Source organism: Sediminibacterium sp. (genome assembly GCF_051860225.1).
Classification (GTDB): Bacteria; Bacteroidota; Bacteroidia; order Chitinophagales; family Chitinophagaceae; genus Sediminibacterium.
In genome coordinates, this window is the sequence record NZ_JBHYEI010000002.1 from 576,713 (window position 1) to 633,838 (window position 57,126).

General features: G+C 35.1%; 63 protein-coding genes (2 of these 63 only partly in view). 16 read left to right on the forward strand and 47 right to left on the reverse strand.

Annotated features, from left to right (window positions below; all coding sequences use genetic code 11):
* Positions 1 to 432, reverse strand: partial view of a homoserine O-acetyltransferase MetX gene (metX, locus tag ACTIEI_RS09440; protein WP_439506041.1) — the beginning only. Its footprint begins 591 nt before the window's first position; only the first 432 of its 1,023 coding nucleotides appear in the window; the start codon lies at positions 430 to 432; the stop codon falls past the left edge of the window.
* Positions 433 to 507: 75 nt separating this feature from the next.
* Here metX and ACTIEI_RS09445 point away from each other — a divergent pair, with 75 nt between their 5' ends.
* Positions 508 to 1,668: a trans-sulfuration enzyme family protein gene (locus tag ACTIEI_RS09445; RefSeq protein ID WP_439506042.1), complete on the forward strand. Its 1,161-nt coding sequence runs from the start codon at positions 508 to 510 to the stop codon at positions 1,666 to 1,668.
* Here ACTIEI_RS09445 and ACTIEI_RS09450 read toward each other — a convergent pair.
* The 8 genes from ACTIEI_RS09450 to ACTIEI_RS09485 all read right to left on the reverse strand — a co-directional run bounded on the left by ACTIEI_RS09450 (position 1,639) and on the right by ACTIEI_RS09485 (position 8,038).
* Positions 1,639 to 4,212 carry a cation-translocating P-type ATPase gene (locus tag ACTIEI_RS09450; RefSeq protein WP_439506043.1) on the reverse strand — a complete coding sequence of 858 codons (2,574 nt, stop codon included), beginning with the start codon at positions 4,210 to 4,212 and terminating at the stop codon, positions 1,639 to 1,641. The genes ACTIEI_RS09445 and ACTIEI_RS09450 overlap by 30 nt on opposite strands.
* A complete protein-coding gene (locus tag ACTIEI_RS09455) occupies positions 4,205 to 4,642 on the reverse strand; it encodes a hypothetical protein (RefSeq protein ID WP_439506044.1) in 438 nt (145 codons plus the stop codon). Before ACTIEI_RS09455 ends, ACTIEI_RS09450 begins: the two co-directional genes overlap by 8 nt.
* Positions 4,643 to 4,668: 26 nt before the next feature.
* Positions 4,669 to 4,857 carry a CsbD family protein gene (locus ACTIEI_RS09460; protein ID WP_439506045.1) on the reverse strand — a complete coding sequence of 63 codons (189 nt, stop codon included), beginning with the start codon at positions 4,855 to 4,857 and terminating at the stop codon, positions 4,669 to 4,671.
* 109 nt (positions 4,858 to 4,966) lie between these two features.
* Entirely contained in the window at positions 4,967 to 5,449 is a 483-nt protein-coding gene (locus ACTIEI_RS09465) for a DUF4199 domain-containing protein (RefSeq protein WP_439506046.1), read from the reverse strand.
* 10 nt (positions 5,450 to 5,459) lie between these two features.
* Positions 5,460 to 6,089: a trimeric intracellular cation channel family protein gene (locus tag ACTIEI_RS09470; RefSeq protein WP_439506047.1), complete on the reverse strand. Its 630-nt coding sequence runs from the start codon at positions 6,087 to 6,089 to the stop codon at positions 5,460 to 5,462.
* A 69-nt stretch (positions 6,090 to 6,158) separates the two neighbouring features.
* The gene (locus ACTIEI_RS09475; RefSeq protein WP_439506048.1) at positions 6,159 to 6,536 is read right to left on the reverse strand and encodes a DoxX family membrane protein; all 378 of its coding nucleotides are present in this window, start codon (positions 6,534 to 6,536) and stop codon (positions 6,159 to 6,161) included.
* A 43-nt stretch (positions 6,537 to 6,579) separates the two neighbouring features.
* Positions 6,580 to 7,542: a sodium-dependent bicarbonate transport family permease gene (locus tag ACTIEI_RS09480; RefSeq protein ID WP_439506049.1), complete on the reverse strand. Its 963-nt coding sequence runs from the start codon at positions 7,540 to 7,542 to the stop codon at positions 6,580 to 6,582.
* The gene (locus ACTIEI_RS09485; RefSeq protein ID WP_439506050.1) at positions 7,532 to 8,038 is read right to left on the reverse strand and encodes a hypothetical protein; all 507 of its coding nucleotides are present in this window, start codon (positions 8,036 to 8,038) and stop codon (positions 7,532 to 7,534) included. The genes ACTIEI_RS09480 and ACTIEI_RS09485 overlap by 11 nt, the downstream gene beginning before the upstream one ends.
* 270 nt (positions 8,039 to 8,308) lie before the next feature.
* Between ACTIEI_RS09485 and ACTIEI_RS09490 the strand changes: the two genes are divergently transcribed.
* Entirely contained in the window at positions 8,309 to 9,208 is a 900-nt protein-coding gene (locus ACTIEI_RS09490) for a LysR family transcriptional regulator (RefSeq protein ID WP_439506051.1), read from the forward strand.
* A gap of 1 nt (position 9,209) precedes the next feature.
* Here ACTIEI_RS09490 and ACTIEI_RS09495 read toward each other — a convergent pair whose 3' ends face one another.
* From ACTIEI_RS09495 to ACTIEI_RS09540, 10 genes are all read right to left on the reverse strand, one after another.
* Positions 9,210 to 11,681 (reverse strand): TonB-dependent receptor domain-containing protein, encoded by a 2,472-nt coding sequence (locus tag ACTIEI_RS09495; protein WP_439506052.1) that lies wholly within the window; start codon positions 11,679 to 11,681, stop codon positions 9,210 to 9,212.
* A gap of 78 nt (positions 11,682 to 11,759) precedes the next feature.
* The gene (locus tag ACTIEI_RS09500) at positions 11,760 to 12,461 is read right to left on the reverse strand and encodes a hypothetical protein (RefSeq protein WP_439506053.1); all 702 of its coding nucleotides are present in this window, start codon (positions 12,459 to 12,461) and stop codon (positions 11,760 to 11,762) included.
* Positions 12,462 to 12,527: 66 nt separating this feature from the next.
* Positions 12,528 to 12,737 carry a helix-turn-helix domain-containing protein gene (locus ACTIEI_RS09505; protein ID WP_439506054.1) on the reverse strand — a complete coding sequence of 70 codons (210 nt, stop codon included), beginning with the start codon at positions 12,735 to 12,737 and terminating at the stop codon, positions 12,528 to 12,530.
* 2 nt (positions 12,738 to 12,739) lie between these two features.
* Positions 12,740 to 13,294 (reverse strand): hypothetical protein, encoded by a 555-nt coding sequence (locus ACTIEI_RS09510; protein WP_439506055.1) that lies wholly within the window; start codon positions 13,292 to 13,294, stop codon positions 12,740 to 12,742.
* Between the two features lie 87 nt (positions 13,295 to 13,381).
* Positions 13,382 to 13,948, reverse strand: coding sequence for a pentapeptide repeat-containing protein (locus tag ACTIEI_RS09515; RefSeq protein WP_439506056.1), 567 nt, complete (start codon positions 13,946 to 13,948; stop codon positions 13,382 to 13,384).
* 2 nt (positions 13,949 to 13,950) lie between these two features.
* Positions 13,951 to 14,151 (reverse strand): DUF1905 domain-containing protein, encoded by a 201-nt coding sequence (locus ACTIEI_RS09520; protein WP_439506057.1) that lies wholly within the window; start codon positions 14,149 to 14,151, stop codon positions 13,951 to 13,953.
* Between the two features lies 1 nt (position 14,152).
* A complete protein-coding gene (locus ACTIEI_RS09525; protein WP_439506058.1) occupies positions 14,153 to 15,355 on the reverse strand; it encodes a porin in 1,203 nt (400 codons plus the stop codon).
* A 107-nt stretch (positions 15,356 to 15,462) separates the two neighbouring features.
* Complete coding sequence (locus ACTIEI_RS09530) at positions 15,463 to 16,023, reverse strand: helix-turn-helix domain-containing protein (protein WP_439506059.1); 561 nt, start codon at positions 16,021 to 16,023, stop codon at positions 15,463 to 15,465.
* A 239-nt stretch (positions 16,024 to 16,262) separates the two neighbouring features.
* Positions 16,263 to 16,550: a 4a-hydroxytetrahydrobiopterin dehydratase gene (locus ACTIEI_RS09535; RefSeq protein WP_439506060.1), complete on the reverse strand. Its 288-nt coding sequence runs from the start codon at positions 16,548 to 16,550 to the stop codon at positions 16,263 to 16,265.
* Between the two features lie 12 nt (positions 16,551 to 16,562).
* Positions 16,563 to 17,798: a serine hydrolase domain-containing protein gene (locus ACTIEI_RS09540; RefSeq protein WP_439506061.1), complete on the reverse strand. Its 1,236-nt coding sequence runs from the start codon at positions 17,796 to 17,798 to the stop codon at positions 16,563 to 16,565.
* A gap of 146 nt (positions 17,799 to 17,944) precedes the next feature.
* Here ACTIEI_RS09540 and ACTIEI_RS09545 point away from each other — a divergent pair, with 146 nt between their 5' ends.
* The gene (locus ACTIEI_RS09545; protein WP_439506062.1) at positions 17,945 to 19,138 is read left to right on the forward strand and encodes a nucleoside permease; all 1,194 of its coding nucleotides are present in this window, start codon (positions 17,945 to 17,947) and stop codon (positions 19,136 to 19,138) included.
* A 19-nt stretch (positions 19,139 to 19,157) separates the two neighbouring features.
* The gene (locus ACTIEI_RS09550; protein WP_439506063.1) at positions 19,158 to 20,351 is read left to right on the forward strand and encodes a Gfo/Idh/MocA family protein; all 1,194 of its coding nucleotides are present in this window, start codon (positions 19,158 to 19,160) and stop codon (positions 20,349 to 20,351) included.
* Here the strand turns inward: ACTIEI_RS09550 and cmk are convergent.
* The 6 genes from cmk to ACTIEI_RS09580 form a co-directional block, all read right to left on the reverse strand.
* Positions 20,329 to 21,021: a (d)CMP kinase gene (cmk, locus tag ACTIEI_RS09555; protein ID WP_439506064.1), complete on the reverse strand. Its 693-nt coding sequence runs from the start codon at positions 21,019 to 21,021 to the stop codon at positions 20,329 to 20,331. The genes ACTIEI_RS09550 and cmk overlap by 23 nt on opposite strands.
* Positions 21,022 to 21,045: 24 nt before the next feature.
* Positions 21,046 to 21,597 carry a fasciclin domain-containing protein gene (locus ACTIEI_RS09560; protein ID WP_439506065.1) on the reverse strand — a complete coding sequence of 184 codons (552 nt, stop codon included), beginning with the start codon at positions 21,595 to 21,597 and terminating at the stop codon, positions 21,046 to 21,048.
* Between the two features lie 73 nt (positions 21,598 to 21,670).
* Complete coding sequence (locus ACTIEI_RS09565; protein ID WP_439506066.1) at positions 21,671 to 22,573, reverse strand: glycerophosphodiester phosphodiesterase family protein; 903 nt, start codon at positions 22,571 to 22,573, stop codon at positions 21,671 to 21,673.
* Between the two features lie 6 nt (positions 22,574 to 22,579).
* Positions 22,580 to 23,203, reverse strand: coding sequence for an FMN-binding negative transcriptional regulator (locus ACTIEI_RS09570; protein ID WP_439506067.1), 624 nt, complete (start codon positions 23,201 to 23,203; stop codon positions 22,580 to 22,582).
* Between the two features lie 31 nt (positions 23,204 to 23,234).
* Positions 23,235 to 24,329, reverse strand: a complete 1,095-nt coding sequence (locus ACTIEI_RS09575; RefSeq protein ID WP_439506068.1) for a porin — start codon at positions 24,327 to 24,329, stop codon at positions 23,235 to 23,237.
* Positions 24,330 to 25,421, reverse strand: coding sequence for an Mrp/NBP35 family ATP-binding protein (locus tag ACTIEI_RS09580; RefSeq protein ID WP_439506069.1), 1,092 nt, complete (start codon positions 25,419 to 25,421; stop codon positions 24,330 to 24,332).
* A gap of 130 nt (positions 25,422 to 25,551) precedes the next feature.
* On the opposite strand from ACTIEI_RS09580, the gene ACTIEI_RS09585 reads away from it, so the two are divergent.
* Positions 25,552 to 26,202: a carboxypeptidase-like regulatory domain-containing protein gene (locus tag ACTIEI_RS09585; protein ID WP_439506070.1), complete on the forward strand. Its 651-nt coding sequence runs from the start codon at positions 25,552 to 25,554 to the stop codon at positions 26,200 to 26,202.
* A gap of 6 nt (positions 26,203 to 26,208) precedes the next feature.
* Positions 26,209 to 27,105: a 3-hydroxybutyryl-CoA dehydrogenase gene (locus ACTIEI_RS09590; protein WP_439506071.1), complete on the forward strand. Its 897-nt coding sequence runs from the start codon at positions 26,209 to 26,211 to the stop codon at positions 27,103 to 27,105.
* A gap of 7 nt (positions 27,106 to 27,112) precedes the next feature.
* Here ACTIEI_RS09590 and ACTIEI_RS09595 read toward each other — a convergent pair whose 3' ends face one another.
* Together ACTIEI_RS09595 and ribD are read right to left on the reverse strand one after the other, a co-directional pair.
* Entirely contained in the window at positions 27,113 to 28,003 is an 891-nt protein-coding gene (locus tag ACTIEI_RS09595) for a hypothetical protein (RefSeq protein WP_439506072.1), read from the reverse strand.
* Positions 28,000 to 29,055, reverse strand: coding sequence for a bifunctional diaminohydroxyphosphoribosylaminopyrimidine deaminase/5-amino-6-(5-phosphoribosylamino)uracil reductase RibD (gene ribD / locus ACTIEI_RS09600; protein ID WP_439506073.1), 1,056 nt, complete (start codon positions 29,053 to 29,055; stop codon positions 28,000 to 28,002). The genes ACTIEI_RS09595 and ribD overlap by 4 nt, the downstream gene beginning before the upstream one ends.
* Positions 29,056 to 29,094: 39 nt before the next feature.
* Between ribD and prmC the strand changes: the two genes are divergently transcribed.
* Positions 29,095 to 29,949, forward strand: coding sequence for a peptide chain release factor N(5)-glutamine methyltransferase (gene prmC / locus ACTIEI_RS09605; RefSeq protein WP_439506074.1), 855 nt, complete (start codon positions 29,095 to 29,097; stop codon positions 29,947 to 29,949).
* On the opposite strand, the gene ACTIEI_RS09610 is transcribed toward prmC, so the two are convergent.
* The 4 genes from ACTIEI_RS09610 to pepT all read right to left on the reverse strand — a co-directional run bounded on the left by ACTIEI_RS09610 (position 29,940) and on the right by pepT (position 33,354).
* A complete protein-coding gene (locus ACTIEI_RS09610) occupies positions 29,940 to 30,335 on the reverse strand; it encodes an ExbD/TolR family protein (protein ID WP_439506075.1) in 396 nt (131 codons plus the stop codon). The two genes, prmC and ACTIEI_RS09610, sit on opposite strands and share 10 nt — an antisense overlap.
* A 1-nt stretch (position 30,336) precedes the next feature.
* Positions 30,337 to 31,020, reverse strand: a complete 684-nt coding sequence (locus tag ACTIEI_RS09615) for a MotA/TolQ/ExbB proton channel family protein (RefSeq protein ID WP_439506076.1) — start codon at positions 31,018 to 31,020, stop codon at positions 30,337 to 30,339.
* Positions 31,021 to 31,125: 105 nt separating this feature from the next.
* Positions 31,126 to 32,064 carry an SPFH domain-containing protein gene (locus tag ACTIEI_RS09620; RefSeq protein WP_439506077.1) on the reverse strand — a complete coding sequence of 313 codons (939 nt, stop codon included), beginning with the start codon at positions 32,062 to 32,064 and terminating at the stop codon, positions 31,126 to 31,128.
* Positions 32,065 to 32,091: 27 nt separating this feature from the next.
* Positions 32,092 to 33,354 carry a peptidase T gene (gene pepT, locus ACTIEI_RS09625; RefSeq protein WP_439506078.1) on the reverse strand — a complete coding sequence of 421 codons (1,263 nt, stop codon included), beginning with the start codon at positions 33,352 to 33,354 and terminating at the stop codon, positions 32,092 to 32,094.
* An 88-nt stretch (positions 33,355 to 33,442) separates the two neighbouring features.
* Here pepT and ACTIEI_RS09630 point away from each other — a divergent pair, with 88 nt between their 5' ends.
* Positions 33,443 to 33,994: a hypothetical protein gene (locus ACTIEI_RS09630; RefSeq protein ID WP_439506079.1), complete on the forward strand. Its 552-nt coding sequence runs from the start codon at positions 33,443 to 33,445 to the stop codon at positions 33,992 to 33,994.
* 108 nt (positions 33,995 to 34,102) lie between these two features.
* Here ACTIEI_RS09630 and ACTIEI_RS09635 read toward each other — a convergent pair whose 3' ends face one another.
* Positions 34,103 to 34,558 carry an FKBP-type peptidyl-prolyl cis-trans isomerase gene (locus tag ACTIEI_RS09635; protein ID WP_439506080.1) on the reverse strand — a complete coding sequence of 152 codons (456 nt, stop codon included), beginning with the start codon at positions 34,556 to 34,558 and terminating at the stop codon, positions 34,103 to 34,105.
* 71 nt (positions 34,559 to 34,629) lie between these two features.
* Between ACTIEI_RS09635 and fmt the strand changes: the two genes are divergently transcribed.
* Complete coding sequence (gene fmt, locus ACTIEI_RS09640) at positions 34,630 to 35,541, forward strand: methionyl-tRNA formyltransferase (RefSeq protein ID WP_439506081.1); 912 nt, start codon at positions 34,630 to 34,632, stop codon at positions 35,539 to 35,541.
* 9 nt (positions 35,542 to 35,550) lie between these two features.
* On the opposite strand, the gene ACTIEI_RS09645 is transcribed toward fmt, so the two are convergent.
* The 13 genes from ACTIEI_RS09645 to ACTIEI_RS09705 all read right to left on the reverse strand — a co-directional run bounded on the left by ACTIEI_RS09645 (position 35,551) and on the right by ACTIEI_RS09705 (position 47,042).
* Positions 35,551 to 36,282, reverse strand: a complete 732-nt coding sequence (locus tag ACTIEI_RS09645) for a rhodanese-like domain-containing protein (RefSeq protein WP_439506082.1) — start codon at positions 36,280 to 36,282, stop codon at positions 35,551 to 35,553.
* A 1-nt stretch (position 36,283) separates the two neighbouring features.
* On the reverse strand, positions 36,284 to 37,465 hold the full coding sequence (locus ACTIEI_RS09650) for a LysM peptidoglycan-binding domain-containing protein (RefSeq protein WP_439506083.1): 1,182 nt from the start codon (positions 37,463 to 37,465) through the stop codon (positions 36,284 to 36,286).
* Positions 37,444 to 38,799: a methyltransferase RsmF C-terminal domain-like protein gene (locus ACTIEI_RS09655; RefSeq protein WP_439506084.1), complete on the reverse strand. Its 1,356-nt coding sequence runs from the start codon at positions 38,797 to 38,799 to the stop codon at positions 37,444 to 37,446. The genes ACTIEI_RS09650 and ACTIEI_RS09655 overlap by 22 nt, the downstream gene beginning before the upstream one ends.
* 2 nt (positions 38,800 to 38,801) lie before the next feature.
* On the reverse strand, positions 38,802 to 40,229 hold the full coding sequence (locus ACTIEI_RS09660; protein WP_439506085.1) for an NAD(P)(+) transhydrogenase (Re/Si-specific) subunit beta: 1,428 nt from the start codon (positions 40,227 to 40,229) through the stop codon (positions 38,802 to 38,804).
* Position 40,230: 1 nt separating this feature from the next.
* On the reverse strand, positions 40,231 to 40,539 hold the full coding sequence (locus ACTIEI_RS09665; RefSeq protein ID WP_439506086.1) for an NAD(P) transhydrogenase subunit alpha: 309 nt from the start codon (positions 40,537 to 40,539) through the stop codon (positions 40,231 to 40,233).
* Between the two features lie 9 nt (positions 40,540 to 40,548).
* Complete coding sequence (locus tag ACTIEI_RS09670) at positions 40,549 to 41,676, reverse strand: NAD(P) transhydrogenase subunit alpha (RefSeq protein ID WP_439506087.1); 1,128 nt, start codon at positions 41,674 to 41,676, stop codon at positions 40,549 to 40,551.
* 17 nt (positions 41,677 to 41,693) lie between these two features.
* Positions 41,694 to 42,491 carry an O-methyltransferase gene (locus ACTIEI_RS09675; RefSeq protein WP_439506088.1) on the reverse strand — a complete coding sequence of 266 codons (798 nt, stop codon included), beginning with the start codon at positions 42,489 to 42,491 and terminating at the stop codon, positions 41,694 to 41,696.
* Positions 42,491 to 42,967: a hypothetical protein gene (locus ACTIEI_RS09680; RefSeq protein ID WP_439506089.1), complete on the reverse strand. Its 477-nt coding sequence runs from the start codon at positions 42,965 to 42,967 to the stop codon at positions 42,491 to 42,493. The genes ACTIEI_RS09675 and ACTIEI_RS09680 overlap by 1 nt, the downstream gene beginning before the upstream one ends.
* Before the next feature lie 2 nt (positions 42,968 to 42,969).
* The gene (locus tag ACTIEI_RS09685) at positions 42,970 to 43,467 is read right to left on the reverse strand and encodes a dihydrofolate reductase (RefSeq protein WP_439506090.1); all 498 of its coding nucleotides are present in this window, start codon (positions 43,465 to 43,467) and stop codon (positions 42,970 to 42,972) included.
* A gap of 1 nt (position 43,468) precedes the next feature.
* On the reverse strand, positions 43,469 to 44,263 hold the full coding sequence (locus ACTIEI_RS09690; RefSeq protein ID WP_439506091.1) for a thymidylate synthase: 795 nt from the start codon (positions 44,261 to 44,263) through the stop codon (positions 43,469 to 43,471).
* A 72-nt stretch (positions 44,264 to 44,335) separates the two neighbouring features.
* Entirely contained in the window at positions 44,336 to 44,995 is a 660-nt protein-coding gene (locus ACTIEI_RS09695; RefSeq protein ID WP_439506092.1) for a hypothetical protein, read from the reverse strand.
* Between the two features lie 60 nt (positions 44,996 to 45,055).
* Positions 45,056 to 46,243, reverse strand: a complete 1,188-nt coding sequence (locus ACTIEI_RS09700; protein WP_439506093.1) for a proline dehydrogenase family protein — start codon at positions 46,241 to 46,243, stop codon at positions 45,056 to 45,058.
* An 82-nt stretch (positions 46,244 to 46,325) separates the two neighbouring features.
* On the reverse strand, positions 46,326 to 47,042 hold the full coding sequence (locus tag ACTIEI_RS09705) for an SDR family oxidoreductase (protein ID WP_439506094.1): 717 nt from the start codon (positions 47,040 to 47,042) through the stop codon (positions 46,326 to 46,328).
* A 52-nt stretch (positions 47,043 to 47,094) separates the two neighbouring features.
* Here ACTIEI_RS09705 and ACTIEI_RS09710 point away from each other — a divergent pair, with 52 nt between their 5' ends.
* Genes ACTIEI_RS09710 through ACTIEI_RS09725 form a run of 4 tightly spaced genes read left to right on the forward strand, consistent with a single transcriptional unit; the run spans position 47,095 to position 51,383 of the window.
* Positions 47,095 to 48,597 (forward strand): cryptochrome/photolyase family protein, encoded by a 1,503-nt coding sequence (locus ACTIEI_RS09710; RefSeq protein ID WP_439506095.1) that lies wholly within the window; start codon positions 47,095 to 47,097, stop codon positions 48,595 to 48,597.
* A gap of 9 nt (positions 48,598 to 48,606) precedes the next feature.
* Complete coding sequence (locus ACTIEI_RS09715; RefSeq protein WP_439506096.1) at positions 48,607 to 49,704, forward strand: FAD-binding domain-containing protein; 1,098 nt, start codon at positions 48,607 to 48,609, stop codon at positions 49,702 to 49,704.
* Between the two features lie 16 nt (positions 49,705 to 49,720).
* Positions 49,721 to 50,818 (forward strand): mandelate racemase/muconate lactonizing enzyme family protein, encoded by a 1,098-nt coding sequence (locus ACTIEI_RS09720; protein WP_439506097.1) that lies wholly within the window; start codon positions 49,721 to 49,723, stop codon positions 50,816 to 50,818.
* A 49-nt stretch (positions 50,819 to 50,867) separates the two neighbouring features.
* On the forward strand, positions 50,868 to 51,383 hold the full coding sequence (locus tag ACTIEI_RS09725; RefSeq protein WP_439506098.1) for an acyl-CoA thioesterase: 516 nt from the start codon (positions 50,868 to 50,870) through the stop codon (positions 51,381 to 51,383).
* Between the two features lie 12 nt (positions 51,384 to 51,395).
* On the opposite strand, the gene ACTIEI_RS09730 is transcribed toward ACTIEI_RS09725, so the two are convergent.
* The gene (locus ACTIEI_RS09730) at positions 51,396 to 52,163 is read right to left on the reverse strand and encodes a lysophospholipid acyltransferase family protein (protein ID WP_439506099.1); all 768 of its coding nucleotides are present in this window, start codon (positions 52,161 to 52,163) and stop codon (positions 51,396 to 51,398) included.
* A gap of 68 nt (positions 52,164 to 52,231) precedes the next feature.
* Here ACTIEI_RS09730 and hxpB point away from each other — a divergent pair, with 68 nt between their 5' ends.
* Positions 52,232 to 52,894, forward strand: a complete 663-nt coding sequence (gene hxpB / locus ACTIEI_RS09735; protein WP_439506100.1) for a hexitol phosphatase HxpB — start codon at positions 52,232 to 52,234, stop codon at positions 52,892 to 52,894.
* Positions 52,895 to 53,002: 108 nt separating this feature from the next.
* On the opposite strand, the gene ACTIEI_RS09740 is transcribed toward hxpB, so the two are convergent.
* Positions 53,003 to 54,544 carry an OmpA family protein gene (locus tag ACTIEI_RS09740; protein WP_439506101.1) on the reverse strand — a complete coding sequence of 514 codons (1,542 nt, stop codon included), beginning with the start codon at positions 54,542 to 54,544 and terminating at the stop codon, positions 53,003 to 53,005.
* A gap of 182 nt (positions 54,545 to 54,726) precedes the next feature.
* On the opposite strand from ACTIEI_RS09740, the gene ACTIEI_RS09745 reads away from it, so the two are divergent.
* The gene (locus tag ACTIEI_RS09745) at positions 54,727 to 55,689 is read left to right on the forward strand and encodes a polyprenyl synthetase family protein (RefSeq protein ID WP_439506102.1); all 963 of its coding nucleotides are present in this window, start codon (positions 54,727 to 54,729) and stop codon (positions 55,687 to 55,689) included.
* Positions 55,689 to 57,126 carry the 5' portion of a single-stranded-DNA-specific exonuclease RecJ gene (gene recJ, locus ACTIEI_RS09750; RefSeq protein ID WP_439506103.1) on the forward strand. 275 nt of this gene lie beyond the right edge of the window, so only the first 1,438 of its 1,713 coding nucleotides appear in the window; its start codon is at positions 55,689 to 55,691; its stop codon lies off the right edge, out of view. Before ACTIEI_RS09745 ends, recJ begins: the two co-directional genes overlap by 1 nt.

Here is a 57,126-nt window from a genome sequence, read left to right on the forward strand (position 1 = left end):
CCATTCCAACACTTGGTATCCACCCATACTTCCCCCCATCATTAATTCAATAGAATGAATTCCCAAATGCTGTCTTAGCAATATATGTGCAGCTACCATATCGCGAATGGTAATTAGTGGAAATTGAGCATAATAAGTCTGTTGATTTACAGGATTCTTGCTCAAAGGCCCAGTAGATCCATAACAAGATCCAATTATATTGGCACAGACAATATAATATTCCTCTGGATTAATTAAACAACCTTCTCCTACTAATCCTTTCCACCAATCTGCTACATCCGAATTAGCTGTTAAAGCATGACAAATCCAAATAACATTGCTACCCGATTCATTCATTTTACCATAAGTATGGTAAGCTATTTCTAAACCATGTAAAGTTTCACCACATTCCAATAAAAAAGGTGCTTCGCAAGTATAATGCTGTATGGCCATTGTTCAAAATTCTACCACAAAATAAAGACATGTGAAGCGTACCTTTGTGAAAATTTTAAAAGCAGCAATAGAATTATGAAAAAGCAAACACAGGCCATCCGCATTCAAACAGAACGCACTCAAGAAATGGAACATTCTACTCCCCTTTTCTTAACCAGCAGTTTTTGTTTTGATAATGCGGAAGAAATGCGTGCTGCTTTTGCAGATGAATCGGACGATAATATTTATTCTCGCTTTAGTAATCCAAGTGTACAAGAATTCATTGACAAATTAGTTGCTCTAGAAGGTGCTGAAGCAGGCTATGCAACTGCTTCAGGAATGAGTGCGGTATTCGGTTCGTTCATGGCATTATTAAAACAAGGTGATCGATTACTGTCTTGTAATTCAATATTTGGTAGTACCCATACTGTTATTGCAAAATATTTGCCCAAATATGGAATTGAATACGGTTATATAGGCGCTAATGCAACAGAAGAAGAATGGGAAGCTGCTATTACCCCCAATACAAAAATGATCTATTTAGAAACACCCACTAATCCGGGTTTAGAAATATTGGATTTAGTTATGATAGGGAAGCTGGCAAAAAAGCATAATATTATTTTAAATGTAGACAATTGTTTTGCGACCCCTGTAAATCAGCAGCCCATTGCATTTGGAGCAGACTTAGTGGTGCATTCAGCAACAAAATGGTTGGATGGACAAGGTAGAGTATTAGGAGGCGCTGTGGTTGGACGCAAAGATTTGATTAAAGAAATCTATTTGTTTTGCCGCAGTACCGGACCTGCCCTATCACCTTTTAATGCATGGGTATTAAGCAAAAGTATTGAAACCCTAGATGTGAGAATGGAGCGCCATGCTTCTAATGCTTTGTACATTGCTCAATCGCTAGAAAATCATCCAAGTATTGCTACTTTGAAATACCCATTTTTAGCTTCTCATCCGCATTATTCAATCGCCACTCAGCAAATGCAAAATGGTGGTGGCATAGTATGTTTTGAATTAAGAGGGGGGATTGAAGCTGGTAGAAAATTCTTAGACCAACTCCAAATGCTTTCACTCACCGCTAACTTAGGAGATACAAGAAGCATTGCATCACATCCAGCTAGTACTACTCACGCTAAATTATCTGAAGCAGAAAGACAGGCTGTAAATATTACACCAGGGCTTATCAGGATTAGTGTGGGGCTAGAAAATAAAGAAGATATTTTAGCGGATATTTTGCAAGCGCTTAATTAGTTTCTCTAATTCAACTGCATGAAATACAACCATCGCCATTAATGTGCAAAAACCTAACTCTTGTAAACTTAATGGTTGTGTTTTAAATATTGCATTTAAGAAGGGTATATAAATGACTCCTAACTGTAAACAAAAAGTAAATAAAACAGAAAGCAATAAAAGAGGATTCGAAAAAATACCTTGTTGAAATAAAAATGTTTTATCGCTTCTAACTGCCAACACATGTCCTAACTGAGCAAATGATAATACAGTAAAAACCATTGTTTGCCAATGAGCAAACTCATTATGCAATGCATAAGCTTGAGTAGCTAAAGTCACCCCTGCCATTAAAAGTCCAACCCAAACTATATGGTAACCAACCCCATCCGCAAAAAAACTTTCATCCGCTTTTCTTGGTGGCCGCTTCATAATATCCATTTCAGCTTTTTCATTAGCCAATGCTAAAGCAGGCAATCCGTCTGTAACTAAATTAATCCATAGAATGTGGATGGGCAATAAGGGAATAGGCATTCCTAAAATGGGAGCTAAAAAAATCGTCCAAATTTCAGCTCCATTACAGGTCATGATATATTTAATGAATTTGCGAATATTGTCTACAATTCTTCTTCCTTCTTTAATTGCATTTACAATTGTTCCAAAATGATCATCTAGTAAAATTAAATCTGCCGCTTCCTTACTTACATCAGTGCCTGTAATACCCATTGCCACACCTATATTGGCTTCTTTTAATGATGGTGCATCATTCACTCCATCCCCAGTCATAGCAACAAAATGACCTTTGCTTTGCAATGCTTTAATAATCCTAAGTTTTTGATTGGGAGAAACTCTTGCATAAACAGCAATATCGACAACAGTTTTCTGTAAATCAACGTCTTTTAAATGTTCCAATTCAATACCCGAAATTAATACATCGGTTTCTTCCATTATTCCTACTTGCATAGCAATAGCTCTAGCGGTTGTTGGATGATCACCCGTAATCATTACAGGCTTAATTCCAGCTTCCTTACACTCCTCAATCACTCTTTTGACATTCACTCTAGGAGGATCCATCAAACCTATTTGTCCTAGCCAAACTAAATCATGCTCAATTGATTCACTGGTAATTTGTTGTGGCAACAGATCTAATAGCTTAAATCCGTATGCTATTACCCGTATACCTTTTGAAGCCCATTTATCAGACATCGTCAACATTTGTTGTTTAGCAGTTTCGTCTAATAAACAAGTTTGTATCGTTTCACTTGCCCCTTTTGTGATGACCAAAAATTGATCCCCAAAAGGATGTATGTTAGTCATACATTTTCTATCGGAATCAAATGGAATTTCTGCTACCCGCGGATATTGCTTGTATAATTTATGAAATTCAGCAATACCTAATTTGGAAATACAATAGTTTACCAGTGCCAATTCTGTTGACTCTCCCAAGGCCTCACCGGATTGATTAAATTGAATATCTTGGTTTAACAATACAGAAAGCAATAAAGGGGTATTTGAAAAAGAGGGGGACAAAACCGTATTTTCAAAATACTCAACCACTTCCATCTTATTCTGGGTAAGTGTTCCTGTCTTATCAGAACAAATAAAGCTTACAGAACCTAAAGTTTCAACAGCAGGAAGTTTTCTAATTAAAGCTTTTCGCTTTGCCAATCTAGCAGCGCCTTTTGCCAGAGCAATGGTAATAAGTGCGGGTAAAGCTTCTGGTATAGCCGCTACTGCCAAACTAATTGAAAGTAATAATAAAGTAAATGGATCTTCTCCTCTTACCAGTCCACTAATAAATAGAATTAAGCATATCAGTAAAATTATGTAAGAAAGATTTTTACCAAAATGGTCCATTCTTCTCTGTAAAGGGGTAGTTGGTTTTTCTTCTTGAAGTAGTCCTGCAATTTTGCCCAATTCTGTAGACATAGCAGTTACAACCACTAATCCAGTTGCTCTACCAGCAGTTACAAGTGTGCCCTTAAATGCCATATTCAACTGATCGCCTAAGGAAATATCCTTATCGATGATTTTTTCAATTTTCTTGTGAATAGCATTTGATTCTCCTGTTAAAGAAGACTCATCAATACTTAAAGCATGAACTTCTATTAATCGTAAATCTGCAGGAACAATATTACCCGCTTCTAAAAAAACAATATCGCCGGGAACCAATTCTTCTGAAGGGATTATGGCTGGATTCCCATCTCGATTAACTCGAGCTGTAGTAACACTCATTTTTTTCAAAGCCAACATTGACTTTTCAGCCTTATACTCTTGGCTAAACCCTAACAAAGCATTTAATAATACTATAACCAATATAACCACTGTATCTACCATATCTCCCATTATTCCAGATAGAATTGCAGCTACCATTAAAATGAGAATCATGAAGTTTTTAAACTGGTCAAAAAAATAAACCCATGCGGGTTTATTTTTCTTGGTTACTAATTCGTTCAGGCCATATTTGGCTAAACGATTAGTGGCTTCTAATTGGGATAATCCATTGGTTGATGTGTGTAATGCGTTTAAAGCATCATTCGCATCAATATTAAAAAACTGTTTAATCATTCTTGATAGTAAAATCTTTTAGGGCTTTTCCTAATTCATCCATATCATGGTTGAATTCTTCTTTAAATTTAGCCCAGTCATCTTTACCATCCGCTTTATAATCAGCCATTTTTTTCTGCATATCAGTATTCTTCAACTCTAATGCAGCAATTTTCTCCTTGTATTCTGCTTTTGCAAGTTTCTTGTCCGAAACAATCCTTGCATTAAAGTCCGCAATACTTTTGGCATTATCAGCAATTTTTTGATTAGTTTCTGCCTTAAACTTTTCTACATCAGCTAAATATTCAGCATTGGCTTGATCCAAATTTTCATTAGCTACTTTAACTTCATCTTCAGCTTTTTCCACTTTTTCAGCAGAAGAATTACAACTCATCAATCCGTTACCAGCGAATAAAACAAAGGCAAATAAAAAGTATTTAAAAGATTTCATGATTATGATTTTGGTTGTTAGTTAAACTATAAAGTATTAATGATATCGTGCATTTCTTCCTTAGACTTGCCCAATTTAGCTTGTAATCTACCCATTAACTCTTCATGCTTACCCTCTACTAACAATAAATCATCATCAGTTAGCATTGCATACTTTTGTTTCATTTTACCTTTTAGTTCTTTCCAATTGCCCAATAATTCTGTAGTGTTTTTCATGTAGTCTTTTTAAATATTATTAAGAAAGACTAAAGGTCAATCAGTTTCAGCTGTTAAATATTACAGAACAATGGATAAATAATACATTATTTACAGATTCTAACTTTATTTACTTTTTTGATTTAATAAAAATCATGGCAATAGAAGTTGTTATTAAACCCATGATAATTGCTGCAATAGCCCCTTGAATAGCATAATTTGAATAATTAAAATTAGCTTCTGCTTCTGCCGTTGTTTTATAATAACCAATTTCCACAGAACGCTTAATTACATTAGGAAAATATGCTGGAGTGATAATATAGGTTGTTATCCATTGAGTTAAAGGACTAAATAATGCAATAATAACAGACAATATAATTCCAGATATCAACCCTTGCTTATAGCTGATATTACCATTATAGTATATTTTCTTTTTTTCTTTTAAAGCTAAAACCATTACCCATATTGCGGGTATGGCAAACAAATTGGTTAAATAAAGATGGTAATCTATATAAGTGCTATGCAATCCACTTAATTTCTCTAATAACATCCAAACTAACACCATTATAGAAAAAATAATAGCCCATTTAATTTCAATTTTAATAGATGGCATAAAAAAAGTTTTATCTTTTTGATTGAGGTTGTATTGATTTCAAAATTGGCAAATGAATATGGAATTGAACTGCTAACACTCTAATTAATATCACTATAGAGGCTGCTATGATTTCCGTAAAACCAGTTGATAAACTAAAAAAATGACAGGTAAAATAAACCACACCGCCAGCAATACAAGCTAAGGCATAAATATCTTTTTGCAATAAAAGCGGTACTTCGTTCAATAAAATATCCCTAATCACACCACCAATAGAACCTGTAATTGCCCCCATTACAATACAAACCCAAAAAGGAAAATTGGCATCTAAACTTTTGGTAATCCCCACAATAGTAACCAACCCTAAACCAATTGTATCAAATAAAAAAAGGGTGTTTTTCCATCTGAACAATTTTTCTTTGAATAACAAGGTTGCAAATAATGCTACCCCTGTAGTAATAAAATACCGGCTATCTAACATCCAAAATGGGGTGACTCCTAACAATAAATCCCTAATTGTTCCTCCACCAATAGCTGTAGCCAAGCCTATAATATAAGCCCCCAACCAGTCAACTTGCTTACCTGATGCCAACTTTATTCCACTTATTGCAAAAGCAAAAGTTCCTACTAGATCTGGCAATATGGTGAATAAATTTTCCAATATAATTACTTGAAATAAATAAGTGATAAATAGGAGAACCCTTATACCCGAATAAAAATTGACTATGTATTACTTAATTAATTGCAGATACTTGGCTTTGTCCTCCCACATAATCCATAATAAAATGACTGAGAGTGCTATTGCTAAAGGCAGCCCACTCAAAGCTACTGTTGCATGAATATGTACAATACCCACCATAATTGGGAATATGACAATAGCACCAAGTGCCCTAAGTTTAGGGATTAATAATAAAACTCCACCTACTAATTCAGCTACAGCTATCAATGGCATTAACCAAACAATTTCCATTAATGCTGTATTTACTTTTACCATTTCAGCAGGCAAATCAGGCGGCACGGGTATATAATTAAAAAATTTATTTAAACCGCCATTGATAAACATCAATGCAAACAGTACAGTAGCAACTGTAAAGATTTTCCGCTTCATAAAATTGATTTATGCTTAAATATAAAAAAGATAAATCAGTATATCAAGTAGATTGAGCAATTAAAAAGTAAAGAGGCATTCCAATCGTAATATTTACAGGAAAGGTAACAGCAAGTGCCATTGGCAAAAATAGACCAGGATTTGCTTTTGGAACTGATATTTTCATTGCTGCAGGAACCGCAATGTAAGAGGCACTTGCAGCAAGAATAGCAAACATGAATCTATTGGTAATATCATCTGTAACCAACATACTAGCCCATGCAAAAAAAGTGCCATTCAATAACGGGATAAAGAAGGCAAAAAAGAAAGGAAATAATCCAAAAGAAAAGAAAGCTTTTAATTTTTTCCCGCTTGAAATTCCCATATCTAATAAAAAGATGGCGAGAAACCCTTTGAACAAATCATTCGTAAATGGTTTAATCCCCTCCGCTTGTTTTGCGTTAGCAACAAATCCAATTATTAAACTCCCCAAAATAAGTAATACACTTCCATTGGTAAAAGAATGTTTGATAACATCCCTTTTCTTAATATCAGTTGCTTCCTCTGTATCAAATAAACTAATTAGCAACAGTCCTACAATAATTGCAGGAGATTCCATTAAAGCCATAATAGCTACCATATAACCATGAACTCCTAATTGTTGAGATTCTAAATAAGTAACTGCTGTTACGAATGTAACTGCACTTACAGATCCATAAGCAGCAGCAATTGCACCAGCATTGTATATATTCAACCGCTTCTTGAGTATAAAAAAAGTATACAATGGAATAACAATTGAAATAGCCACCCCAAATAGCATTGACCAAGCAATTTCTGAAGTGAAAGTTTCATGAGAAAGCTCTTGGCCTCCCTTGAAACCAATAGCAAATAATAAATAAAGAGAAATAAACTTAGATGAATTAGGGGGGATTTCTAGATCACTTTTCAAATAAACAGCCAAAATACCTAAAACGAAAAACAATAAAGCTGGATTAGTTAAATTATCTAATAATAAATTATAGTTCATATGCTATTTTAACAGAAGATGCAATTCGAGACTCTTTAATCAATTGCATTGAAGAGGATATTACCAAGCTCTTGACCATTATTTTCTCATCAATTATTAAATCAGTAAAAACACCATTAGTCAAAAAATCATCTTTTTGATTATGCACAATGCATTCAGCTAATTTAAATTGTTGATATCGTATTGAACGCCCTTTTAAACTTATTGGATAAGCTTTATTATAAATATTTTGTATCAAATATTCGGCATCCAAACCAAACAAATTTTCATTCTGTATTATAGAACTAATGATTCTAGAGTTTGTATCATTAACAAAATAAACTGTATTGATATTATTCCTAATAATCTCATCCTTCAATACTTCAATAAACAAATTGTCATTGTAGGGTATTACTGCGCCAGGGCATGAAACAAAGAAAACATTTGAGCCATATTTACGCTTAAGTTTACCTTCTACACATGAAAAAGGACAAACAATAAAAAGTTTGTTACTCATGAGTTGATTTACCTTGATTGCGATTTAAAAAAATATGGGATGTAAATGCTGCGATTATAATCGAAACAGAAGAAAAAAGGTTACTATAAATTGGATCAACTGATTTAATAGAGAAGATTAATAATAATCCTACAAAAATGATTCCCATTGATGTCTTAAGTTGCAATTTATTCATAATATATGTTTGGCTTGTAACTAACCGATGCAAATTTGCACTCATTTTACATAAGTTTTTATTTATATTTACTATATTAACCATAAATTATTTTTATGAATTATACTTTAAATCAACTACAAATTTTTCTAAAAGTAGTAGAAACACAGAGTGTTACTAAAGCTTCAGAAGACTTACATCTAAGCCAACCAGCTGTATCGATTCAACTAAAAAATTTTCAAGATCAGTTCGAAATTCCTTTGACTGAAGTGGTTGGTAGAAAATTATATATTACTGATTTTGGAAAAGAAATTGCACAAGCTGCAGAGGAAATAATCAACCAAGTTTATGCAATTAATAATAAGACTTTGGCATACAAAGGTCAACTTGCAGGACGACTAAGATTATCCGTAGTCTCTACTGGAAAATATGTAATGCCCTATTTTTTGACAGGATTTATGAAAAAGAATATAGGAATAGAATTAAATATGGATGTTACAAATAAGTCTAGGGTAATTGAGAGTTTAGAAAAAAACGAAATCGACTTTGCATTGGTATCTATTCTCCCTAATTCAATTAATATTGAACAGCTAGACCTATTACAAAACAAATTATACTTAGTAGGATATAACAAACCTAAACTTACCATTAAGGATATGCCGATTATATTTAGAGAACAAGGATCTGGAACTAGGCAAACAATGGAAAAATATTTTGAAAAAAATCAATTAAGTATTCAGAAAAAAATGGAACTAACTTCTAATGAAGCAATAAAACAAGCCTTACTAGCTGGACTAGGATATTCCATTATGCCGCTTATTGGTATAAAGAATGAGTTACAAAACAAAGAATTACAGATTATTCCTACAAAAGGACTTCCAATTAAAACTACCTGGAGTTTAATATGGTTAAAAGGGAAAAAACATTCCCCAGTTTCACTAGCTTTTTTAAACTATTTGAAAAAAGAAAAAGCAACCATTATCAAAGAGAAATTTAGCTGGTACGAGCAGTATTGAGTTAAAATTCCCTTTCACTAATTTCACTTATTGGAAGTTTGGGCTTATTGGTCAACTTATTTATATTAAAACCAAAATTGATTAGTAGTACATCTGTCTCGTATATATAATTGGTGGTGGTATAGAAATTTTTTCCAGAAGTGGTAATACGTTGTTGGTTTGTGTTCATAAAACCAAGGCTCATATTTTGCCATTGCAACCCTATGGACAATCTCCCATTTAAAATTGTTTTTTTAACTGAAGAGTTGACAGATAAAAATCTCGAGTCTTCTCCCTGAGCAGTTGGTCTTGCAGATAAATAATTCACATTAGTTTGTAAATTCCAGTTTCTACCAAGATTAAAAGAATTATTCTGATTGATAGAGAAAACCCAATTTGAATTATTGACAAATGATGTAGAACCTAATATATTCAGTCCCCCAATAATTTTATAATTATACATATTAGCGCCAAAATAAAAGTTATACCACTGAGTCAACTTAATATTTGTACCCATCTCAATCCCAACTAGCCTAGCTCTATTCACATTAGTAAAGACTCTATTCAATATAGTATCCGTGTACACACTATTTACTCTTTGAACCGGGTTTTGAATATCTTGAAAATAAACCGTTGCGAAGAAAGTCCCTCTAGAAAAATTATAATTTATCCCCATTTCCATTAAATCAATTATCTGTGGCAATAAATCTGGATCACCTTGTTCTAAAGTTTCAGAATGTTCCCTTTCGGGTATTGGATTTAATTCAAAACTATTATTCCGCTGTATGCGTTTACTGTAGCCAGCTTTAGCATTCCAGTTATTATTAAAAGTATAAAGCAAATTTAGAGAAGGAAACAAATTCCTCATCTTTAATAAATGAGGATTAATTTCTGATGACAAAACTACTTCCCTATTCGCTTGTTCAAATCTCAACCCAGTAGTATACTGTAATTTTGAGATCTTGCCACCATATTGAGCATAAACACTATTAATATTGTTTATTGATTTAGCAGTACCCCTAAATTTTAAAATATCCGGTTGATTAAAAAAAGGAGTTACGGCATAATCAAATTTGCCATCTTGTTGGTCTTTTCTAAATTGATAACCCGCTTCGAATTTTCCAGCTCCAATTGATGTACTATAATCTAGTTTAAATCTATACCCCTCAATTGGATTTTGATAGGGGTTAGTAACCAATTGAAAGGGAATTGATTTTGAAACTAAATCTACATTTTGATTAAATGTATTCCCATAAAGATTTGCTTTTTCATAAATGAACGAGCTAGAAATTTTTGACTTACTTTTAAAAGTATGCACATAATCAAAACTGCCTACCAAAAATTCTCCTTCCTTATTTTGAACATTTGAATTAAAATAGGGAAACTGACTTATAATAGTCCCATTCGTACTATTTTCTACAGAATTATTATAAACCAGATCTGCTCTTCTTTGCTGATACTTTCTACTCTTAAAGAAACCAATATTTATCGAGTTACTTTGATTCGGGGTGAAATTAATAGCAGTTCTTAATCCGTAATTATACCGATCAAAACTTCTTTCACCAATGGAAGGGAAACGAGTGATTGTTCTGTTCACATCATTGATTGTATAAACATCACCTTCTCTAGAGCCATTAGCATCATTTCGATTATAGTTAGCACCTACGGAAATGTCTAATTTATCTTTCTTAAAACTAAGGGTAAAATCTCCTCCAAATCGAATCGGCTTTTCTAAATTATTATAGTCCGTTGTACTGGGTAAACCTCCTAATGCATTAGCCTGCAATTCAAACCCATCGGCAACACCTTTTTTAGTTGTTATATTGATTATTCCTGACCTTCCATCCGAATCATACTTTGCTGAAGGAGCAGTAATCAATTCAATTCCATCAATTGTATTTGCTGGCAATTGGCTTAAGATAGTTTGAGCGTCGGTTAAAACAGGCTTGCCGTTGATTAATACTAAAAATCCTGTAGATCCCCTTACACTAATTTCGCCAGCACCATTCACAGCTACAGATGGCAAATTCTTCAATATATCCGTTGCAGTTCCACCACGAGCAGTTTCAAACTGATTTGCTTTAAAAGTCTGTTTATCTAACTTATAGGAAAAGTTATTATTGACTTTGCCAGTAACGATTACTTCACCAAGCGAATCATTAGCTGTAGATAATAAAATACTATCTAAGTGCAACTGTTGACTTTTTTGTTGGATGGTGAATGGCAAAAAAATGGTTCTTGAACCCAAAGAGACCACTTTCAATAAAAACTTTCCTTCGCTAAGTTTAGAAAAATAAAAAGTACCATTTTTTTGAGTCAAAAATCCTGCAATAACAGACGAATCTACTTCCGTTAAAATTGACACACTGGCGAATTCAATAGGATTCCTTGATTTATTATCAATAACAACTCCTTTCAATACTGCATTCTGTGCAGTTAGTGAAGAAAAATTAATTAATAATACCCAAAAAAATATCGCCGATTTGATGAACATAGAGGACATAGTGCAATATGGCTAATAATTGTGTACAATAAACCATTTACTATTTATTTGGACCAATAGCCCCCTTTTTTAGGTATTGGCAGTCCCCACTTTTAAATAGGCTTTATTTTCCTTGATAATCTTATACCCATAATAAATACAAACCAGGCCAATAAATTCAGTCACATATAAAACTTCTACATAGCCCGCTCTTGTAAAAGAACCACCTATACCAGGAAGCAATCCACCAATTGCAATAAAAATATTCCCTCTAAATGGAGCTTCTTTAATACCCTGTTTATAATATTTATGCGCTGAATATATGGCCCCTCCTACCAAAAAAAGAAAAGCATAAATATTTATTAGTGGAGAGAAATAACGAACCCATTTCCAAGCAAAAACACTCCCAGTCAATTTATAATTAAACGATTTAGGTAATTCTATTGGCGTTAAAACAACAAAATAAGAAGCTACAACAATTAACAGCATAAAAAAGAAGGTAGTGATATGTGCAAACTGCTTATTCAACAACAAATACACACTGCCCTGCGCCAATGGATATCCGCCTAATAAGGCCCCAACAATATACCAATACCTAACATTAGCTTCACTCCACCCAAAAAGTATATTAATACTTTCAGATAAAGTTCCTAAGCCAAAAGTTAAAACTCCTACAGTCCACCATAACAAGTAATTTTTACCCTTCAATTGATAATGACGGTAAATTTCTTGAAAGAAATAAATGGAGAACAAAGTAGTAAAAATGGGGATGTACGCTATTAGGTTATTCATAGTTCAATTAAAACACGAAATTGAACTTATTGATTATTGGAATAGTCAGCTAATTGTAAAATAATCTTATTGCTGATTAACAAATTCAAGAATGTCACCTGGCTGACAATCTAGAACCTTACAAATCGCTTCTAAAGTGCCAAATCTAATTGCCTTTGCTTTCCCCGTTTTCAAAATAGATAAATTTGATAAAGTCAATCCTACTTTATCCGAAAGTTCATTTAATGACATTTTCCTCTTTGCCATCATCACGTCTAAATTCACTATTATTGGCATAATTAAATTGTTAAATCATTTTCAGTTTGAATGTCAATCCCCCGTTTAACAATCTGGGCAATCACAAAAAGAATAACACTCATAAACAGCCAAACATCTGCTCCACCTAAACGTAAATCTTCAAGAGATGGTATATAAATATTACTTAACCTCAACCATGCAGCGTATTTTAGTCCCCAAATCGAAAATAAGCCAATTCCAAAAGTCAAGTAAGCTAAATTGGAAATAAATTGCTTTAATATTGAATTAAAGGGATGAGTAAAATCAAATGCTTTTTTATGGAAGAGTTTAACTATCAGATAAAACATCAATGCCTTCATTACTGCAACGATGCTCATAATTGAGGTAATAACTAAAAAATACCCCTTATCGTAGCTCATTAAATTAGAAAGATCAATTTTCATCCAAAAGTTTTTTGCACCGATTGGATTAATAACCATAGCAAAGAAAGTATTGAAAATAATTCCTCCTGCCTCAATACAAACTCCAATAAAAATTATCCATGCGAAAATATGCAAGATGGTTAACATCTCTTTAGACCCAATTTTGATTTCCATACTATCAGTTTGAATAAATTAATTAAAAACCAAAAATAGATAAATTTATTGAATAACAATAAATTTATCTTGTTTTATAATTATTTTTTAATCAATAACAATATTATATCTACTAAGAAGACCAGGCAAACCGTCTAATGAAAATCTTGTTTTCTTGATACTATTCGCAGTAGGATCAATTAAAAAATGATACGCAGTTGTTAAGTTAGCTTTATCCAAAATAGTTCGTTCAAAAATTACTTGTGCAAGATTACAATGGTCAAAAACAGCCGCAGTTAAATCCGCAGCAGAGAAATCTGACCCTGTTAAATCGGATTGTTCAAATACCGTTTTGTTCAATCTTAACTGAAAAAAAGTAGCATGTTGAATGATACAATTTTTGAAAGTAAACGACAAAGCAAAAGGATTACAAGTATCAAATTGAACCCCAGACAATTTTGAATCTATAAACTGCACATTTTGTAAAGCAGTATTTTTAAGATTTACTAATGATAAATTACAGTCAGAAAAAACACAATCTATGAATTTACAATCAGAAAGATCTTGATTGGAAAAATCACAATGGTCAAATTGACAATTTTCATATTCGCCTCTAGATAAAGGCTGAATTAAAAAATCAGATTTAGAAAACTTCTTTTCACTACAATAATTCATACCTAAAAACATTGTATTAATTCTTCTGGTATTTCTATAAGAAGATTATCTGCAAATAGAACTAATTTAACATAATCCCCTGCTTGTTTCTTTATATTCATTCGAATCTCAGCCTTAACTGGTAAAAACAAATATCCATTTCCCATAGGCATCAAATCGAGTAAATACAACTTACTTACAAGAGATTTTTCTGTTTTAAACATACTAAAAATTTACTTGAGCCTGAATCCTAAGCAGATTACCTCTTTGCAAGTTGTTTTGCAAAATATAATCTTCAAACCGTCTATTAGAAATGGTATAATTAACTACTAGCTCAAAGTTTTTATTTGGTTGCCATTCAGCGCCTACTTCTAGATCATTAACAATATAGCTTCTTGCGTCTCGCTCATGTTTTTTGCCCCCATTATAATACTGATAGCGAACAAAAGGAATCAACGTTTGCTTATTGAGTTTTTTTAAGTAACTCAATGTAATATAACCTCCATTTAAAGGTTGCACTTCAATTGAATCTGTAATTTTATTAAATGCTGGCCCTCTTCCTATATTATATTCTGCTAAAATACCAAAGGGTTTTGGATATAAAACGAAACTTGTAGCAATTCGCTCATCAACATAATTGAGATCAGAAATGTACTTTACACCGTTTGACAAATTAGCTCTTGGAATAACAAATTTTCCCTTATAAGCTTGTAACCCAACCTCAACAATCTGATTATTTAATTCAAATGGATAACTAAACCTTGAAACAATGTGCAACTTATTATTCAACTCAGGATTATTTGCCGTTTGACCGTTATAAATTCCAAACGCAAAAACACCATAATCACCGCTACCCTTTAACCCTTCACTGATTAAACTAGAAAACAACTTTCGTTTTTCTCTAGGTGCCCAGTAAAAGAATGTACCAATATCACGTTCATTTGCAACAGCACTGTTAAGTGCATCATTTCGATCTAATGGAATTCGGTTTTGACTAGATTGCATATTCTCAAATCCAAACGGAACTTTACTTTGACCGATTCGAAGCCTGAATTCATTGTCATTGTCTAAACCAACGTCAATATAAGCATCTCTTATTTGACCAAAATGAAGTCTATCTGAAGCAGGACTGCTGGCAAAATCAGGCTGAACATAGAAATAAACATTTTTGCTTATTTGTCCGGAAAAAATGATTCGCATACGTCTCATAAAAAACCCACCGTTATTGCCCCATGAACGGTCGCATTGTTCACAATTTAAATTTGGATTGGTTTCGAATAAACGGTTATACCTAAATTGACTGTAGCCTCTTATAGAAAATCCCTCATACCATTTTGATGTGGATGGGGTTTCTTTACGAATTTGTAAATCTAACTGAGCAAAAGCGAAGAATGGATAAAACAAAACTATAATTAAAAAAAAGCGCATTAGCTTGAATTTGTACGCAATTATAGGTATATATCTACACTTATATTATCAAATCGTTAACATTTTTAGAATTATTCTTTTTTTGGATTTTTTTAATTATAGTAATATTATATATTCTGAATCGCAATCCTTCGCCTTTCCTTCAAATTTTTAAAATGCGATGGTGTTAATCCGGTAACGCGTTTAAATTGTGTAGATAAATGAGCAGTACTACTATAATTTAGTTTATAAGCAATCTCGGATATTGTGTCTTCGCCAAAAATGAGCAACTCTTTAACTCGCTCAATTTTTAAAGCGATCATGAACTGCTCTATAGTAGTAGATTCTACTTCAGAATAAAAATTAGCCAAATAGGTATAGCTGAGATTTAATTCTTTCCGAAGTAAAACAGAAAATTTCAGGTCTGGCTTCCCATCAGAATTATACACATAATCAATCATGATTTGTCTAATTCTTTCTATTAAAATCCCTTGTTTTTTCTCTAATAACTCTAATCCTGCCTTACGCAATTTTCGATATAGAATTATCTTGTCTTCCTCAGAAACATCTTGATGGGTATCTATTTCGCCCAAGTCAACTTTATAAAAAGGTATATTTAATTCTACCAATACATCAGTTACCACTACTTTACAGCTAACACAAGCCATATTTTTTACGTAAATTTTCATAATTTAATTTTTGCGTTATGCATGAACCTGCGACACTTTGAAAGTGCGTATTTACGCCGATATCAAAACAAAACTGTTTGATAATTGCATCTTCAACTAAAGTTCAGGCTAAAAATAGACCAATGGGTCTTGGGTAACATTTGTATTATGTTACTCAGGCATTTGATAATTGTCAGTCCGGCAATGGAAGCCGATAAAATTGTTACTGTAATGTAACACAAATAAACAACAATCCGAAACTAAGATTTTATAATTTCATCTACTTCTTTTGCAAAACTAAAATCTAATTCTGTTAACCCACCAGCATCATGTGTGGTAAGAGAAATAAAAACTTTATTATAAACATTAGACCAATTAGGATGATGATTCAATTTTTCAGCAATAATAGCAACTGAAGTCATAAATTGAAATGCATGACCAAAATCTTTAAACAAAAACGCTCGCTCAATTCTTGAACCCTGAATACTCCAATTTGAATCTAATTGAGTCATTTCTTCAATAATTTCATTTACTGCAAGGCATTTCATTGTATAAGTGAATTAGTTGCTAATAGCTTTAGCTTGATAACAAATATTTTCTAGAATTTCACGTAATTGTTCTATTAAACTAGACATCCCTTTTTCTAAATTCCAACCATTGGTATAAGCAACTGCAGTAAACCCTGTAATTGGATCATATACCATTTGAGACAAATATCCTTCATGTGCACCTGTATGTCCATAACCTAAATTATTGGTATAAGTTAATCCACAGCCGTAACCTCCTGCATTGATATCATTAGTCGACTTATAATTCATCATCACGCTATTTACCAAATTGGTATTCAAGATACCTTGACCTGTCAATAATTTACGAAGAAAATTAGCCAGATCATTGGGTGTAGTAATTAAATTACCCTCTGCAACATTCGCTGAAATATTTGAGATGGTAACATTATATTTGGTATTGTTATAAAGCACATATCCAGCAGCAAATGGCAAAGGGATTTGTTGGTCAGCTCCTAAAACTGGCATTGAAGATTGAGCCATTCCCATGGGCTTCATAACATCTTCAATCAAAAACTGTTGATATGTTTTGTTTGAAACCCGTTCAATAATTTTACCTAAAATAGAATAACCTGTATTTGAATAATGATATCCATTACCCGGAATAAAAGAAGATAACTTGCACTGAGATACCACATTAACCAATTCATCAAACGTAAATGTGTGTATTGAATCAGTTTGCTGTATATAGTCAATGTAATTTTGCCCTTTGTATGGCAGAGGCAATGATACCGTATCGGGAATATTTTGATTAGAGACGTCAAAAACGCCGGCCCGATGTCTTAATAAATCTAAGATTGTTATGGAATTCTTATAAGGTAAATTATAAGCTGCATTACTGGGGACATAGGGTATATTTAGTTCAGGTATTATATCAGTAATCTTATGCTCAATATTTAATTTGCCCTGTTGGTGAAGGAATAATATTGCTGCAGCGGTTAGTGTTTTAGTATTGCTGGCTGCACGAAACTTAGTTTGATCATTTATGTCATCACTCAAACCAGTTTTCACAAAATAATCTCCTTTTTTAGTGAGTATTTTTAAAGCAACTCCGCCAGGATAATTAGGATATTTTTGCTTATACGAAGCATAGTTGTTCTTAAGCATTTCCTGAAGACTTCGCTCAATATTACTCTGTATAGAATTATCAACGGTCTTCTTACAGCCTACAAAACCCATAAATAAGCCAACTGTAAATAAAAATCGGGTATATGATAAATCTAATTTCATTGCATATTTATTAGATAATTAAAGCTAATAAATATACCTCAAGCTATTTATGATTTTCATCATGCTTACTAGGAATCAAAATACTCAAATATCTCCTTTAACAAAATCACAAATAATAATTATATTGTCCATTCAAAACTTGCTATATGAATATAACAACCGGTATTAAATTATCGTTGATGATGTTTCTACAGTACTTTATCTGGAGTGCTTGGTATGTAACACTTGGAACTTATATGAGCGAACCCCCTTTAGGCGCTTCTGGTATTCAAATTGGGGCAACTTACGGCGCTCTTGCAATTGCCACTATGATATCTCCTTTTTTTGTGGGCTTAATTGCTGATCGATTTTTTGCAGCCCAAAAAATAATGGGTGTATTACACATTTTGGGTGCTGGACTCTTATTTATGGCTACTAAAATTACTGACAGTAATATTTTTTATTGGACCATTCTTTGTTATTCTTTATTATACATGCCTACTATAGCACTAAGTAATAGCGTAGCATTCTCTCAAATGACAGACCCAGGCAAACAATTTCCTTGGATCCGCGTATTTGGAACTATTGGCTGGATTGTTGCTGGTTTAATGATTGGGCAAATGGGTATTGAAAAGTCTGCTGATACTTTCTATATTGCAGCAGCCGTTTCGGGGGGATTAGGGCTGTTCAGTTTTATATTACCCAACACGCCTCCAAAGGCGCAAACTGCAGATGCTTCTTCAGCTTTAGGCACTGAGGCTTTTGTGTTATTCAAGGATAAATCTTACTTAGTATTTTTCATCGCAGCTATTTTAATTTGTGTTCCTTTATCGTTTTATTATGGATTTGCCAATCCTTTTTTGAATGAAATTGAATTTCCGAATGCTGCGTCTAAAATGACTTTAGGTCAGGTTTCAGAAGCAGTATTCATCTTAGCAATTCCTTTATTATTTAATCGAATAGGCGTTAAGAACATGCTCATTTTTGGCATGCTAGCTTGGGTATTGCGCTATGTATTTTTTGCTTACGGCAACACCGGAGATGCTAACTGGATGTTATATGCAGGTATTGTATTACATGGCATCTGCTACGATTTCTTCTTTGTTACAGGATACATGTATACTGAGAAAAAAGCGGGAGAGAAAATCAAAAATGCGGCTCAAGGATTATTCACTTTTGCCACTTATGGTTTAGGAATGGTAATTGGCACAGGATATTCAGGATATGTAGTTGATGGGGCAAAAACCGCTACAGGTCATAATTGGATGAGTATATGGATGGTACCAGCTTATATAGCAGCAGCCGTTCTAGTATTCTTTATCTTATTCTTTAAAGAGAAAAAATCAATCGCAACTACTTAATCTTTAAAAATTCAATTTCATGCAACGCATTGCCATGTTAGGTTCTGGCTTTATTGGCCGCTTTTACGCAGACTCTTTGCAAGGTTACAGAAGCAGAGACACGATAGTGAGTATTTATTCAAGAAGGGAAGAAAGCGCTCGCAAATTTGCGGAAGACTATCAATGTCATCATTACACCACTGTAATGGAAGAAGCAATAGCAAGAGAAGATGTCGATATTGTTTGTATTGCCCTTCCCAACAATTTACATGAAGCTGCTGTGATGCTTTGCTGCAAACACAAAAAAGCAGTAATGACTACAAAGCCTTTGGGCAGAAATGCAGCGGAAGCCAAAAGAATGCTAGAAGCGGTAGAAGCTGCTGGAATTTTCAACGGGTACTTAGAAGACTTGGTATATACACCCAAGTTTATTAAAGCAAGTCAAAGTGTTCAGGAAGGTGCGTTGGGAAGAATCTTATGGGCAAAAAGTCGTGAAACTCATCCTGGACCGCACAGTGAATGGTTCTGGGATATAGAACAAGCTGGTGGTGGATGTATTCTAGACTTAGGATGTCATTGTGTAGAAATTACCCGCAGCTATATTGGGAAAGATATTAAACCAGTAGAAGTAATGTGTTGGGCAGACACACAAGTAAAACCAATTGATGCCGAAGACCATGCTATTGGTTTAGTAAAATATGAAAACGGCGCCATTGGTCAGTTTGAAGTAAGCTGGACTTTCCGTGGTGGATTAGATTTGCGTGATGAAGTAATGGGAACCGAAGGCACTATATGGATCAATTCTTTTTTACGCACCGGTTTCGACATGTTCACTACTGGCAAAGGAGGTGATTATATTGCAGAGAAGGCGGAAAGCAATAGTGGCTGGTTATTCCCAGTAGGTGACGAGTTAAATGAATTGGGCTATAACCATATGTTCATGGATATGTTCAATGCTTTAGAAAAAGGTATTGCACCTAAAGAAACTTTTTATGATGGCTATGTAGTAAACGCTATACTAGACGCTGCTTATAAAAGTGCCAAGTCTAAAATTTGGGAGCCGGTGCAATTAGATATTTGGAGAGGCCAAACAGGACTTTCTAAAGAATCGCATTTAGTTTCTTATGACCAAGATCACTATTTAGTAAAAGAAGAGATGACGCACTATGGTGCTAAAAAACTCATCTTAAAACATAAGACAACTGGTAAAATTACCGAACAGCTTCTGAATTAATTTTTTCATTTACCCATTGGAGAGCGGTTTTTAACTGCTCTTCTCTGGTTAAATGACTATTGTCTAAAACCACGGCATCAGCTGCTTTTCTTAAAGGACTAAATTCTCTTGTACTATCAATTTCATCGCGCATGGCTAGATTAGCCTGCACTTCTTCTTTGGTAATGCCAGGATTCTTTGCAGACAATTCTAAATACCTTCTAGCCACCCGAATGGCAGGATCAGCTGTAACAAATATTTTCAATTCAGCATCAGGGAAAACTGTAGTTCCAATATCTCTCCCATCCATTACAATGCCCTTTTCTAAACCCATTTTTTGTTGTTGAGCAACCCCAAATTCACGCACATATTGATTGGCAGCTACATCGCTTACCAAATTACTCACCCGCATTTCACGAATTTCATTTTCAACATTTCTTCCATTTAATAAAATATCACTACTACCAGTAGTTTCATTGTAATCAAAAGCAAGATCAATGTGATTTAAGGCCGACTGAACTGCTGCATCATCAGTGTAATCAATAGCATGCTCTATAAAGTATAAAGTGATGGCCCTGTACATTGCTCCACTGTCAATAAAAACGTAATTAAGCTCCCTGGCCATTTGTTTAGCCAGGGTGCTCTTTCCACAGGAAGAATAACCATCAAGTGTGATAATAATTTTTTTCATACAAAATTCTTACCCCAAAGGTAATTAAGAAGGTAATACTACCGTATCAATTACATGAATCACACCATTGCTTTGATAAACATTTGCAATGGTAACAGTAGCTAATCCTCCTTTTTCATCAGTTAGCATTAATTTTTTTCCTTTCATAGTAGCTTTTAATGTACCGCCAGAAACGGTTTTTAAAGTTGCAGTACCATTCCCTTCTTTAATTAATGCAGCAATTGTATTTGCATCCAATTTACCAGCAACAACATGGTAAGTCAAGATTTTTGTGAGCGTTGCTTTGTTCTCTGGCTTAACCAATGACTCAACCGTTCCAGAAGGTAGTTTACCAAAAGCGGAATTGGTAGGAGCAAAAACGGTAAAAGGTCCGGCACTCTGCAAAGTTTCTACCAAACCAGCAGCTTTAACTGCAGCAACTAGTGTAGTATGATCGGCAGAATTAACCGCATTCGCTACAATATTTTTTGATGGGTACATGGGCGCACCCCCTACTTCTACTGTTTTTTCACTCATTTGTGCAGAAGCAACATTCACTAATAATGCAGAGGCGATAACAAAGAAAAACTTTTTCATAAATCTGTTTTTAAATAAATAATTGAAATATTTTTTACAGATTCATTTACGAAGAATGATTACAAATGGATTGTTAAGGAAAATAAAAAAGATTGGGATAATCAGAAATAATTCCATCCACCCCCAATGAACGTAATCTTTTCATTGTTGCTAAATCATTCACAGTCCAAGGAACCAATCGCATACCTTTTAACTTACAATCCTTTACCATCGGCTCATTCACCAAACTATAATGAGGGCTATAAACGGTAGGCGTAAAACCCAATTCTTGCAATTGCTCATTCAAAGTTTTTTTATTGTAATCCTCTATTAATAAAACAGTAGCAATAGAGGGATACTGTAGATGTAAGTATTGCAATGTTCTTATGTCAAAAGACTGAACAGTAACTCTATCAGTTATTTTTTTATGTTTGATTACAGCCACTAATAGATCAACAAATTCTTTTGGACTTGGATGGTATTGATTATCCGTAGAAGGTTGGGATTTAGTTTCGATATTATAAAAAGGCAATGGCTTGTTTTTAGATAAAGCATATTGGTCAGCCGCTTCAATCACATCTAATAATAAGGGTTTGTTAACTGCCATTTTTTGCTGTTGTGGAAACCTAATGTTCCCTTTTAAACCAACATCATACCGCTGTGTAGTGGCATAACTCATAGTGTAAATATTCAACTGCTTCTCTTCTGCTTTGCTAACTGGTGTACCGTCTGGCTTAGTAGTAATTTCATGGTTAAAAAAAGGCTCATGACTTAAAATAACTTGTTTGTCTTTAGTAATTACCGCATCCATTTCTAACGTAACCGCACCCAAATCAATTGCTTTAAGCATGGCCGGAATGGTATTTTCTGGAACCAATCCTCGAGCACCACGATGACCTTGCCAATCAAATTGAGTCATTTTATTTTGTTGATTCATTTTTGTACTATTACAGCTAAAAAAGCCAATAATAACCCCCATTATGAATATATTTTTCATAAAATATTACTGTTTGTTCAATCTTATTTTCATTTCGTTAGCAGCAATTTGGTCTTCCATACTTCCATTAGTCAAGCTTTCTACTATTTTATCTTGGATATGAGTTGGTTTATTTTGACTCCATTTAAACACATGTTGCAATTGAGTCACTTCAATTTCAAATGCAACAATCGCTTTCATATTTGATTGAATATAGTCATCACTCATATGCTTCATTTGAGATGGGGATGCTGGATCCTGCTCATATTTAGCCGTTAAGTTTTTTAACATAGAATATAATTCTGCATCCCCTAGAAACCGAATAATTCCAGTAGCATGAACAGCAGAATAATTCCAGGTACTAGCAGTGTTTTGTGGTTCATAATGTTGTGCGCTTACATAAGCATGAGGGCCATTAAATATTGCTAGCACTTTTTCATTTTGTTCAAAAGCAATTGTATGTGCTTGTTTCCGCATAATATGCGCCTGCAAAAACAGTCTATTTTCACGCATATCAATCATGACTGGCACATGCGTAGCGACAGGAAATCCATCAGACCCCATGCCACAAATAGTCGCAAATGAATTGGACTCAATAAATGCCAATATATCTGCTTGTTCTGCTGTAGAAAAATGATTAGTTAAATACATTGTAGCTGCAATGTACCATTAATTTGAAAATTTAAAAGCTAACTGCAAAAGCCGTTAAAGCAGTAAATAAATTTTGTGTAGGCAAATGGCCTTGTTTGGTAAAAATAAAATCCCTGCTTTGTAGTTGCTTGATTTCCGCACGCCATAAAATATGCTTACTAATGGCATAGTCTACATTTAAGGAAATGCCTTTTACCCTAAATCCTTGAGGAGTTCCTGTAGCAATCATTACCCCATCATTTGCATCTTGATAAGACTCTGTTCTTAATGCAACCTTCATATGGTCACTAGCAGCATATTGTAACATCAAAACCGGAGTATACCAAATTTGGCCCCGTTTAGTCTGGCTGTTTGTTTGTAGGCCCAAATCAAATCCCCCTATTAATCCTATCCGATTACTCCACTGATAAATTGCATAAAAATTATGAAAATACCGCATTACTCCTTTGATGCCTGCAGTTGGGTTACCAATAAATGAACTGCTATTGATAGTCCATTTGCTATTGGGCTTGTATTGAATTTGATGCCCAAAAGATGGGCTTGTATTGCCTTTTAGCATTTGGATACGCTGCCAACCAGTTAATAGCAAGGCACTCATAAACCATTTTTCATTGGGAGAAGTATAGGATAATTTTACGCCCGTTTCAAAATAGGGAGAATTATCTGCCGCAATACTTCTACTCAATGTCCAACAATCCTTTCCGACTGCACTTTCAAATCCAATATGTGAAGTGAATACGCCGGCATCTAACCATAGGTTATTGTCTTTACTTAATTTCCAGCCGAAATTCGCTTCTAATACCTGTTTATAAATTCCTTGTTCTCCTGCATAATTGGCGCGCATATAAGAGCCCAGCGCCAAGGCTAGATTGGCTCTTATTCGATCCCTTTTATATGCTGCTTTTACAAATGCAAGGTTTACACTAAGTTGTTTATTATTATCATGGCTGTATACAAAAGAAGCATCATTGTTGGTGACAGGTCCATTGGTATTATGCTGATAATAAATTTCTGCATATCCACTCAATTGAATGGCAGCACTATTTTGTTTCTCCGTTGTATCATTGGATTGAGCAACAACAGTTAAACATATGCACCAACCAATTATGGTGACAATACATTTCATTTAAACCACTTCTATTAATGAAGTCTGTGGAAAATTAGCATTGCGCATGGCGATATTCCGAACGGTTTGTGCTGTAAAATTTCTAAATGCTTCTTTAGTCAAATCATCGTTTCCTACCATAGCTGGAACTCCTTCATCTCCTCCTTCTCGAATGGTTTGCACTAAAGGAATCTGACCTAAGAAAGAGAGGTCATATTCCTCCGCCAGTTTCCTTCCCCCCTCTTTACCAAATAAATAATACTTATTGTTCGGTAATTCTGCAGGGGTAAAATAAGCCATATTTTCTACTAGCCCTATGATGGGCACATTTATTTGGGCTTGACTAAACATAGCAATTCCCTTTTTTGCATCTGCTAATGCAACATTTTGTGGAGTAGTTACAATTACCGCACCCGTTACTGGTACCGTTTGCATTAAAGTTAAATGTATATCTCCCGTTCCCGGCGGCATATCAATCACTAAGTAATCTAGCTCACCCCAATCTACTTCTGTTACAAATTGTCTAATAGCAGAGCTTGCCATTGGACCTCTCCATACTACTGCATTCTTTTCATCTACCAACAAGCCAATACTCATTAGTTTAATTCCAAATTTATCCAAAGGAACAATCATACCTTTTCCATTCACTTCTTTCATCATGGGTCTGGCGCCTCGTACACCAAACATAATTGGCACACTAGGTCCATAAATATCTGCGTCCATTAATCCAACTGATGCTCCCCCCTCTGCTAAAGCCAATGCTAAATTTGCGGATATAGTGCTTTTGCCTACTCCCCCTTTTCCACTCACTACCGCAATGATATTTTTAACCCCACCCAATACTTTTTGGTCGTCTTTACGAGTAGAAGTTGTATTGGCAGTAAAGTTAACCGTTACTTTAGCCTGCTTATTTACCAATAATTTGATGGCATTTTCACTAGCCCTACTCATTAAATCTTTCATAGGGCAAGCTGGTGTTGTCAATACAATGGTAAAGCTTACCGCATCCCCATCAATCACTATATCTTTTACCATGTTTAGGGTTACCAAATCCTTTCCTAAATCTGGTTCCTGCACATTACTCAATGCTTGTAAGATTGCTTCAGTTGTCATTGTTGCTCAAGTTTTTGTTAAAATAACCGTTGGATTGCAAAGTTAACAACCTAGGACTTTACTTTGTTATGAAATACGGAGAACAAAGCAATTTAGTACCTTTGCTCTCCCTTAAACCGCAACTGCCTTTATGAAAAGATTGATTTTACTTATTTTGGTCATATTCGTCGGCTTAGGATTAGTGCAAAAGGCAAATGCGCAACAAACCAATCCTTATAGAGATTCAATTGTACAGCTATATGGGGTTGTAATGACTGCTGATAGCTTAAGAGGTATTCCTTCCGCTTCTGTAATTGTTGAGGGTAAGGGTAGAGGTACCATTACGAGCTTTGATGGTGTATTTTCAATTGCGGTAATGAAAGGAGATAGGATAACTTTTAGTAGTATTGGCTTTAAAAACAACAGCATACAAATTCCGCTGAATTTAGAAAGCAATCAATATAGTGTTATTCAATTACTAGTTAGTGATACTGCTTATTTGCCTGCAACAATATTAAAGCCAAGGCCAACTCGAGAACAATTTGAACGGGATTTTTTAAACAATCGATTCCCAGATGATGCTTATGAAATTGCTCGAAAAAATACAGATGAAGCAACCCGTAGAATTTTATTAAATAGCTTACCAGCTGATGGAAGAGAAGCGGTAAACTATCAATTAAGACAACAATCCAATAAATACTATTATGCTGGCCAAGTGCCGCCAATGAATATCATGAATCCTGCTGCTTGGGCCGACTTTATTACAGCTTGGAAGCGTGGCGATTTCAAAAGAAAAAAATAATTTAACATGTCTATATTTAATATTTCTGTAATTGGAGCTGGTACCATGGGTAATGGTATTGCACATGTATTTGCGCAAAAGGGATTTAAAGTAGTTTTAGTAGACGTGCAAGAAGCACAACTCGCAAAAGCCTTGGCTACTATAGAGAAAAACTTAGACAGAATGGTGACTAAAGGCACTATTACTGCAGAAGAAAAAAACGAAACACTTGCGAATATAACTACCAACACGTCTGTGAGTGAAGGGGTTGGCTCCGCTGATTTAGTGGTAGAAGCTGCTACAGAAAATGTTGAATTAAAATTGAAAATATTCAGAGAGATAGATGCGGCAGCTCCTGCCAACGCTATTCTTGCGAGCAATACATCCTCTATTTCAATCACTAAAATTGCTGCTGCAACCAATCGACCTAATAAAGTAATTGGCATGCATTTTATGAACCCAGTTCCAGTAATGAAGCTGGTAGAAATCATCAATGGTTATGCTACAGATAATACTGTAACTGAAATGATTGTAGAATTAAGCAAACAGTTAGGTAAAGTGCCTTCTGTAGTAAATGATTATCCAGGATTTATTGCTAATAAGGTATTGATGCCCATGATCAATGAAGCCATCTATTCTTTATATGAGGGTATTGCTGATGTTGAATCAATTGATACCATTATGAAACTGGGAATGGCTCATCCGATGGGTCCTTTACAATTGGCAGACTTTATTGGATTAGATGTTTGCTTGAGCATCATGAATGTATTGTATAACGGATATGGAAATCCTAAATATGCTCCATGTCCATTATTAGTTAATATGGTAACCGCCCGCAAGTTAGGGGTAAAATCGGGTGAAGGGTTTTACGTTTACACTACTGGCTCAAAGGAATTGGTTGTAAGCCCAAACTTTAAAAAGTAGTACAATTTTATAGCGAGTTCCCAAATGCTATTAAGTAAATGGCAATAGCAGACAATGCTATTCCTATCCAATTGATTAGAGATAGCTTTTCTTTAAAAAGAATGGCAGCTACCAGCGTACTGAATAATACAATACCCATATTATTTACAGGTAAGCTTGCACTGGTTTCCCATGGACTGTCTTGAAGAAAATGCACTAAACACCAGATAGAAAAATAATTGGGGATACCAATGCATATACCTGCAATCACTTGATTGAATTTAAAAATCAATTGTTTTTTCCAATATTGAAAAATTAAAACTAGGGTACCGATAGATGCAGCAGAGAAAAATCCTGAAATCAAAAAAGCATTATTGGTTTCTTTAGTCACATAAGTTTGTTGCACATGATTAATTAATGCGTCTAAAAATCCACTTCCTATGAATACCAGCAAAGGCAATAGAATTTTTTGAAACATAGGAATAGGCTGAGCATTTCCCGATTCATTTTTTTGTGGGTAGCAGGTAAATATGACTGCAATTAAAGCTAATGAAATACCTACTATTTCCCAGCCCACCACTTGTTCGTTGTATAATACAATGGTCAAAATAACAGGAATAATTAAAGATAATTTATTAGCAACAGATGCCACCGCAACGCCCAGTTTTTGAGCGGTTATCCCAATCAAATTAAAACTAGTAATAAAGAGCAATCCCATGATCATTGCCCACCTAAACCAAGGTGTAGTAACCGATTCAGCCTGAATAGGGAATGCACCGTTTACAATAGAACCGGTAATAACACAAGTTATATAATTGAATACGATAGCGGGAAATACTGGTATATTGAATTTGCCACAAACCTTAAAAGAGAGTAATAAATAGCTGGTTAAAACTATGCTGCCAAATAAAAAAATCATAATAAATTCCGCTTAAAATATTGAATAATATCTGTACCTAGTTTTGCTTCATTCATCAACTGCTCATTAAATAAATGAGGAGCTTGAATTACATATTCATAGTTGGTTCCTATTGCATGACTAGCTTTTATAACTCGTGCTTCATCCCATAATGCTTGGTTAATAAAGCTTTGCAACAGCTTTGCTCCTCCCTCAACTAAAATACTTTGTACTTGATGCTCATATGCGTATGCTAAAATCGGTTTTAATAAGCTAGGTTGTTCAATTAATTGGATATACCTAACTGCATTTTGAATTTCATTCTTAATTGTATTAAATACCCAAGTTGGTTGATGATCATTGAGCAGGTGAAAACTTTGGTTGAGTTGCAATGTTCTATCAATGACCATTCGCAATGGGTTTGGCTTTAGTCCAAAACGTGCATTCAATTGTGGGTTATCGGTAATTGTTGTTTGAGTACCCACTAAGATTGCTGCTTCTTCTGAACGCCAAGTATGCACTAATCTTTGCGTGTATGAATTACTGATCTTTATTTCCTGCCCTTTAACCCCAATCACTTCATCAGCAGTTTGGGCCCATTTTAATATAATATAGGGGCGTCTATTCAAATGAAAATTAAAAAATCGTTTATTTAAATCCTTACAGTCATTTTCTAAAATAGGTCCAATTACTTCAACGCCTTCTTGCATTAACCTTGTTGCTCCCTTTCCGTTTACTGCATCAAAAGGATCCATGCAACCAATCACCACTTTCTTTATTTGATTAGCAATGATAAGATTAGTACAGGGTGGTGTTTTACCAAAATGCACACAGGGTTCTAAGCTTACATATAAAGTTGATTCTTTTATTTTCTCTCGATTATTTTCCGCAACACTATTGATACAATTCACTTCAGCATGCGCTTGTCCATACTGTGCATGATACCCTTCTCCAATAATTTGATCTTGGTAAACCAAGACTGCACCTACCATTGGATTGGATGCAACCAATCCAGCTCCTTTTTGAGCCAGCTGCAAACATCTTTGCATGTAGAATTCGTGATTGATGGGCATAAGCTTGCAAAAATAAACAAATGATAGCTACATTGCAGCATGACCATCAGAGATGCTAAGCAAGCCATCATAGAAGCCATTGAACCCATTTATGACAATAGAGAAGCAGTTAATATTGCTACTTTATTGCTTGAGGAACTAACAGGTTATAGTAAAATGAATCAATTTTTACAAAAACAATCTTTGGTTTCGGAAGCGATATCCAGCAAGCTGAATCATTGTATTGAGCGCCTGAGTAAAGGTGAACCTGTTCAATATATCATTGGGAAAGCATGGTTTATGGAAATGGAGTTAATTGTCAATTCAAGTACTTTAATTCCAAGACCCGAAACAGAAGAATTGGTGGATGCCTTAATTAAATATTTGAAAACTAATAACAAAGAACAAGTTCAAATTCTAGAAATAGGTTCAGGTAGCGGTTGTATACCAATTGCAATTGCAAAATACTATCCGAAAGCAATAGTTACCAGTATTGATATTAGCAAAGAAGCATTAGAAGTTGCAAGGAGAAATGCGGAACAAATTGGTGTAACAATTAAATGGGAACTATTAGATTTTCTAAATCAAACTCATTGGGAAAATATAGGAACTTATGATATTATTATTAGCAATCCACCCTATATCCGAAAAGCAGAAGCAGCCAATATGCATACCAATGTATTAGCCTACGAGCCACATAATGCACTATTTGTAGAAGACAATGACCCATTGATTTTTTATAAAGCCATTCATGAATTCTGCTCCATTCACTTGAATAAAAATGGGGCCATTTTTTTAGAGATCAACGAAAGCTTAGGTAAATCAACTGCGGATGTATTTAATACTAACTATTCTGTAGAGATAAAAAAAGATATGCAAAATAAAGAAAGGATGATAATGGCTTATCAATTTTGATCAACCGCCATCACTGGTGTAGCACCTAGCTTTTTTATGACTTGCATGATTTTTATGGAAGTTCCTAAGTGAGAGGTACTATCTCCATTTATTACCACAGTTGGCTTATCCGTTTCCTTAGATAAATATTCTTGTAATTTAACTTCTAAATTTTCAATGGCGATAGGTTCTGCACCAATAAATAATTGTTGATCTTTATTTACACTAATTACAACTGTTTGCTTAGCTTTTGTATCTGCTTTTGCTTTAGGATTTGAAACCTTAATAACGTTAGGATTTGCTAATGTTGAAACAATTAAAAAAAACAAAAGCAAAATGAATAAAATATCATTCAGTGCCCCTGTATGCATTTCAGGATGTGTCCTAAATCTATTACGGATATTCATATTATCTGGTTGGCTCCTGTAAAATATCCATGAAATCTGCACTTGCAGCTTCCATTTTATTGGCCGTTTTATCTATTTGTGTGCTTAAAAAATTATGACCTACATAAGCAATCAATCCGATGATTAAACCAGTTGCAGATGTAATCATTTTGGTGTAAATACCGCCTGCAATAGTGTTCAAAGTGTATTCTCCAGTTGAAGCAATTCCATAGAATAATTGAACCATTCCTATAATTGTACCTAAGAACCCAAACATGGGTGCTATACCAGCTATCAATGACAATATATTCAAATTCTTCTCCATATTGTACATTTCTAGCTTACCTACATTTTCCATACTCTTCTCAATAGCATCAATAGGCTTACCAATTCTTTGTAATCCTTTATCAATCATTTTTGCAACAGGAGTTCGATTATTTTTTGCATAACTTTTAGCAGCTTGAACATTTCCAGATAAAATATGGTCTCGAATAACAACCATAAAATTTTGGTCAATTTTCCCTGCCTTATTAATAGCAAACAATCGCTCGGTAAAAACATATATAGCTGCAATCAATAATGCATACAAAGGATACATAATCCAGCCGCCTTTTTCTAACAAAGTCCATAAAGACACTTTTTCGGCTGTAGTAACCGCAGCAGTTGCCACTTTTTGTAATGAATCAGATTGTAATAAGTAGAACATGTATTTATTTTAATTTGCTAAATTAGTAGGTTCTACAAAAGAACAATTATTCGTGCATAAATAATCATACACATCTTTAATTAAGAAAGATTTTACACATATCAATTATTTACTAGGCCTTTCTATTTCTTTCATTTTCATCATCGCCATAATTTGACGCATATTATCTTGCATACCCTCTGGGCTTCCGTCTAAGAAAATAACATTCCCCTTTCCAATTTCGGCAAAGTTCTTTATAGCTTCTGTCCACATACTGAACAAGATTACATTAGTATCCAAATTGGCCTGCTTCATTTCTTCTGCTGCTTGACTCATCCCCTTTGCCACTTCTTGTCTAAAAAGTGCCACACCCATCCCACGTAAACGAGCTGCTTCTCTTTCTGCTTCAGCAGCAATTTTAATTGCATTACCTTCTGCTTCAGCTCCTTTTGTTTTGGTTATCAATAAAGCTTGTCCTTCATTTTCTGCAGCAGCTTTTAGATTATTACTCGCTACCACCCTACTCATACTTTCCATGATTACTTGATCAAAAGTAATATCGTTTATTTGCAAATCTTGTAAATGATAACCCCACTCTTCCAAAGATTTATCAATCTGTTGTTTAACATCTTCCACAATTTCCCTACGAAGCAATAAAATTTCCGCTTGTTTTTTTGTTGCAACAAAAGCACGGATAGACCCTTCAACAGTTCTAATTAAGGCTTGCATCAAATCCTTTTCAGAAATAAATTTAAATGCTACATTCTTTATTGTTTGCTCATCTTGATTGATGACCGAATACAACAACATACTCTTAAAGTATACATTAGCCTGATCTACCGTTACAGCCTGAAACTCTAATTCAACTGATCGGTTTTGGATACTAACCGTTTTATACACTTGTTCTAGAATAGGAATTTTAAAATTCAATCCTGGCATTAAGATCCTTCTATATTTACCGAACATGGTAATAACAGCAATTGTTCCTTGATTCACGGTAACCAAGCCTGTAAAAACAATAATCAAGGCAACTATTAGCCACCAATAATTCATTAAAAATTGCATAAAAATTTATTTTAATAAAGATAATATCTATTTGGTCAGATTAGCTCCCTTTTCTTCCCATACTTGAACCAACTGGATCAATACATCTACAGCACGTTCCATATCAGCAACTCCTACCCATTCTTTCTTACTATGAATGGCTTGCATACCAGTGAATATATTTGGACAGGGCAATCCCATAAAACTGAGTCTACTCCCATCTGTGCCTCCCCTAATTGGTTCTTTAATAAAGGATAGTCCACATTTCTTATAAGCTTCTTCAGCAAATGCACTGATGAAAGGATAAAGGTCAATTACTTCCTTCATATTTCTATATTGCTCTACTTCGGTAAAAGAAACACTTGCTCCAGGAAATTGATTAATTACTTGATGTGCAATCTGTATTATACAGGCTTGGTGTTCAGCCAATTTGGCTGTTTCAAAATCACGAATAATAAATTCAATAGTGGCTTTCTCAGCTAATCCGTCTACCCTTATAGGGTGAACAAACCCTTGTTTCTTTTCAGTTACTTCAGGAGCCAAAATTGCTTTAGGCAATTGGTCTAAAATTGCCGCAGCAACTTTTAAGGCATTAACCATTTTACCTTTTGCATATCCCGGATGTGCAATAACACCTTCAATATTAACCGTGAAGCCATTAGCGCTAAATGTTTCGTCTTCAAACGTACCTAATTCTCCCCCATCTAAGGTATAGGCAAATTCTGCGCCTAATTTGTTTAAATCTAATTTATCAGTTCCTCTTCCAACTTCTTCGTCGGGCGTAAACAAAATTTTAATGGTGCCATGTGGAATAGTTGAATTCTTCACAATGTATTCAACAAAATTCATGATAATTGAAACACCAGCTTTATCATCTGCACCCAGCAAAGTTTTACCACTGGCAGTAATAATATCTTTTCCAATATGCTGCTTTAAATAGGGAAAATCTTTGGGTTCAATAACGATAGATGGATCATCAGGCAAAACAATGGGTAATCCATCATAAGATTTATGTAATAAAGGTTTGACATGTGTTCCGCTACAATCAGGGGCAGTATCCATATGTGCACAAAAACAAATTGCAGGAATTGGCTTAATCGTATTGGATGGAATGGTAGCATATACATAACCAAACTCATCCATATGAGCATCTTCAACTTGTAACGCTTGTAATTCTTTGACTAATAATTCGCCTAGAAGCTTCTGCTTTTGGGTGGAAGGGAAACTAATACTCTGTGGATCACTCTGTGTATCAATTTGTACATAACGAATTAATCTTTCTGCAACACTATAGTTAGTTAAAGCACGCATTGTTTTTATCGCAAGTTAATATTTGTTACCCCATCTATTGCATTTATAGATTTCAGTTTTTATATTGTAAAAACTAAATACCCTCCAAATGAAAAAAACAATAATAGCTGTGTTAATAGGTGGAATCGTATTATTCATGTGGCAGTTCTTGTCTTGGACTGCATTAAATTTACACAGTGCTTCACAGCAGTACACACCCAATCAAGATAGCATCTTACAGATGCTGAAAACCAATCTAGATAAAGAGGGAGGCTATTACTTACCCTCTGCACCTTCTGGAACCTCATTTGAAGATATGGAAAAATTAGCAACTGCTAATATTGGGAAACCTTGGGCCAGCATTCAATTTCATCATTCTTTAGAATACAATATGGGTATGAATATGGTGAGGGGGTTGGTTGCAAATATGTTTATCATTTGGTTATTGTGCTGGATTCTTGGAAAATTAGCCAGCAATAATTTCACTACCACTTTTACATCCTCCGTTTTTATTGGACTAATTGTTTATTTGAATAGTAGCTATACAGGACATATTTGGTATCCAATATTTGATATCCGAGCTTATTTAATAGATGCTATAGTAAGCTGGGGACTGGTGGGCATTTGGCTGGGTTGGTGGATGAATAGAAGCCCGAAGTAAAGGAGTTTTTATACTGAAACATACAAAAACAAAATAGACCGGCTAGCCGGTCTATTTCTATAAAGTTCTTACTAAACCTATAAGAATTCAGTAGTATTCAGAAAATTATTAAGGGGTAATGATAATAGATTTAGGTCCATCAATAGCTACTAACTCTAAATCGAATACCAATTCTTCACCTGCTAAAGGATGATTGGCATCTAAAACAACAACTGCCTCTTTTACTTCAACGATGATTACAGGGAAATTCTGACCAGATCCATTGCTCATATTCAATTGCATACCAACTTCTGGTACCATATCTGCTGGAAATCTATCTTTAGGAAATTCCATAATCATTTCTTCTTGCTTAGGACCATAAGCTTGGTCAGCAGGGATATTGATGGTTTTCTTTTCACCAATGACCATTCCTGTTACACCATCATCAAAACCGGCAATTACCATACCGCTTCCAATTTCAAACTCTAATGGTTCTCTGCCTTCTGATGAATCAAAAGTATTGCCGTTGGTTAACTTTCCGTGATAATGCACTTTTACCTTATCACCTTTTTTTGCTTGTTGCATAAATTATTATTAAGGGGCAAAAGTACTATCCTTCGCGCTTAATATTACCTTTGAACCCAAATATTTTGGTCATGCGTATTGTTTTTATGGGCACCCCTGATTTCGCGGTTGCATCGTTAGATGCATTGGTTTCAAATGGTTTCAATGTAGTCTCGGTAGTTACAGCTCCTGACAAACCTGCCGGAAGGGGGCTTAAATTAACAGAAAGTGCAGTAAAAAGATATGCGATTGAAAAGGGTATTCCGGTTCTACAGCCAATAAAATTAAAAGACCCCCAATTTATCGAATCATTAAAAGAGCTTAATGCAGATATTCAAATTGTAGTGGCATTTAGAATGTTGCCAGAAATTGTGTGGAATATGCCAAAAATGGGAACCTTAAATGTACACGGTTCATTATTGCCTCAATATCGCGGTGCTGCTCCAATTAACTGGGCTGTAATTAATGGAGAAAAACAAACAGGGGTTACTACATTCAAACTAAAACATGAAATAGATACCGGAGATATTTTATTACAAGAATCCATGCCAATAGGGGACAATGAAACAGCCACAGAAGTACATGATAGAATGAAAATTATTGGGGCTAATTTATTGGTAAAAACATTGCACCAATTAAATTCAGGGACTATTCAAGAAACTCCTCAAGTGATATCAGCAGATACCAAGCATGCCCCTAAAATTTTTACGAAAGACTGCACTATACAATGGGATCAGGAGGTTGAACAAATTCACAATTTGGTTAGGGGATTAGCTGAATTCCCAGGTGCCATTACCCACTTAGATGGGAAAATTTTAAAAATTTATAAAAGCAAAAAAGAGATAGCCCCACATTCTTTCGAATTAGGAAAGCCCTTTACTGACCACAAAACTTTTTTAAAGTTTAGCTGTGTAAATGGATACTTACATATTTTAGACCTGCAACTAGAAGGAAAAAAAAGAATGCCTGTTGCTGATTTTCTTAGAGGATATAAATTAGCTTAACCCTATTCACTATTGGATAGCAGCAGCCAATGTAGCATAGTCTACAATTCCTTGTTTACGCCAAGTCTCTTTTCCATTTTTAAACACGATAAATGTAGGCAATCCTTCAGAACGCAACTGCTTCATCACTTCAATATCAATTCCACCATCTACTTTCACCAAACTAAAATGTGCACTTTTTTCTTTTTGTAATTGTTGTAATACTGGTTCCATCTTAACACATGGTGGGCACCATTCTGCACCTATATCTACTAAAATGGTTCCAGATTTTGTACTAGCATTAAATGCAGCCATGCTCATTTCAGCACGAGTTGCTTTTGATTCTAGGGGCTTACCCTCCATTCGCCATGCAGAGATCCCCCCTTTTAAGTTACTTACCTCTTTAAATCCATTTTCCTTCATCCAATTCATTGCTTCTGCACTTCGAACGCCAGATGCACAATAAACCAATACTGGTTTAGCTTTATCGATATGTTGCACCCTGTCTGCAAATTCTCGTTGATCTAGCCAATTGGCTTGTAAAGCATTATTAAAATGCCCTCCTTGGTATTCTCCAGCAGTTCTAACATCCAATATTTGAATACCAGGGAGTTTCATTTTTTGTTCAAAAGCAGTTACTGAAATAGATCCACCCAATTGAATTACTTCATTCGATTCAGCGGAAACGGCTGATTCACTAGGTGCTGAATTACATGCCACCACTGTAAATAAAAGCACCAAACTAAAAAAAGTGATTTTCATACTATTGCAAATAAGTTATGTTTACAGAAAATGGAGTATCCGATTTACCTAAGGCAGCTGCTGTTGCATTGCTTACCCGCATCAATAATGCAGGGGCCCCTTTAATTTCAGGAACTGGGCCTAATACTCTTGCGCATACCGATCGATTATCAGCTGTAGTAATTCTAACTATTGTACCAGGTAAAACATCATTTAACAATGCATAAAACTTGCGATCTGAAAAGCCACTAACCGACTTAAATATTCCGACATCGCCTGCCTTATTAATTTTATTTTTTTCTGTTTGATCAGTTGCAAATATTTGTCCAAAATATCCCTCGTCATTAGATTTAGGAGTATAATTTATATTATCATCATTTATACGATATTCCGTTGGAGGGGGTTGATTAGATTGTTTAAATTGTTCAACAGGAACTGGTGGGGGAACAATATTGGCTGCAGCTTCAGCTTCTTTTTTTGCTTTATCTGCAGCTACTTTTGCAAAAAACTTATCGGATTCAGTTAAAGGTTTCATTACCCCATTTTTTAACTCTCGAACCCCATCTACCGTTGCATCCATAATATTCGGATCTTTTAATGGCGGTATTTCTTCGACTACAGGCTTGCCAATCACTGGAGGTTTAACAAAAACTTGAGTATTGGGCGAAACAGCATTAGGGGAGGAAGACGCATCTGCTCTCATTGCAGCTAATTTTACTCCGCCGATATAACCTACAACTAGCTCTTGACCATATGCAACAGCATCAGCACTAAGCTGATTCCACTCGCGTAGTTGAGCTATAGGAACTTTAAAATATCGTTGACTTATTCTAAATAAGTTCTCTCCTTTTCCCGCAATATGATAAACTCGTTCACTAGAAGCAAACTCTTGCTCTTGAACAAGATTTTCTTGGGTTAATGGGATTCTTATTTTAACCCCCATTGACAAAACCGAATTAGGATTTATTTTATTATATGCTGCAATTTGCTTGGGAGTAGCTCCATATATTCTACTCAATATGGAAAGCGTTTCTTTTCCTTTTACCGTATGCTGGATGTAAATGTTTCCAGTCACGCCCATCGCAACTAATTTTTCTTGGGCATTTACAACATTGATAAAACCTACTACAACAAAAAATAAATATTTCTTCAGGTACATGACTTTAAAAATAGACTGCAAAGTTAATCTTTTAATATTCTCCATTCTGCAGGATAATAATTATTGATTCGATTGGGTAAAACTTTAACTAACCCAAGAACGACCCCCTCGTATACCACCCAATTCCAGCCTAGCGTAACTTGACTAGGGGTAAAACTAGCTCTTTTTAAAAATAATAATGCTTGTTCTTTATTTACTTCTAAAAAAGCTATCCCATTTTTAGGTAATGTAGAAACTGCCCACTCATGAGAAGGAATAAGGTCTTTCCCCTTAAATTCACCAATTTCTATTCCGGCTTTTTTGATATATAACCTTGAAGCCAATTCTTGAATAGTAGTAAAAAATTGAGCAGGTACCCTTCTTATAGAATTATTTTGTTTAAAATAAGTCGCATCAACCTCATTTTGAATAAATGGCGATAGAGCCAACATTTCGGTTTTGGAAAGCGTGGTTAAAGAAGCCTCTTTTAAATGACTAAAACCATTATGTGTTTGTTTAAATGCTGCTAAGAAAAAACCTTCCCCTTTTAACAAATTAGGATAAAAACGATATCCCCATGCATGATGTTGAGGCGATTGAGTTGCAATGATATTCCAAGACGATTGAATGTTGATTGAGCAAGATGCTAATTGAAAATCTTTTACCAACCAATCTGCAATTGCTTCATCTTCCTGAACTGAATAAGAACAAGTTGAATAAATTAAAAATCCACCCTGTTTTAAACAAGGTAAAATTGCAGACAAAATTCTTTCCTGCCTTTGACTACAATGCACCACATTTTGCTCACTCCATTCTTCTATAGCCTGCTTATCTTTTCTAAATAATCCGCTTCCACTACAAGGAGCATCTACTACAATAACATCAAAATAACCAGTAAAATCTTTAAAATGTTCTGGGTCATTATTAGTTACCACCATATTAGGCAAACCCCACTTAATTACATTTTCTACCAAGATGGCTGCTCTAGATTTAATGACTTCATTACTAACTACCATCCCTTCACTAAAAACAGATGCCAATAAAGTTGTCTTACCTCCTGGAGCTGCACATAAGTCTAATATTTTAAGCCCTTTTTTCGTACCTGGAATTAATTGATTGATTGTATGCGCTAAAAACATAGAACTGGCTTCCTGTACATAATACGCACCTGCATGAAACAAGGGATCCATTGTAAAAGAGGGCCGTTCTTTTAAATAAAATGCATCCTGACACCAAGGCACTGGACCATCTTTAATTGTTTCTAAAGCAAGACTGGGTTTGAATGGATTTAAACGGATACTTGTTACTTGTTCCCCCGATGCATGTATTGCTTCAAATGCTGCTTTATCAAAGCCTTTCACATTTGCTAATGAATCTATTAATTGCTTAGGTAAATCCACTATTATATAGCTTTTATTTCTGCAACTAATTTTTGCAATGCTGCTTTAGCATCACCAAATAACATGGATGTCTTTGGCTGAAAAAACAAAGCATTTTCAATGCCTGCATAACCGGGCTTCATACTGCGTTTATTTACAATAACTGTTTTAGCCTGCTCAACTTCTAAAATAGGCATACCATAAATAGGTGAGGCTGGATCGGTTTTGGCGGCTGGATTTACAACATCATTGGCTCCTAAAATCAACACTACATCGGTTGTTTTAAATTCGTTATTGGCATCCTCCATTTCTAATAATGCATCATAGTTCACATCTGCTTCAGCTAATAAAACATTCATATGGCCAGGCATTCTACCGGCCACTGGATGAATGGCATATTTTACTTCTACCCCTTTTTCTTCTAATAATTGTTCTAATTCATGACAAATATGTTGCGCTTGCGCAACAGCTAGTCCATACCCAGGAACAATCATCACTTTAGTTGCATAACTCATACAAACAGCAGCATCACTAATAGAAATCTCTTTAAAGCTTCCAGTAACGGCTTGTTGTTCCCCTTTTGAAGAAGCTCCAAATGAACCAAGTAAAACGTTCATTAAACTTCTATTCATTGCCTTGCACATCAAAATAGTTAAAAGCGTGCCTGCAGCACCAACCAATATTCCGCCAGTCAGCATGACTTGGTTATCATATAAAAATCCACCACAAGCAGCTGCGACGCCTGTGAAAGAATTTAAGAGTGAAATCACTACCGGCATATCTGCTCCCCCGATTGGCAAAACAAATAATACACCATATAAAACAGCTGCGACAGTTATAATGTAAAACCAATAATAATTGGTAATGGTAATATTGTAAGTCAAATAAGTAGCAACTCCAATAATGGCCAACAGTAAAATATTATTAGCCATCTGCTGTCCATTAAAAGCAAAATCTTTTACTGAACCATTGAGTTTCCCCCAAGCAATCATACTGCCTGCAAAAGAAATTGTGCCAATAATTAAACCTGCAAAAATGATGAGCAAAGTAGCTCCATCTAAACTTCCTGGTGCAGCATACAAATCATTATCTGTAAATAGTGGATGAGTTAAATGTTGAAATTCAATAATTGAAATTAATGCTGCACATGCCCCTCCCATTCCATTAAATAAGCTGACCATTTCTGGCATGGAAGTCATTTTTACTTTTTTAGCAGCAAGGGTTCCGGCTATAGTACCTACCGCCAATCCACCAAAAATCCATCCATAATTCCCAAGCTTAACGCCATCTTTACTATATAAAAAAATGGTTCCTAGTATGGCAATAGCCATACCTGCTGCGGCCACCCAATTTCCCTTTCTGGCTGTAGCAGGATGTGATAGCATTTTAAGCCCTACAATAAAACTGACAGAGCCTAATAAATAACAGAGTGTAAGCAAATTTATTTCCATCTTATTTTTTCTTCTTAAACATTTCCAACATTCTATCGGTAACAACAAATCCGCCAACTACATTTAAAGTACCCAACACAACTGCTAAAAATCCAATAATCAATGCTACGATATCATCTGGTTCAACTTCCCCCATCACAATAATGGCTCCAATGATTACTACTCCGTGTATTGCATTAGCTCCGCTCATTAATGGGGTATGTAACACACTAGGCACACGACCAATTACCTCTATACCTAAAAAAATAGATAAGATAACAATGTATATAATTTCAATATGTTCATTTATATATGCTAAAAAAGTATTCATACAATTTATTTAGGATGCAAGTAAAGATTGAATGCGATCGTTTACAACTGCACCATCGTGTGCCATGCAACAACCTTTTACGATATCGTCTTCAAAATTCAAATTGATTTGTCCTTCTTTAGTCAAAATCAATTGTAAGAAATTAAACACATTTTTACCATACACTTTACTAGCATCAGCTGGCATGTCTGATGCCAGTTGACTATTACCTACTAAAGTAACTCCATGCAATTGAATGATTGCATTGTTTTGAACTCCAAAAACATTCCCCCCTGTTGCTGCTGCTAAATCAACTACAACAGCACCAGGTTTCATTAATTTAAGCATGCTTTCATCTATCAATAATGGAGCGGGCTTGCCTTGCAATTGAGCAGTTGCAATAATCACATCTGATTTAGCAACCGATAGGGCTAATCTTTCTTTTTGCTTTTGCTTAAATTCAGGTGTTTGCTCTACCGCATATCCACCAGCTGCTGAAACGTCAGCTGCACCATCTACTTCAATAAACTTAGCACCTAAACTCATCACTTCCTCTTTTACAGCAGCTCGAGTATCGGATACTTCTACCACTGCACCTAAACGTTTAGCAGTTGCAACGGCTTGCAGACCCGCAACGCCAGCACCCAATACCATTAGTTTTGCTGGGGGAATACTTCCAGCAGCGGTCATGAACATAGGAAAATAACGAGGTAACAAATCGGCTGCTTTTAGTACTGCCTTATACCCTGCGATATTGGCCTGACTGCTCAATACATCCATAGATTGTGCTCGCGTTGTTCTAGGTATCATATCTAAACTAAAAACAGTAACCCCTTTAGCTGCCCATTCATTCATTAATGAATAATTAAATAATGGCTGAAAAACACCTATTAGAACAGCCCCTTTTTGCATCTTTAATAAATCTTCATTAGGTATGCTCCAATAGCATAATAAAATATTGGCAGAAGATAAAAGAGAATTTCTATCTGTAATTTTTGCCCCTACCTCAGTGTAAGAGTCATTATTTGCAAATGCTCGAACACCAGCATCCATTTCAACCATCACTTCAATTCCTTGCTTAACCAATAAGGCCAGCTGTTCAGGCAACATTGCCACTCTATTTTCTCCTATAGGTTCTTTCAGGATGCCAATTATCATGTATGTAAGTTAATTCATTAAAACTGAACAATAAAATGCTGCTTTTCTTTTTGTTCTTTCCTAAAAAAAACCAAGCCGATAAAAAATAAATCAATCGTTAAAGTAACAGTTTCGTCCTCTTTGATTGCTGCCCAAGCTTGTTCCATTTCTTTACTCCAGTGAATATCATCGAAAATTAATACAGAGTGCTCATGCAAGCAGGGTTTCATCATGTTAAAGTAACGTAGGGTAGGTTCGTATCTATGATTACCATCAATAAAAACGAAATCAAGCGTTTGATTTTTGTGCAGTACATTGTCTAGTGTATCGTCGAAATTACCCACTACTTGTTCAATATTATGTAAGCCAATATGCTGAAAATGACGATGAGCTTGTTGCGCAATTTCGGGTGCACCCTCCATTGTTATAACTCGAGAATGATTATTAGCAGCAGCCAAATAACTAGTTGTTATTCCCAATGAAGTACCTAACTCTAAAATCGTTTTAGGAGCAAAGTGATTAACCAGCCTAAATAATAATTGCCCAAATTTTTTAGGCTTTAATGCAGATTTTGCAATAGAAGAAATGGTTCTAGAGCTGGTTACATTTAATCGAGAACCTGCCCCAAAATCAGCTACAGTAATTATTGTATTATTGTACTTAAGCTCTTCTCTAGCGGCTTCAATTAATGGATAAACATAAAAATTTCTATCATCGGTAAATACTTTATCAATTAATTCAAATACAAAAGGAGAGTGTACGCCATGTCCCTTTGCATTGGACGACTTTATCCAATAATGCATATAACGCAAACCAAGCTGAATAGGTGAATACATTATAGTTGAATTTGATTTATGGGAAGCCATTTCTTTAACCAAAACAGCGCATATACGAATGAAAACCAACTTAGAAAATGAGCGAATTTCAATACCAAATTAATCAATTCGAAATCGGGCAATTCGGTAATATCTAAATAATAAACCATTACGCCTAAGCTAAACCATAAGCTCTTCCTAAAAAAAGGAATGGCAAAACACAGAGGAAGAATGATAGAAAAAATAACGCTTAATACCGAATCATCTATATAATTTAACCAGAATTGGTTAATGGGTTGACCACTGTTAATGGACCGTAAAAATTGTATTAATCCAATCAACACCCGTATTTGATAGAGCGCATAAATCAGTAATAAAATATTCATTACCTGTAAAATGCTTTTACTATATAAGCTTCTAAAATTGTTTTTATATACAACAGATGCAATTCCTAGAAATGGAATGAATAATAAATAGAGAAAGGGAATAAGTTGCATAATTATGAATGCTTTTGCCAACACTGAAAACGATATGCATGAGGGTGTTTAGCATCTGCTTCTTTGGCGTCGTCCATAGTAAGTTGCCAAAGATCGGTATCTAATGCTGGAAAAAAAGTATCCCCTTCAATAATAGTATCCACTCTTGTTAAATAAATTTTATGTGCATAGGGTAATGCAGCTGCGTAAATTTCGCCACCTCCAATGATAAAAGATTCTTTATAATCATTTTCTGAAGCAATGCGCAAGGCATCTTCTAAAGAGGAAGCTTTCTGAACACCACTTGCTTTCCAATCGGCTTGCCGAGTCACTACAATATTCAGTCGCCCGTTCAATGGCTTACCCGACAAAGATTCAAAGGTTTTTCTTCCCATAATGACAGGCATTGCCCAAGTGGTTTGCTTAAAGAATTTCATATCATTAGGCAAATGCCAGAGCAATTGATTATTCAACCCAATGGCATTATTATTAGAAGCGGCAACTATTATTGATATAATCATATTATACAGCAACTGGTGCTTTTATTGCGGGATGGCACTGATAATTTTCCAAAGTAAAATCAGCAAAATCAAAATCAAAAATATTAGTAACGGTTGGATTTAATTTCATAATTGGTAAAGGGTAAGGCTCCCTACTCAACTGTAAATTCACTTGCTCTAAATGATTATTGTAAATATGTACATCTCCAAAACTGTGAACAAAATCTCCATATTGCAAACCAGTTACTTGGGCCATCATCATCGTTAGCAATGCATAAGATGCAATATTAAAAGGCACCCCTAGAAAAACATCAGCACTGCGTTGATATAGTTGACAACTCAATTTGCCATCCGCTACATAAAATTGAAATAAACTATGACAAGGCATTAATGCCATTTGAGCAAGTTCTCCTACATTCCAAGCGCTTACAATCATTCTTCTACTGTCGGGGTTATGTTTTAATTGATATAAAACATCTGCAATTTGATCGATTACTTTTCCATCTGCCCCTTCCCAACTGCGCCATTGTTTACCATATACTGGTCCTAAATCACCGTTTTCATTAGCCCATTCATTCCAAATGCTCACCCCATGATCGGTTAAGTATTTAGTATTGGTATCCCCCTTTAAAAACCAAAGTAATTCGTAAATAATACTTTTTAAGTGCAATTTTTTGGTAGTTACTAACGGGAATCCTTTTGCTAAATCAAAGCGCATTTGATAACCAAAGCAACTGATTGTGCCTGTACCAGTTCGATCCGTTTTTGCTACCCCGTTGGCTAAAATATGTTTTAATAAATCATGATACTGTTGCATACACAAATTAACAACGAAATGGCCGCATTTTGCGGCCATTAATAGTGCTGTGCAGAAATTGTGATTATTCCGCTACTTTTTTTGAATCAATTTATTAAAGCTCAAAAACCAACCCATATTACTTACATGGGTATCGAAGCTGCCAAATTTGCCTTGAACACTTAACCCAAAACCAATGCTACCACGCAAAGAAAATTGGTTAAAGCTGCTTCTTATCTCACTATTTGCTCCCCCACTAAAACTATATTTTTGGACATTACTATAAGTACTATACACTGCTGGCAAAGCTGCTTGCATAAAAAAAGCTACTGAATTTCGTTTATTAAAGCTCAGATAATAACGAGTGATTGGTGTAATACCTAAATCAAAGTTATTGATCATTTCTTTTACTTGCATGGGAGGTGGTATTCCTGGACCCGGTCCAATCACCATTGGGTAGGTTTCGTAATTTCTGCGTTCTGTATGGGCCCCTGCAATACCCATCACTCCAATCATCCAATTCTGTTGAACAAATTTTCCATACATTGGAGCTAATAGGATACCAAGATTCGTATTTCCTTTTGTAATAGAGATATCGGTATAAGACCCCATCATATCCGAGTAAACTGGTGAAATACCTATGCCCAAAAACGATTTCCCCTTATTGAAATGCTGGTAAGTTGGTTTTTCGGTTTGAGCAAAGCTAAAACAAGTAATAGCCGATGATAACAAAAGCATCCATCCTTTCTTCATAAACATTTTTTTACATAAGAGTCTATGAAGAATAAAACTGTTGCACCATTCAAATAAAAATTAACCCTTTCTTCTATCTAATTCCTTTTTGATTAAAGATAATTCACGTCCGGTTTGGCCAGCAACACTTGAGTTTTCTTTTGCTCTGCGCATTAAATATGGAATTACATCTTTAATGGGACCAAATGGTAAATACTTGCTCACGTTAAATCCCTCTTTGGCTAAATTAAATGTAATATTATCACTCATTCCATATAACTGAGAAAAATGTACATGGGAGTGATTATGAGGCAAGTTTTTATTATGCATAATTTCTGCCGCTAATAAATTACTCTTTTCATTGTGCGAAGCAATAATGACCGAAATATCATTCAGATGCTCAAAACAAAATTTTACCGCCGCATTAAAATCACCATCTGTAGCTTCTTTGGTTGCTTGAATAGGTGATTCATAACTCATCTGCAAAGCTCTTTCGCGCTCTTTTTCCATATAAGCCCCTCTCACCAATTTAATTCCTAATTTAAATTGTTGTTGTTTCGCAATTTGATAACTCAATTGCAAAAAGTGTAATCGATCGTGTCTATACAACTGAATGGTATTATAAACAATTACTTTCTCTTTATTGAACACTTCCATCATTTCCATGCACAATCGATCGATTGGATCTTGAATCCAGCTCTCTTCTGCATCAATTAAAACTCCAATATTTTTCTCTGCTGCAATTTCACATATCGTGTACATTCTTTCGCGTACTCGATCCCATTCGGCTACTTCTTCCTCATGATCATGTATCCCACTTCTTAATCTAGGTGCTTCATTTAAGGTTTGCAATAAAGCAAATCTAGCTAACCCTGTTACCTTAATACTAATGAATGGAATATTCGTTTGGGTTGCAGCATAATTAACTACTCGAATAAATTCCTCAGTTGCATGATCAAAACTTTCCTCAGATTCTTTTCCTTCAACACCATAATCAAGAATAACTTGTATACTATATTTCCCAAGAATATTGCCTACTTCAGCAGTTTCTTCTAATGTTTCTCCGCCTACAAATTGCTTGAAAATGGTTTTTCTAATTAACCCATTTACCATTGGCAAGCCTGTTTTCATGATAAAGGGTGTAAGCGTAGTACCTAATTTTACAAACCATGGAAATTCCATGGTTTTAAATAAAAATTTAGCCCCTTTTAATTCTTTGTCAGACTTGTATTCAAAGGCATTTTGTGTATTGTCGAAGGAAATGTTCATACTAACGGTTGTTCGTTCAGCAAATATCGGTACTCCATGGTTAAGTAAGCACCATTTTGCTAAAATTCCAGCAAAATTATTATTAAATGGCTTGATGATTGAAAGGTTGTAATACCATTTCACTAACTACACCACTAGCAGGTTGCTGGCAAAGAAACCAAATGGCTTTAGCTGCTTCTTCTGCTACAATCATTTTATCCCGCTGCACCCTTAGGTCAATATTATCCCAGAATGCAGAGTCAATCCCACCTAAGAAAATATTAGTTATTCTAATTTCCGTCCTTTTTAATTCTTCCCGAATGCTTTGCATCATTCCAACTAAACCATATTTGCTAGCACTATACGCTGCTGCACCAGCCATTGGTACCTTACCCAATACCCCTGGGATATTGATGATTAGCCCCTTCTTCTGCTCTTTCATATTGGGCAATACCGCTTTAACCAAATAAAAAGCCCCCATTAAATTAACTTGCAAAGTACGCTCAAATTCATTGCTGGTAAGTGTATCCATCGATTTTATAACTCCAATACCCGCAGCATTAATCAGAATATGAATTACTGGAGTTTGAGCCAAAACTTGAGCAACAGTTGCATTTACGGAAACTTCGTCTGCTATGTCCATTTGAAAACAACGACTTTCAGGGATACCCGCTTGCTGGGCAACTTCTGCCAACTTTTCTGTATTACGACCAGTGATAAAAACAATAGCGCCACTCACACTTAATTGTTTTGCAACTTGAGCGCCTACACCACCTGTTGCTCCTGCTAATAATACTACACGTCCTTTTAAAGATTCCATTTATTCGTTTTAAGTACAACAATGGGCAAAGCATTTTGTTGTAATTGATTTTATGAGCGCTGTAAGTATTGTCTTTCCACATCAATTATTTAAAAACCATTCGGCATTAGAGCCTTCGGTTCCAGTATATATAGTAGAAGAATGGCTTTTTTTTCAACAGTATCCTTTTCACTTTCAAAAACTGTTGTTACACAGGGCTAGTATGCAGCAATACAGAAATTATTTAGATAGTAAAGGTTATCAAACACATTACATAGAAACAATATCGCCTATTTCCAATATAATCGAATTAGTTCCCTACTTGGCAAAAAAGGATATATCAGTTATTCGAGTGGTAGACCCCACTGACAATTGGCTGTTTAAAAGACTAACAAAAACTTGCGAAAAATATACTATTCAGTTAGAAGTATTTGATAGTCCAGGGTTTTTAAATACTCTTTCAGCAACAGATACTTTTTTTGAAAAGAAGAACAAATATTTTCAAACTGATTTTTATACTTGGCAAAGAAAATCAAGAAAAATATTAGTGAATGATGCTATGCAACCTATTGGCGGAAAATGGACTTTTGATGCTGAAAACAGAGAAAAATTTCCAAAAAATAAAAAGTCGCCAGATTGTCAATTTGCTGATGAAAATGAGTTGATTATAGCCGCTAAGCATTATATCATCAAACATTTTCCGAATAACCCAGGCATAAAAGATGCACCATTTATGCAGAAGGATAAAAAAGGATATTATCCAATCAGTTTCGAAGCAGCTCATGATTGGTTGATTCAGTTTTTGAATAATCGATTCCAAGAATTTGGTACTTACGAAGATGCAATGATAGCTGGAGAGTCTATTTTACATCACAGTGTATTAAGCCCGTTAATCAATATAGGATTATTAACACCAGAAGAAGTATTAAATGAAACTTTACATTACGCTACAAAAAAAAATATTCCACTCAACTCTTTAGAAGGATTTATACGGCAAATCATTGGTTGGAGAGAATTTATTTATCAAGTTTATGCAAGAGCAGGCAGCCAACAAAGAACCCGTAACTATTGGGGATTTAAACGGAAAATTCCTGCCTCATTTTACACAGGAAATACAGGAATCATTCCATTAGATGATGCGATACAAAAATTACAAAAGACAGGATACAATCATCATATAGAACGACTAATGATTATCGGCAATTTTATGTTGCTCTGCGAGTTTGATCCCGACCAGGTTTACCAGTGGTTCATGGAAATGTATGTAGATGCATATGATTGGGTAATGGTTCCCAATGTATATGGGATGACACAATTTGCTGATGGTGGACTAATGACCACCAAGCCATATATCAGTGGTAGCAACTACATTTTAAAAATGAGCAATTATCCAAAAGGAGAATGGCAGGAAACCTGGGATGGGCTTTTCTGGAGATTTATGCATGTGCATCGATCATTCTTTTTACAAAACCCACGTTTGGGTATGTTGGTAAAAACTTTTGATAAAATGCCTGAAAACAAGCAACAACTGCACTTAAGCAATGCAGAAAAATATTTAGAAACACTAGATAAGTAATCAAATTATATGAATTATCCCATTGAATTTCCGACGAATTATACAGCAATAATTGAACGTATTGAACAAATAGATGCAAAGCAATACGAACGTACCAGAAATTTTATGAATGGAGCGGTGAGCTATTTATCTCCATACATTTCAAGAGGCGTAATTCAACTACCACAAATAAAAGAAATAGTAGTAGCAAAATATGGCAGATACATTTCAGAGAAACTAGTTCAAGAATTGGCTTGGAGAGAGTTTTTCCAAAGAGTCTGGCAACACAAACAGGAGGGTATTTTCACCGATTTAAAACAAGCACAAATTAAAGTAGCCCATTACTTAATGCCGTCGAATATTGAGTCGGCCAACACAGGTATTGAGGCAATAGATCAGGCTATAAACAATTTGTACCATACCGGATATATGCATAATCATGCTAGAATGTACACCGCAATGCTTACTTGTAATATCGGACAATCCCATTGGCTAACTCCTGCAAAATGGATGTATTATCATTTATTAGACGGAGATCTTGCAAGCAATATGCTGAGTTGGCAATGGGTTGCGGGAAGTTTCAGCAGTAAAAAATATTATGCCAACCAAGAAAACATCAACAAATATGCAGGTAGCCAACAATTCCAAACTATACTAGATTATAGTTATGAAGAATTACCTAATACTGGTATCCCAACCAACTTGGCAAGCGTTACTGCACTAGATCTTCATACTCAATTACCATCAACTCCTACACCCAATATTAATCCTAATATTCCAACGCTGATTTACAATAGCTATCAAATTGACCCTAATTGGCATAAAGAATTAGATGCAAACCGAATCTTATTATTAGAACCTACCCATTTTGAGCAATATCCTGTAAGTAAAAAAGTGATTGATTTTGTATTGGAACTAGCCCAAAAAAATATTCCAACAATTCAAATCTATACAGGATCCTTTGATTCATTAAATGCGCTAACACCTAATATTATTTACAAAGAACATCCTTTAAACAATCATTATAAAGGGAAAATAGAACCCAGGGCCTGGTTATTCGATCAAGTTCATCAATATCATGGGAGTTTTTTTAGTTATTGGAAAAAATGTGAACGTCATTATCAATAAATAGAGAAATTTGCTGATGCTAATTACATCTATACAAATTTATCGCTATTCAATCCCGATGGTGCCTTTTACCATTGCTACAGGCACAATGGATTTTGCACAAAATTTATTAGTGATTATAAATACTGATGAAGGTATTTCTGGCTATGGAGAATGTTCTGCATTTCCAATGATAGTTGGAGAAACACAAGCAACTTGTTATGAAATGGGCAAAGCTTTTGCAGCGATTTTTAAACATAAAGACCCATTAGATATTGAAGCCCGTATGCAAGAATTAGAAGGGTTCACAGCAAGAAATTATACCGCTAAAAGTGCATTTGATATTGCTTTACATGATATTGCTGCAAAAAGATTGAACCAACCCTTATATGCCTATTTAGGGGGTAAAAAAAGAAAAATCGTAAGTGATTTAACCATAGGAATTGATAGCCCTACTTCAATGGCTGATCAAGCAATCGCATTTGTAAATCAAGGAGTAGAAACCATCAAAGTTAAACTTGGAAAGAACCATATAATAGACATTGAACGCATTAAAGCGATTCGTGCTGCAATAGGATATAATACCACCATTAGAATTGATGCCAACCAAGGCTGGTCTTACGAAGAGGCAGTGACTGCACTAACTGCATTAGGAGATTATCAAATTGAATTTTGCGAACAACCCATGCGAACCTACAATGATGAATTTTTACCACAACTTTGTACCATCTCTCCTATTCCTTTAATGGCAGATGAATCGGTGTATACACATCATGATGCGGAAAGAGTCATTCGCAATAAAGCCTGCGCTTCCATCAATATAAAGTTTGCAAAAAGTGGAGGTATTACAGAAGCAATTAAAATAAATGATATAGCAGAAGCAAACAATATTTCTTGTATGATGGGGGGAATGCTAGAGAGTCGGCTAGCACTTACTGCCAAAGTGCATTTTGCAATGGCTATGCAAAATATTATTTTTTATGATTTAGACACCTGCCTATTGGGTCATAAAACTGATCCTGTTTTAGGTGGGGCACAATACAAAGGCATGGAGTTATTGGTGAATGACACACCTGGCATTGGCGCAAGCGTAGATCCAACTTTTTTAGAAACCCTTGAAAGCATTACTATTTAAACAAAACTACAACTTTAGCCATGTTATATTTGTAGCATAATAAATAAATATGGAAGCGAAAAAGTCGAGTGAGAGTTTTACAATAATGAATGAGTTGGTTTTACCCAATGATACCAACACATTTGGTAATTTAATGGGTGGCAGGTTGATGTATTGGATGGATATTGCTGCAGGGATTGCTGCTGGAAAGCATTCCAACACACCAAGCATGACGGCCTCTGTAGATAACTTAAGCTTTAAAAACCCTATCAAACTTGGTAATGTAGTTCATATTCAAGCAAAAGTGTGTAGGGCTTTTAATACTTCGATGGAAATACATATAAAAGTTTGGGGAGAAGATTTATTGCACCAATACAAATATGAAAGCAATGAAGCATTTTTCACTTTTGTAGCATTAGATCCAAATGGAAAACCAAGAACAGTACCAGCGTTAATTCCTGAAACGGAAGACGAAAAAAGATTATTCGACGGAGCTTTAAGAAGAAGACAATTAAGACTTATTCTTGGTGGCAAAATGAAGCCAGACGATGCAAGTGAACTAAAAGCTTTATTCTTTAAAGACTAAGTTCTGTTAAAGTTATTTATCTAATTTACTCATTAGATGGTGTTTGCCCTTGAGCATGAAGTTCTTACTCTGCTCAATGGCTTCCATCACCTGATCTAGAATCTCTTCAACGGATTGAGTGTAATCAATTACCATCGGTTCTTTAAATCGTACAGATAAAATGGAACCTTTCTTTTTAAAGCTTAGGCCTTTTTTGGTAAAAGCCCTCCAAAATCCATTGATAACAACAGGCACAACAACAGGCTGATTATTCTTAATGATATGCGCTGTACCCTTTCTCCCTGGGGCAAAAGGCTTGGTCGTGCCTTGTGGAAAGGTAATTACCCAACTCTTATTTAGTGCCTGATCAATTTTTTGTGTATCTGATTCGTCCCTATTCCTATTAATATCTTGTCCTTCTGCTCTCCAGGTTCTTTTAACTGTGAGCGCACCCGCTAATTTGAACAAACGACTAATCATACTACCGTTCATTGTTTCTTCAGCAGCAACAAAATAGAGATTTGTAAAAGGATTGAGCAAATAGTAAGGTAAACCAAGTTTATTTTTCTTTCGCCATTTAACAGCACAAAAAATATGTATGAATGTAATTACATCCGCAAAATACGTTTGGTGGTTACTCACAAATAGAACATTGTTCTTTGGAAGTTTACGCAAGTGTTCGGTACCCTCAATTTTGATAGAGTTAACTAAGGTAAGTCCAGGATAAGTTGCCATCCCTACTATTCCATAAACGAACGATCTAACAATGCGTATATTTTTTATTCTCTCCACTAAATTCATGTCGATAATAATTGGCCAGCGGTGCAAAATAAGGAATGTATTATACATTTGCACCAGAAAAATAAGAAATGGCACTAACCACGGTAATTTTTGATATAGATGGTTTATTAATTGACAGTGAACCATTATGGCATGAAGCTGCAACAGAGTTATTCAACCAATTTGGTGTAAAGCTTACAGATGCAATGTATACGAGTACTACAGGCTTAAGAACAAAAGAATTTGTTCAACTATGGTTTGACTATTTCAAAATAGACCAACAACATGCGGCTGAATCAGAAAAAATAATTGTTGACGGCGTATTAAAAAGAATTGAAGATAAAGCTGGAATTATGCCAGGGGTACCTCATATCTTTGATTTTTTTGCCAATAAACAGTTTAAGATTGGTCTTGCAACTTCCTCACCTCCCTCTTTAATTGATTTAGTGGTAAAAATGACTGGCATTGCCCCCTATTTGTCCGCTACTGCTTCTGCAGAGTACCTGCCATATGGAAAGCCGCATCCACAAGTTTATTTAAACTGTGCCGAAGCAATGAATAGCCATCCAACCGAATGTATCTGTTTTGAAGACTCATTTAATGGCTTAATTGCTGCAAAAGCAGCCAGAATGAAATGTGTGGTTATTCCACACCACTCTCTTAACAAGGATGAGCGCTGGGGTGCTGCAGACTTAAAATTGAGTTCTCTACAAAATTTTGGTGAGCTTCATTTTGATCGCTTAAACAGCTAATATTTTTACGCGCTCCGCAATCACTAGCTTTTTCACTATTTTTTTAAAAATATTCCAAATAAAAAAGCCCCGAAATTTCGGGGCTTTTTTACATTATAATAATTATAATTAATTTCTGCTTTTCAAGTTTGGATGAGGAGCAGGTACGCTATTAGGACCTTCTTCAGTAGTTCCTTGTAAATCTACAGTGTTGGCTTTACCATCCTGAGCATAAACAAATAACAATCTGCTTTCAGCTATACCTTGCTTTTCAACTAAGTACTTGATTACCGCATTAACACGCTCCCAGCTTTGTTGTTGAGCTGCTTTGCTAGTTGCACCGTAACCAATTACTTTAACATTACAAGTTGGGTTTGCTTTCAATTGAGCAGCAGCAGCACTTAATACCACCATTGCATCTTTACTTAACTTGGTAGTCGCACCTTTAAATTGAACGCTAGGTAATGCACTAATAGTACAGCTAGGCTTCATGTTAGCTTGCATATTAGTTACCATTTCCTTGATTTCCTTGCAGCAAGGATTCTCAGGACAAGTACCGATACCATCGTTATTTACAGGGAAACATTTTTGAGAAGTCAATAATTCTTTATCTCTGTAATCAGGAACTCCATCACCATCAGTGTCTTTAGAAACACCATGAGAATCAACTGGAGCACCAGCTGGAGTATTTGGTTCCATATCAAATTGATCAGTTACACCATCTTTATCTGCATCAGGTAAAACCACTTTAGGCATTTTCATATGCTTAGGGGCATTTAACTCATTGTAGATATAATTATTTGGATTGATCCAGTAAAGAGGTTGAACTCTTTTGCTTTGATCACCAATATTGATGTTTACTTTAGCAGTAGTCATGCTGATATGATCACCGTTGTCATTTCTAACATCTTTCCAAGCATCTAAATAGTCATAAGCTTTTGCACTGAAAATGAACTTTTGTTCTAATCCAATACTAATTCTATCGTTTACTTTGAAAGCTGCTCCAAAACCTAAGTTAAAAGCATGCATTAGTCCAACTGCGTTAGTTGAAGCTCCACCCATTCTGGTGATTAAACCATCTTGAGTATTAGCCTGACCTGGGCGTTGACCATAAAAAACGTTGTAACCACCACCTAATTGTTGACCAGCAGGATCTGCATAGAAAGTTTTGCTACCAACAATGCTATATCCAGCTAAAACATAAATATTTGTTTTAGGGTTGCCTCTATAGTAGCTAGGTGTATTTAAAGAAGCGATAACATCTAAGCCTAATGCCATCATTTTATTTACATAAGCAACTTGAGGAACAGGCAACAAAGTAGTTCCATATAAGCTTGGTGCGCCAGAATTTCTTGCAACGTCAATCGAACCTCTTACTGAGAAGATATGTCCTAAAGACTTTCTTGCAGAAACGCCTAGAGCAAAACCTAATTTAGATTTTACGTCTCCACCAATCCAAGATGGTCCAACACCTAGACCAATTTCCCACTGACTTCTTGGTTTTGCAGGGTAAGGGTACTGGTTATTCATAAATTCATTGTGCTGGGGCAGATCTTTCACTGCTACTTTGGAGGTATCTTTCCAATCCCAACCCCAGTTTGTTTGTGCGTTAGTTGTTACTTGCGCGAACACAAATAGAACAACTAGTAAAAGAAGCTTCTTGCTTGCCATAATCGATATTTGATTTAATAATTAATTATAATCGCTGTAAAAGTACTTATTTTTTATATAAATCCTAAAATTTACTATCAAAGGGGGGTATACGATAGCTATTGACTGCGAATATAGTATAAACGCTGCTTTTAACAGTTTATTTTGTCATATTCATAGGTATATTGCAGCATAATTATAACATGAATTTAGCAAAAAAAGTTATTTCGAGCGAACTGGAGCAATTTGAAGTTCATTTTAGAGAGGCAGTAAAGAGCAGGGTGGCATTATTAGACCGGATTATGCAATACATTGTCAAGCGTAAAGGAAAGCAGCTTAGACCAATGTTTGTGCTATTAAGCGCCCGCTTAGGAGGATCTATAGACAACAGTACTTTTCGGGCCGCTTCATTAGTTGAATTATTACATACAGCAACACTTGTACACGATGATGTGGTTGATGAATCAATGGAAAGAAGAGGTTTTTTCTCTATAAATGCGCTCTGGAAAAATAAAATTGCCGTTTTAGTAGGTGATTATTTGCTTTCAAAGGGATTATTGCTGTCCTTAAACAACAAAGACCACGAAGTCTTAAGAATTCTTTCAGAAGCGGTAAGACTGATGAGTGAAGGAGAACTTTTACAAATTGAAAAATCAAGGAACCTAAATTTAAGTGAGTCGGTTTATTATGAAATAATAAATGGCAAAACAGCTTCCTTGCTAGCATCAGCATGTGCTGCAGGGGCTGCCACTACTTTCTCTGACCCTGCAGACATTGAAACTATGAGACTATTCGGCGAAAAAGTGGGAATGGCCTTTCAAATCAAGGATGATTTGTTCGATTATAGTAGTAAAGACATTGGAAAGCCTACAGGCAATGATATTAAAGAAAAGAAATTGACCCTGCCATTGATTTATGTCCTAAACAATTGCACTGCTTCTGTCAGAAAGGAAATTATTTACATTATCAAAAATCAAAACACCCAAAAAGAAAAAGTTGCTTTTGTTATTAAACAAGTAGAAGATTTGGGGGGCATTGATTATGCCACAAAAAAAATGTTTAGTTACCGAGATGAAGCATTGGCATTATTATATCGGTTTCCATCTTCGCCCGTTAGAGATGCTTTGGAGGAATTGGTTAGATATACAACAGATAGAGAATATTAATGCAAAAAAGATGGAACATATTACCGGTTAATTCAGCCGAAGTTGCCGCTCTGCAAGCCTCTTTAAAAATCAATTCCATATTATGTGCTATCCTTGTTCAAAGAGGAATAACTGATTATGAAAAAGCCAAAGCTTTTTTTAGACCATCCCTTAATCAGTTGCACAGTCCATGGTTAATGAAAGACATGCACAAAGCAGTAGACCGCATTCTACTTGCTTTTGAACAGAAAGAAAAAATTTTAGTTTACGGAGATTATGATGTGGATGGAACTACTTCCGTAGCAAGCATGTACCAGTTTCTAAAGTCGCTACATAACCCTATCGAATTTTATATCCCACATAGATACAAAGAGGGATATGGGATTTCAAAAATTGGCATTGATTACGCAAAAGAACAGGGATTTACCTTAATTATTTCCTTAGACTGTGGAATTAAATCAGCTGAATTAATTGCTTATGCAAAAACGCTAGGGATAGATTTTATAGTATGCGATCATCATTTACCAGATAACGATGTGCCAGTAGCAGCTGCAATATTAAATCCCAAACAAATTGACTGCGCCTACCCTTACAAAGAATTGTGTGGATGCGGGGTAGGGTTTAAGCTGATGATGGCATTAACGGAGAAACTCAATTTGCCTGCAGAAACCTACCTGCAATTCATAGACCTGGTAGCCATTGCAATTGCCGCAGATATTGTTCCTGTAACAGGTGAAAATAGAACATTGGCATTCTTTGGAATTCAAAAAGTGAATACTAAACCGTCTGTTGGCATTGAAGCATTATTAACTTTATCTAAGGCAAAAGGCCCGATGAGTTTGACAAGTTTAGTTTTTGTAATTGCGCCTAGAATTAATGCAGCAGGCAGAATGGATGATGCAAAAAAAGCAGTACAATTATTTATTGAGAAAGACCCCATTGCTGCTATCGAATTTGCCAATATTTTACATAGTGACAATACGGATCGAAGAGAAGCAGATAGTTCTATTACAATAGAAGCGATGGAAATGCTTGCTGCTGATCCAGAAAATAAAAACAGAAAATCAACCGTCTTATATAATGAACATTGGCATAAAGGTGTTGTAGGTATTGTTGCCAGTAGATTGATTGAAACCTTTTATAGGCCTACTATTGTATTAACAAAGAGTGGTGAATATGCAGCTGGAAGTGCAAGAAGTGTTTCAGGTTTTAATTTATATGAAGCAATTCACGCATGCAGAGCACACTTATTAGGATATGGAGGACATTTTGCAGCAGCTGGAATGACATTAGCTACCAATCAAATTGAATCATTTAAAGCAGCATTTGAGGCAGAAGTAACAAGAACCATTACCCCTGAACAGTTGACGCCAGAGTTGATCATTAATGCTGAAATCAATTTCAAAGATATAACCACCTCGCTTTATAATATAATCAAGCAAATGGAACCATTCGGAC

Coding starts and splice junctions, on each gene's coding strand:
- ACTIEI_RS09520 (WP_439506057.1), bottom strand. CDS start 14,151: ATGTTTAAAACAGAAAAATCTCTTGTAAGTAAGTTGTATTTACTCGAT.
- ACTIEI_RS09525 (WP_439506058.1), bottom strand. CDS start 15,355: ATGCGCTTTTTTTTAATTATAGTTTTGTTTTATCCATTCTTCGCTTTT.
- ACTIEI_RS09540 (WP_439506061.1), bottom strand. CDS start 17,798: ATGAAATTAGATTTATCATATACCCGATTTTTATTTACAGTTGGCTTA.
- ACTIEI_RS09460 (WP_439506045.1), bottom strand. CDS start 4,857: ATGAAAAACACTACAGAATTATTGGGCAATTGGAAAGAACTAAAAGGT.
- ACTIEI_RS09630 (WP_439506079.1), top strand. CDS start 33,443: ATGAAAAAAACAATAATAGCTGTGTTAATAGGTGGAATCGTATTATTC.
- ACTIEI_RS09485 (WP_439506050.1), bottom strand. CDS start 8,038: ATGAGTAACAAACTTTTTATTGTTTGTCCTTTTTCATGTGTAGAAGGT.
- ACTIEI_RS09535 (WP_439506060.1), bottom strand. CDS start 16,550: ATGAAATGCCTTGCAGTAAATGAAATTATTGAAGAAATGACTCAATTA.
- ACTIEI_RS09660 (WP_439506085.1), bottom strand. CDS start 40,229: ATGGAAATAAATTTGCTTACACTCTGTTATTTATTAGGCTCTGTCAGT.
- ACTIEI_RS09560 (WP_439506065.1), bottom strand. CDS start 21,597: ATGAAAAAGTTTTTCTTTGTTATCGCCTCTGCATTATTAGTGAATGTT.
- ACTIEI_RS09680 (WP_439506089.1), bottom strand. CDS start 42,967: ATGCAACTTATTCCCTTTCTCTATTTATTATTCATTCCATTTCTAGGA.
- ACTIEI_RS09455 (WP_439506044.1), bottom strand. CDS start 4,642: ATGAAATCTTTTAAATACTTTTTATTTGCCTTTGTTTTATTCGCTGGT.
- ACTIEI_RS09695 (WP_439506092.1), bottom strand. CDS start 44,995: ATGAAGAAAGGATGGATGCTTTTGTTATCATCGGCTATTACTTGTTTT.
- ACTIEI_RS09745 (WP_439506102.1), top strand. CDS start 54,727: ATGAATTTAGCAAAAAAAGTTATTTCGAGCGAACTGGAGCAATTTGAA.
- ACTIEI_RS09530 (WP_439506059.1), bottom strand. CDS start 16,023: ATGAAAATTTACGTAAAAAATATGGCTTGTGTTAGCTGTAAAGTAGTG.
- ACTIEI_RS09585 (WP_439506070.1), top strand. CDS start 25,552: ATGAAAAGATTGATTTTACTTATTTTGGTCATATTCGTCGGCTTAGGA.
- ACTIEI_RS09500 (WP_439506053.1), bottom strand. CDS start 12,461: ATGAATAACCTAATAGCGTACATCCCCATTTTTACTACTTTGTTCTCC.
- ACTIEI_RS09690 (WP_439506091.1), bottom strand. CDS start 44,263: ATGCAACAGTATCATGATTTATTAAAACATATTTTAGCCAACGGGGTA.
- ACTIEI_RS09615 (WP_439506076.1), bottom strand. CDS start 31,020: ATGTTCTACTTATTACAATCTGATTCATTACAAAAAGTGGCAACTGCT.
- ACTIEI_RS09720 (WP_439506097.1), top strand. CDS start 49,721: ATGCTAATTACATCTATACAAATTTATCGCTATTCAATCCCGATGGTG.
- ACTIEI_RS09545 (WP_439506062.1), top strand. CDS start 17,945: ATGAATATAACAACCGGTATTAAATTATCGTTGATGATGTTTCTACAG.
- ACTIEI_RS09495 (WP_439506052.1), bottom strand. CDS start 11,681: ATGTTCATCAAATCGGCGATATTTTTTTGGGTATTATTAATTAATTTT.
- ACTIEI_RS09710 (WP_439506095.1), top strand. CDS start 47,095: ATGAGCGCTGTAAGTATTGTCTTTCCACATCAATTATTTAAAAACCAT.
- cmk (WP_439506064.1), bottom strand. CDS start 21,021: ATGAAAAAAATTATTATCACACTTGATGGTTATTCTTCCTGTGGAAAG.
- fmt (WP_439506081.1), top strand. CDS start 34,630: ATGCGTATTGTTTTTATGGGCACCCCTGATTTCGCGGTTGCATCGTTA.
- ACTIEI_RS09510 (WP_439506055.1), bottom strand. CDS start 13,294: ATGGAAATCAAAATTGGGTCTAAAGAGATGTTAACCATCTTGCATATT.
- ACTIEI_RS09645 (WP_439506082.1), bottom strand. CDS start 36,282: ATGAAAATCACTTTTTTTAGTTTGGTGCTTTTATTTACAGTGGTGGCA.
- ACTIEI_RS09730 (WP_439506099.1), bottom strand. CDS start 52,163: ATGAATTTAGTGGAGAGAATAAAAAATATACGCATTGTTAGATCGTTC.
- ACTIEI_RS09570 (WP_439506067.1), bottom strand. CDS start 23,203: ATGTATTTAACTAATCATTTTTCTACAGCAGAACAAGCAGATATATTG.
- ACTIEI_RS09580 (WP_439506069.1), bottom strand. CDS start 25,421: ATGACAACTGAAGCAATCTTACAAGCATTGAGTAATGTGCAGGAACCA.
- ACTIEI_RS09490 (WP_439506051.1), top strand. CDS start 8,309: ATGAATTATACTTTAAATCAACTACAAATTTTTCTAAAAGTAGTAGAA.
- hxpB (WP_439506100.1), top strand. CDS start 52,232: ATGGCACTAACCACGGTAATTTTTGATATAGATGGTTTATTAATTGAC.
- ACTIEI_RS09685 (WP_439506090.1), bottom strand. CDS start 43,467: ATGATTATATCAATAATAGTTGCCGCTTCTAATAATAATGCCATTGGG.
- ACTIEI_RS09700 (WP_439506093.1), bottom strand. CDS start 46,243: ATGAACATTTCCTTCGACAATACACAAAATGCCTTTGAATACAAGTCT.
- ACTIEI_RS09575 (WP_439506068.1), bottom strand. CDS start 24,329: ATGAAATGTATTGTCACCATAATTGGTTGGTGCATATGTTTAACTGTT.
- ACTIEI_RS09610 (WP_439506075.1), bottom strand. CDS start 30,335: ATGAATATCCGTAATAGATTTAGGACACATCCTGAAATGCATACAGGG.
- prmC (WP_439506074.1), top strand. CDS start 29,095: ATGACCATCAGAGATGCTAAGCAAGCCATCATAGAAGCCATTGAACCC.
- ACTIEI_RS09590 (WP_439506071.1), top strand. CDS start 26,209: ATGTCTATATTTAATATTTCTGTAATTGGAGCTGGTACCATGGGTAAT.
- ACTIEI_RS09450 (WP_439506043.1), bottom strand. CDS start 4,212: ATGATTAAACAGTTTTTTAATATTGATGCGAATGATGCTTTAAACGCA.
- ACTIEI_RS09620 (WP_439506077.1), bottom strand. CDS start 32,064: ATGCAATTTTTAATGAATTATTGGTGGCTAATAGTTGCCTTGATTATT.
- ACTIEI_RS09650 (WP_439506083.1), bottom strand. CDS start 37,465: ATGGAGAATATTAAAAGATTAACTTTGCAGTCTATTTTTAAAGTCATG.
- ACTIEI_RS09675 (WP_439506088.1), bottom strand. CDS start 42,491: ATGTATTCACCTATTCAGCTTGGTTTGCGTTATATGCATTATTGGATA.
- ACTIEI_RS09565 (WP_439506066.1), bottom strand. CDS start 22,573: ATGAAAAATATATTCATAATGGGGGTTATTATTGGCTTTTTTAGCTGT.
- ACTIEI_RS09670 (WP_439506087.1), bottom strand. CDS start 41,676: ATGATAATTGGCATCCTGAAAGAACCTATAGGAGAAAATAGAGTGGCA.
- pepT (WP_439506078.1), bottom strand. CDS start 33,354: ATGCGTGCTTTAACTAACTATAGTGTTGCAGAAAGATTAATTCGTTAT.
- ACTIEI_RS09705 (WP_439506094.1), bottom strand. CDS start 47,042: ATGGAATCTTTAAAAGGACGTGTAGTATTATTAGCAGGAGCAACAGGT.
- ACTIEI_RS09465 (WP_439506046.1), bottom strand. CDS start 5,449: ATGCCATCTATTAAAATTGAAATTAAATGGGCTATTATTTTTTCTATA.
- ACTIEI_RS09715 (WP_439506096.1), top strand. CDS start 48,607: ATGAATTATCCCATTGAATTTCCGACGAATTATACAGCAATAATTGAA.
- ACTIEI_RS09595 (WP_439506072.1), bottom strand. CDS start 28,003: ATGATTTTTTTATTTGGCAGCATAGTTTTAACCAGCTATTTATTACTC.
- ACTIEI_RS09550 (WP_439506063.1), top strand. CDS start 19,158: ATGCAACGCATTGCCATGTTAGGTTCTGGCTTTATTGGCCGCTTTTAC.
- ACTIEI_RS09515 (WP_439506056.1), bottom strand. CDS start 13,948: ATGAATTATTGTAGTGAAAAGAAGTTTTCTAAATCTGATTTTTTAATT.
- ACTIEI_RS09725 (WP_439506098.1), top strand. CDS start 50,868: ATGGAAGCGAAAAAGTCGAGTGAGAGTTTTACAATAATGAATGAGTTG.
- ACTIEI_RS09665 (WP_439506086.1), bottom strand. CDS start 40,539: ATGAATACTTTTTTAGCATATATAAATGAACATATTGAAATTATATAC.
- ACTIEI_RS09480 (WP_439506049.1), bottom strand. CDS start 7,542: ATGAACTATAATTTATTATTAGATAATTTAACTAATCCAGCTTTATTG.
- ribD (WP_439506073.1), bottom strand. CDS start 29,055: ATGCCCATCAATCACGAATTCTACATGCAAAGATGTTTGCAGCTGGCT.
- ACTIEI_RS09445 (WP_439506042.1), top strand. CDS start 508: ATGAAAAAGCAAACACAGGCCATCCGCATTCAAACAGAACGCACTCAA.
- ACTIEI_RS09740 (WP_439506101.1), bottom strand. CDS start 54,544: ATGGCAAGCAAGAAGCTTCTTTTACTAGTTGTTCTATTTGTGTTCGCG.
- ACTIEI_RS09505 (WP_439506054.1), bottom strand. CDS start 12,737: ATGCCAATAATAGTGAATTTAGACGTGATGATGGCAAAGAGGAAAATG.
- ACTIEI_RS09475 (WP_439506048.1), bottom strand. CDS start 6,536: ATGAAGCGGAAAATCTTTACAGTTGCTACTGTACTGTTTGCATTGATG.
- ACTIEI_RS09635 (WP_439506080.1), bottom strand. CDS start 34,558: ATGCAACAAGCAAAAAAAGGTGATAAGGTAAAAGTGCATTATCACGGA.